The organism is Amycolatopsis kentuckyensis (assembly GCF_002155975.1).
Lineage (GTDB): Bacteria > Actinomycetota > Actinomycetes > Mycobacteriales > Pseudonocardiaceae > Amycolatopsis > Amycolatopsis kentuckyensis.
In genome coordinates this window covers 1-42961 of the sequence record NZ_MUMI01000018.1, presented here as the reverse complement: position 1 = coordinate 42961, position 42961 = coordinate 1, and the positions used below count along the sequence as shown (strand labels likewise).

At 71.7% G+C, this 42961-nt stretch carries 45 protein-coding genes and 2 pseudogenes; 22 read left to right on the top strand and 25 right to left on the bottom strand.

Going from position 1 to position 42961, the window contains the following annotated elements:
- A partial coding sequence (locus CCN39_RS50980) for a hypothetical protein (protein ID WP_208630101.1) occupies window positions 1–299 on the top strand: 299 nt, incomplete at its 5' end.
- A gap of 181 nt (window positions 300–480) precedes the next feature.
- Here CCN39_RS50980 and CCN39_RS01625 read toward each other — a convergent pair.
- Together CCN39_RS01625 and CCN39_RS01620 are read right to left on the bottom strand one after the other, a co-directional pair.
- A complete protein-coding gene (locus CCN39_RS01625; protein WP_086838024.1) occupies window positions 481–954 on the bottom strand; it encodes a DUF5994 family protein in 474 nt (157 codons plus the stop codon).
- Window positions 951–1163 carry an RGCVC family protein gene (locus CCN39_RS01620; RefSeq protein WP_086838023.1) on the bottom strand — a complete coding sequence of 71 codons (213 nt, stop codon included), beginning with the start codon at window positions 1161–1163 and terminating at the stop codon, window positions 951–953. Before CCN39_RS01620 ends, CCN39_RS01625 begins: the two co-directional genes overlap by 4 nt.
- A 315-nt stretch (window positions 1164–1478) precedes the next feature.
- Here CCN39_RS01620 and CCN39_RS01615 point away from each other — a divergent pair, with 315 nt between their 5' ends.
- From CCN39_RS01615 to CCN39_RS01605, 3 genes are read left to right on the top strand one after another with little or no spacing between them, the layout of a single operon-like run.
- Window positions 1479–2603: a glycosyltransferase gene (locus CCN39_RS01615; RefSeq protein ID WP_086838022.1), complete on the top strand. Its 1125-nt coding sequence runs from the start codon at window positions 1479–1481 to the stop codon at window positions 2601–2603.
- Window positions 2603–3619, top strand: coding sequence for a glycosyltransferase (locus CCN39_RS01610; protein ID WP_086838021.1), 1017 nt, complete (start codon window positions 2603–2605; stop codon window positions 3617–3619). Before CCN39_RS01615 ends, CCN39_RS01610 begins: the two co-directional genes overlap by 1 nt.
- Complete coding sequence (locus tag CCN39_RS01605) at window positions 3616–5091, top strand: glycoside hydrolase family 130 protein (RefSeq protein ID WP_086838020.1); 1476 nt, start codon at window positions 3616–3618, stop codon at window positions 5089–5091. Before CCN39_RS01610 ends, CCN39_RS01605 begins: the two co-directional genes overlap by 4 nt.
- A 110-nt stretch (window positions 5092–5201) precedes the next feature.
- Here CCN39_RS01605 and CCN39_RS50010 read toward each other — a convergent pair whose 3' ends face one another.
- Entirely contained in the window at window positions 5202–6443 is a 1242-nt protein-coding gene (locus CCN39_RS50010; RefSeq protein WP_158104474.1) for a hypothetical protein, read from the bottom strand.
- A 628-nt stretch (window positions 6444–7071) separates the two neighbouring features.
- Between CCN39_RS50010 and CCN39_RS01595 the strand changes: the two genes are divergently transcribed.
- Window positions 7072–7941, top strand: coding sequence for a hypothetical protein (locus tag CCN39_RS01595; protein WP_143263888.1), 870 nt, complete (start codon window positions 7072–7074; stop codon window positions 7939–7941).
- Window positions 7942–8354: 413 nt separating this feature from the next.
- Here the strand turns inward: CCN39_RS01595 and CCN39_RS01590 are convergent, their stop codons facing one another.
- Entirely contained in the window at window positions 8355–9398 is a 1044-nt protein-coding gene (locus CCN39_RS01590; RefSeq protein WP_086838018.1) for a fatty acid desaturase family protein, read from the bottom strand.
- Between the two features lie 260 nt (window positions 9399–9658).
- On the opposite strand from CCN39_RS01590, the gene CCN39_RS50005 reads away from it, so the two are divergent.
- On the top strand, window positions 9659–9829 hold the full coding sequence (locus tag CCN39_RS50005; protein ID WP_158104473.1) for a hypothetical protein: 171 nt from the start codon (window positions 9659–9661) through the stop codon (window positions 9827–9829).
- Window positions 9826–10287, top strand: a complete 462-nt coding sequence (locus CCN39_RS01585; RefSeq protein ID WP_086838017.1) for a sigma-70 RNA polymerase sigma factor region 4 domain-containing protein — start codon at window positions 9826–9828, stop codon at window positions 10285–10287. The genes CCN39_RS50005 and CCN39_RS01585 overlap by 4 nt, the downstream gene beginning before the upstream one ends.
- 113 nt (window positions 10288–10400) lie before the next feature.
- Here the strand turns inward: CCN39_RS01585 and CCN39_RS52525 are convergent, their stop codons facing one another.
- Complete coding sequence (locus CCN39_RS52525; RefSeq protein ID WP_086838016.1) at window positions 10401–11120, bottom strand: calcium-binding protein; 720 nt, start codon at window positions 11118–11120, stop codon at window positions 10401–10403.
- Window positions 11121–11468: 348 nt separating this feature from the next.
- Window positions 11469–12056, bottom strand: a complete 588-nt coding sequence (locus CCN39_RS01575) for a TetR/AcrR family transcriptional regulator (RefSeq protein ID WP_086838015.1) — start codon at window positions 12054–12056, stop codon at window positions 11469–11471.
- Window positions 12057–12136: 80 nt separating this feature from the next.
- Between CCN39_RS01575 and CCN39_RS01570 the strand changes: the two are divergent.
- A pseudogene (locus tag CCN39_RS01570) lies at window positions 12137–12886 on the top strand (DUF4389 domain-containing protein); the annotation flags it as partial.
- Between the two features lie 133 nt (window positions 12887–13019).
- Here CCN39_RS01570 and CCN39_RS01565 read toward each other — a convergent pair.
- Window positions 13020–13502 (bottom strand): STAS domain-containing protein, encoded by a 483-nt coding sequence (locus tag CCN39_RS01565; RefSeq protein WP_086838027.1) that lies wholly within the window; start codon window positions 13500–13502, stop codon window positions 13020–13022.
- Window positions 13503–13809: 307 nt separating this feature from the next.
- Here CCN39_RS01565 and CCN39_RS01560 point away from each other — a divergent pair, with 307 nt between their 5' ends.
- The 4 genes from CCN39_RS01560 to CCN39_RS01550 all read left to right on the top strand — a co-directional run bounded on the left by CCN39_RS01560 (window position 13810) and on the right by CCN39_RS01550 (window position 17253).
- Window positions 13810–15228 (top strand): wax ester/triacylglycerol synthase family O-acyltransferase, encoded by a 1419-nt coding sequence (locus CCN39_RS01560; protein WP_086838013.1) that lies wholly within the window; start codon window positions 13810–13812, stop codon window positions 15226–15228.
- Window positions 15229–15526: 298 nt separating this feature from the next.
- A complete protein-coding gene (locus CCN39_RS51500; RefSeq protein ID WP_143263886.1) occupies window positions 15527–15859 on the top strand; it encodes a hypothetical protein in 333 nt (110 codons plus the stop codon).
- Between the two features lie 167 nt (window positions 15860–16026).
- Entirely contained in the window at window positions 16027–16857 is an 831-nt protein-coding gene (locus tag CCN39_RS51495; protein WP_244210569.1) for a GAF and ANTAR domain-containing protein, read from the top strand.
- A 126-nt stretch (window positions 16858–16983) separates the two neighbouring features.
- Window positions 16984–17253 carry a hypothetical protein gene (locus CCN39_RS01550; RefSeq protein WP_143263885.1) on the top strand — a complete coding sequence of 90 codons (270 nt, stop codon included), beginning with the start codon at window positions 16984–16986 and terminating at the stop codon, window positions 17251–17253.
- Between the two features lie 3 nt (window positions 17254–17256).
- On the opposite strand, the gene CCN39_RS01545 is transcribed toward CCN39_RS01550, so the two are convergent.
- From CCN39_RS01545 to CCN39_RS01535, 3 genes are all read right to left on the bottom strand, one after another.
- Window positions 17257–18567 (bottom strand): DUF4474 domain-containing protein, encoded by a 1311-nt coding sequence (locus tag CCN39_RS01545; protein WP_086838010.1) that lies wholly within the window; start codon window positions 18565–18567, stop codon window positions 17257–17259.
- Window positions 18564–18872, bottom strand: a complete 309-nt coding sequence (locus CCN39_RS01540; protein ID WP_086838009.1) for a hypothetical protein — start codon at window positions 18870–18872, stop codon at window positions 18564–18566. Before CCN39_RS01540 ends, CCN39_RS01545 begins: the two co-directional genes overlap by 4 nt.
- Window positions 18873–19049: 177 nt before the next feature.
- On the bottom strand, window positions 19050–19682 hold the full coding sequence (locus tag CCN39_RS01535) for an SIMPL domain-containing protein (RefSeq protein WP_086838008.1): 633 nt from the start codon (window positions 19680–19682) through the stop codon (window positions 19050–19052).
- 107 nt (window positions 19683–19789) lie between these two features.
- On the opposite strand from CCN39_RS01535, the gene CCN39_RS01530 reads away from it, so the two are divergent.
- The 5 genes and pseudogenes from CCN39_RS01530 to CCN39_RS01510 all read left to right on the top strand — a co-directional run bounded on the left by CCN39_RS01530 (window position 19790) and on the right by CCN39_RS01510 (window position 23574).
- Window positions 19790–20632: a hypothetical protein gene (locus CCN39_RS01530; RefSeq protein ID WP_086838007.1), complete on the top strand. Its 843-nt coding sequence runs from the start codon at window positions 19790–19792 to the stop codon at window positions 20630–20632.
- A gap of 117 nt (window positions 20633–20749) precedes the next feature.
- Window positions 20750–21124 (top strand): YciI family protein, encoded by a 375-nt coding sequence (locus CCN39_RS01525; protein ID WP_086838006.1) that lies wholly within the window; start codon window positions 20750–20752, stop codon window positions 21122–21124.
- Window positions 21121–22348 (top strand): annotated as a pseudogene (locus tag CCN39_RS01520) (RNA polymerase sigma factor). The gene CCN39_RS01525 and the pseudogene CCN39_RS01520 overlap by 4 nt, the downstream one beginning before the upstream one ends.
- Window positions 22349–22670: 322 nt before the next feature.
- Window positions 22671–23006 (top strand): hypothetical protein, encoded by a 336-nt coding sequence (locus CCN39_RS01515; protein WP_086838005.1) that lies wholly within the window; start codon window positions 22671–22673, stop codon window positions 23004–23006.
- Window positions 22993–23574: a carboxymuconolactone decarboxylase family protein gene (locus CCN39_RS01510; protein ID WP_244210568.1), complete on the top strand. Its 582-nt coding sequence runs from the start codon at window positions 22993–22995 to the stop codon at window positions 23572–23574. The genes CCN39_RS01515 and CCN39_RS01510 overlap by 14 nt, the downstream gene beginning before the upstream one ends.
- A gap of 80 nt (window positions 23575–23654) precedes the next feature.
- On the opposite strand, the gene CCN39_RS01505 is transcribed toward CCN39_RS01510, so the two are convergent.
- The 4 genes from CCN39_RS01505 to CCN39_RS01490 are packed head-to-tail and all read right to left on the bottom strand — an operon-like array spanning window position 23655 to window position 26046.
- Entirely contained in the window at window positions 23655–24095 is a 441-nt protein-coding gene (locus CCN39_RS01505) for a YbaB/EbfC family nucleoid-associated protein (protein ID WP_086838004.1), read from the bottom strand.
- On the bottom strand, window positions 24092–24703 hold the full coding sequence (locus CCN39_RS01500; RefSeq protein ID WP_086838003.1) for a pentapeptide repeat-containing protein: 612 nt from the start codon (window positions 24701–24703) through the stop codon (window positions 24092–24094). Before CCN39_RS01500 ends, CCN39_RS01505 begins: the two co-directional genes overlap by 4 nt.
- A complete protein-coding gene (locus CCN39_RS01495) occupies window positions 24703–25707 on the bottom strand; it encodes a WXG100-like domain-containing protein (protein WP_086838002.1) in 1005 nt (334 codons plus the stop codon). Before CCN39_RS01495 ends, CCN39_RS01500 begins: the two co-directional genes overlap by 1 nt.
- Window positions 25708–26046 carry a PE domain-containing protein gene (locus CCN39_RS01490; RefSeq protein WP_086838001.1) on the bottom strand — a complete coding sequence of 113 codons (339 nt, stop codon included), beginning with the start codon at window positions 26044–26046 and terminating at the stop codon, window positions 25708–25710. It lies immediately after the preceding gene.
- A gap of 289 nt (window positions 26047–26335) precedes the next feature.
- On the opposite strand from CCN39_RS01490, the gene CCN39_RS01485 reads away from it, so the two are divergent.
- The 4 genes from CCN39_RS01485 (at window position 26336) to CCN39_RS01470 (ending at window position 30346) form a co-directional block, all read left to right on the top strand.
- Window positions 26336–26869 (top strand): 2,4'-dihydroxyacetophenone dioxygenase family protein, encoded by a 534-nt coding sequence (locus CCN39_RS01485; RefSeq protein WP_086838000.1) that lies wholly within the window; start codon window positions 26336–26338, stop codon window positions 26867–26869.
- Window positions 26870–26919: 50 nt separating this feature from the next.
- On the top strand, window positions 26920–28209 hold the full coding sequence (locus tag CCN39_RS01480; RefSeq protein ID WP_086837999.1) for an MFS transporter: 1290 nt from the start codon (window positions 26920–26922) through the stop codon (window positions 28207–28209).
- Window positions 28206–29312: a 2,3-butanediol dehydrogenase gene (locus tag CCN39_RS01475; protein WP_244210567.1), complete on the top strand. Its 1107-nt coding sequence runs from the start codon at window positions 28206–28208 to the stop codon at window positions 29310–29312. Before CCN39_RS01480 ends, CCN39_RS01475 begins: the two co-directional genes overlap by 4 nt.
- Before the next feature lie 65 nt (window positions 29313–29377).
- Window positions 29378–30346, top strand: a complete 969-nt coding sequence (locus CCN39_RS01470; protein ID WP_086837997.1) for a helix-turn-helix domain-containing protein — start codon at window positions 29378–29380, stop codon at window positions 30344–30346.
- Window positions 30347–30365: 19 nt separating this feature from the next.
- Here CCN39_RS01470 and CCN39_RS01465 read toward each other — a convergent pair whose 3' ends face one another.
- Genes CCN39_RS01465 through CCN39_RS01430 form a run of 8 tightly spaced genes read right to left on the bottom strand, consistent with a single transcriptional unit; the run spans window position 30366 to window position 38629 of the window.
- Window positions 30366–31505, bottom strand: a complete 1140-nt coding sequence (locus CCN39_RS01465) for an NAD(P)/FAD-dependent oxidoreductase (RefSeq protein WP_086837996.1) — start codon at window positions 31503–31505, stop codon at window positions 30366–30368.
- Window positions 31502–31699, bottom strand: coding sequence for a ferredoxin (locus CCN39_RS01460; protein WP_086837995.1), 198 nt, complete (start codon window positions 31697–31699; stop codon window positions 31502–31504). Before CCN39_RS01460 ends, CCN39_RS01465 begins: the two co-directional genes overlap by 4 nt.
- A 13-nt stretch (window positions 31700–31712) precedes the next feature.
- Entirely contained in the window at window positions 31713–32897 is a 1185-nt protein-coding gene (locus CCN39_RS01455) for a cytochrome P450 (protein ID WP_086837994.1), read from the bottom strand.
- Between the two features lie 12 nt (window positions 32898–32909).
- The gene (mhpA, locus tag CCN39_RS01450; RefSeq protein ID WP_341867685.1) at window positions 32910–34370 is read right to left on the bottom strand and encodes a bifunctional 3-(3-hydroxy-phenyl)propionate/3-hydroxycinnamic acid hydroxylase MhpA; all 1461 of its coding nucleotides are present in this window, start codon (window positions 34368–34370) and stop codon (window positions 32910–32912) included.
- Window positions 34367–34708: a DoxX family protein gene (locus tag CCN39_RS01445; RefSeq protein WP_086837992.1), complete on the bottom strand. Its 342-nt coding sequence runs from the start codon at window positions 34706–34708 to the stop codon at window positions 34367–34369. The genes mhpA and CCN39_RS01445 overlap by 4 nt, the downstream gene beginning before the upstream one ends.
- Entirely contained in the window at window positions 34705–36582 is a 1878-nt protein-coding gene (locus tag CCN39_RS01440) for an acyl-CoA synthetase (RefSeq protein ID WP_086837991.1), read from the bottom strand. Before CCN39_RS01440 ends, CCN39_RS01445 begins: the two co-directional genes overlap by 4 nt.
- The gene (locus CCN39_RS01435; RefSeq protein ID WP_086837990.1) at window positions 36579–37508 is read right to left on the bottom strand and encodes a fumarylacetoacetate hydrolase family protein; all 930 of its coding nucleotides are present in this window, start codon (window positions 37506–37508) and stop codon (window positions 36579–36581) included. Before CCN39_RS01435 ends, CCN39_RS01440 begins: the two co-directional genes overlap by 4 nt.
- The gene (locus CCN39_RS01430; RefSeq protein WP_244210566.1) at window positions 37505–38629 is read right to left on the bottom strand and encodes a VOC family protein; all 1125 of its coding nucleotides are present in this window, start codon (window positions 38627–38629) and stop codon (window positions 37505–37507) included. Before CCN39_RS01430 ends, CCN39_RS01435 begins: the two co-directional genes overlap by 4 nt.
- A gap of 136 nt (window positions 38630–38765) precedes the next feature.
- Here CCN39_RS01430 and CCN39_RS01425 point away from each other — a divergent pair, with 136 nt between their 5' ends.
- Window positions 38766–39422 carry a TetR/AcrR family transcriptional regulator gene (locus CCN39_RS01425; RefSeq protein WP_086837988.1) on the top strand — a complete coding sequence of 219 codons (657 nt, stop codon included), beginning with the start codon at window positions 38766–38768 and terminating at the stop codon, window positions 39420–39422.
- On the opposite strand, the gene CCN39_RS49115 is transcribed toward CCN39_RS01425, so the two are convergent.
- From CCN39_RS49115 to CCN39_RS01415, 3 genes are all read right to left on the bottom strand, one after another.
- Window positions 39423–39551 (bottom strand): hypothetical protein, encoded by a 129-nt coding sequence (locus tag CCN39_RS49115; protein WP_341867684.1) that lies wholly within the window; start codon window positions 39549–39551, stop codon window positions 39423–39425.
- A gap of 228 nt (window positions 39552–39779) precedes the next feature.
- Window positions 39780–41738 (bottom strand): YhgE/Pip family protein, encoded by a 1959-nt coding sequence (locus CCN39_RS01420; RefSeq protein WP_086837987.1) that lies wholly within the window; start codon window positions 41736–41738, stop codon window positions 39780–39782.
- Window positions 41738–42961: MMPL family transporter (locus tag CCN39_RS01415; protein ID WP_158104472.1), on the bottom strand; the 1224-nt coding region annotated here is incomplete at its 5' end. The genes CCN39_RS01420 and CCN39_RS01415, both read right to left, overlap by 1 nt.

Genomic DNA, 42961 nt, shown 5'->3' with positions numbered 1-42961 from the left:
GGAGCGCCGGGTCCCCGGCGAGCCCCACCTCCCGTGTCCCCACGCCGATGAGGCAGCCGAAGGTAGCCCCACCCAGGCAGCCGGACCCGTTCGCCCTCAGCCGCGAGCAACGCAGGCGTGGCGCCCGTGTGGTCGCGTCGGCGGCGGACGACGCCGGCGACTGCGCCACCCTGCTCGCCATCCTCGGACTGGACCCCGCCGACGGCCTCACAGCACCGGACGTCGAGCCCCCGTCCCGGCCCGACCGCGCGGCCAGGACCGCCAGAACCGGCACGCCACCGGCGGCGAGCACGACGTAGGGTCCGTCGGCCGTCTCGGAGCCAGTCCAGTCCCATGTGGACGCTGCGACGCCCGCGCGCGAAATCGCCCGGCTCCGGACGTCGGGGATCTGTACCACTCCAGCATCGCGGACGGCGGCCGTCCCGCGCGCCTGCCGTTGGTCACCAGTGGGCGGGACCCATGGCCCGCCGGAGGTGGCGCTCAAGCCGTCCCGGTGGACGGGCCGAGGGCCCCACTGGTGGTCAGGATCAGCACGGCGGACCCCTCCGCGTCCGGCGCGGCGGCCGCTTCCAGCGCTCGTTCCGCCGCGGCCGGATCGGCGCCGGGCGGGACCACCAGCAGGGTCAACCGGTGGATGTGCGGTCCGATCACGACGATCGTGTGCCGATCCAGGCCGAAGAACCCCGCCAGCCGGACGAAACCGCTTTCGAGCGCGAGTTTCCGGGGCGCCAGGTCCCACACACCCGGGTTGAAGCCGATCCGGTCCACCGGGCCCGAGTCCGCGGCGAGCGCGGTGACCAGGGCGCTGAATTCCGCGACCGGTTCCCGCGAGCGTGGCCACCAGGCGCCGTCGAAGCAGCCCTTGACCGCACCCGGCGGTTTCACCCGCAGCCGCTCCTCGACGGCCGGGGAGCCGATGACGGGACCAGCGGTGCTGTCCGACAGGAACGTCATTTCCGGACACGCATCGCGGCGGCCGCTTTTTCCGGTCCGCCCGAACAGACGCAGCCGCGGTTGAACGCACCCGCCTGCGTGGCCGTGCAGAATCGGCGCGCGATCACGTCGTGCGATTCGGCAGGATGGGGACACACCGCACAGGCGGTCACCACCGGATCGCCGATTTCCGCGACGGCGACGCCCGATTCGACATCGTTCCTCGACATACCGGATTCTCCTTTTCAGATGGCTGGCCACGCCGGCGCGGTCCGCTGATCGGACGACGAGAGCCCGGACTCACTGGATATTCCGGCTTCGAATCCCGGCTCCATCGAATACGCCGAGGTCCGGGGCGACAGCTCCATCCTACGCGCCGCGCCGGCCGCCGAACGCCCCTCGAAAAAAGGTCACACGACTCTAGGCCCGGGCCCGCGCGACGAAAGAGAGTCGTCGCATGACCTCCGGCGCGGCCCGCCCGGTGGGTTCCGGGCAGCACCGTCCACCGCGGCTGCCGTGCGCAGCCGCCGACCCGAAGGGCCCGTGTGATCACGTTCGGTCTCCTGAGTACTTATCCGCCCACGCTCTGCGGCCTCGCGTCGTTCACCGCCTCGCTGCGCGCCGCGTTGCCGCCGGGCTCCGCGGGCGGGGTGGTCCGTGCGGTCGAGTCCGCGGCGCCCGCGGGCGGCCCCGAAGTCGTCGGGGACCTGGTGGCCGGCTCGCCGGCGAGCTGCCACGCGGCGGCGAGCCTGCTCGACCGGGACGACGTGGCGATCGTCCAGCACGAATACGGCATTTACGGCGGTCCGGACGGGGAAGAGGTCCTGCGCGTCCTGGAACTGCTGCGCGTGCCGGCGATCGTCGTGCTGCACACCGTCCTCAGCGCGCCGACACCGCACCAGCGGGCGGTCCTCGACGGTGTGCTCGCCGCCGCGGCCGCGGTCGTGGTGATGAGCGAGACCGCGCGCGCCCGGCTCGTCGCCGGCTACGCCGTCCCCGCCGGCCGGCTCGTGGTGATCCCGCACGGCGCCCCCGACAACGGTGGCCCGGCAGCGGCGCCGCACCACAGCCAGCACCGCCAGATCCTGACCTGGGGCCTGCTCGGCCCCGGCAAGGGCATCGAATGGGGTATCGAGGCGATGGCCCTGCTGCCCGCCCAGTGGCCGGAGCCGCGGTACCTGGTGGCCGGCCGCACCCACCCGAAAGTGCAGGCACAGCAGGGAGAAAGCTACCGCCGGGCGCTGATGCTCCGGACCGAGCGGCTCGGCGTGCGGGACCGCGTCCGGTTCGACGCCCGCTACCTCGCCGCCGCGTCGCTGCGGCGCCTGGTGGCCCACGCGGAGGTGGTCCTCCTGCCCTACGACTCCCGCGACCAGGTCACCTCCGGGGTGCTCATCGAAGCCGTCACCTCGCGGACACCGGTCGTGGCGACCCGCTTCCCGCACGCCGTCGAGCTGCTCTCCGGCGGTGCGGGCCTGCTCGTGGACCACCGGGATCCGGCGGCCATCGCGGACGCGCTCCAGGAGATCCTCACCGACCGGGCCGCGGCGGGCCGGATGGCCGCGGCCGCCGGGATCGCCGCCGGCAGCCTCGGCTGGGCGTCGGTGGCCGCGCAGTACAGCCGGCTCGGCGCCGAGCTCGTGTCCGCCCGGCCCCGGGTCGTGGCGTGATGCTGGACGACCGTCACCTGCTGCGCATGTCCGACGACGTCGGTCTCTTCGAGCACGCCTGCGGGGCCATCCCGCGGCGCGAGCACGGATACTGCCTCGACGACGCCGCCCGCGGCCTGGTCGTGCTGAGCCGCGAACAGGACCTGACCCCCCAGCTGTCACGGGTGCAGGAAACGCTCTTCGCCTTCACCGCGCACGCGCACGAACACGGCCGCTTCCGCAACCGGCTCGGCTACGACCGCGGCTGGCGGGACGCCCCGGGTCTCGGCGACTGGTGGGGCCGCGCGCTCTGGGGGCTCGGCAGTACGGCGGCACACGCCGGACGCGGGTGGCTGCGCGCCGAAGCCCGGCTGCTGTTCGACGCGGGCGCCCGCCGCCGGTCCCCGGACCTGCGGGCCATGGTGTTCGCCGCGTTGGGTGCCGCCGAGGTGCTCACCCGGTTCCCGGCGCACGAGCCGGCGCGGGCGCTGCTCGGCGCCGCCGTCACGAGGATCGGGCCGATTCCCGCCGGCCCGGACTGGCCGTGGCCCGAGCCCCGGCTGGAGTACGCCAACGCCGCGGTCGCCGAGGTCCTGATCGCCGCCGGTGCGCTGCTGCCCGCCCCGGACGTACTCGCCGACGGCCTGCGCGCCCTGGACTGGCTGGTGGACCGGCAGACCAGGGAGGGCCGGCTGTCGGTGGTGCCCGCCGGCGGCTGGGCGCCACGCGAGTCGCCGCCCGGGTTCGACCAGCAGCCGATCGAGGTGGCCGCGCTCGCGGCGGCCTGCGCCCGGGCCCACGCCGTCACCGGCGACGCCCGCTGGGCGTCCACTGTGGACCTGGCCCGCGCCTGGTTCCTGGGCACCAACGACGCCGGCGTGCCCTTGCTGGACCGCGACACCGGCGGCTGCGGCGACGGGCTCCGCGCCGACGGCGTCAACCGCAACCAGGGTGCCGAATCGATGCTGGCGATGCTCGCCGCGTTCCAGCTGCCGCGGCTGCGCGCCGGCGCGCTGACCGGCTCCGGTACGGCGTGAGCGCGGGACTGGTGACCCGGCACCCGGCCGGGTTCCGGCCCGATCCGACGCGGGTCGTGACGAAGCTGTTCGTGCCCGGTGAGGAAGCGCCGGAGACCCGGTCGCGGGCGGGTGCGCTGATCGCGCGGGTCCTCGCCCTGCCGGAGAGTTCGGTCGGTTCCACAGTGGACCGGGTCCTGGCCGGCTTCTCCGGCCGTCACCGGGACCTGCTCGAGGTCCTCGAACACCACGCATCGATCATGAGCCACCGGCTCGTCGCCTCCCGCTCCCTCAGCCCCCAGCGCCGGCTGCTCCTCGGCGCGTGCTTCACGCACGAGTACGCGGTCGAGGCGGCCGCGCTGTGCAACCCGTCCCTGGTGGCGCACCCCCGGCAGGACGGGCTGTCGCCCGGGCAGGTGCGAGTGGCGCTCAGCCTGCGCGGGATCGGCGAAGGGCACATCTCCTCGATCGGGTTCGCCACCGGCGTCCTGGGGCCGGGCACCCGCGCCGAGTGGCACCCCCGGACCGGACCGGTGAGCACGGGCGAGCGCCAACCGGACTCCTGGAGCCGATCGTGGCTGCGCGCCGCACTGGAACACGACGACTGCGACAACGAGATCACCGCCACGGTGACCGCGACCCTCCCCGATCCCTTCGGCCAGCACGACCTCGACCACGCGCTCGCGACACTCGATCCGCGCCTGCTCGAACGCGCCGGGGCGGCCGGCACGACCCAGCACATCCGCGAGCTCGCCGCCGCCGGGTACACGGTGCGCTTTCCCGGCGACACCGACCTCGCCCAACGGCTGCTGTGGCCGGTCGGCGCGACCGAAAGCCACGGCATGGAAGACGCCCGCTTCGTCCGCTTCACCGCCGACACGGGCGAGACCGGCTATCGGGCCACCTACACCGCCTACAACGGCGCCACCGTGACGCCGCGGCTGCTGGAAAGCGCCGACCTGACGTCGTTCAGCGCGTTCGCTCTCACCGGCCCGGCGGCCCGCAACAAGGGAATGGCGCTGTTCCCCCGGCTCGTCGGCGGCACCCGCCTCGCGTTGTGCCGCGGGGACGGGGAAACGATGAGCCTGGCGACTTCGCCCGACGGCCGATCGTGGTCCGGCGAGGTGCCGCTGCACGGCCCGACGGCGGCCTGGGAGCTGCTGCAGGTCGGCAACTGCGGCTCGCCACTGGAAACGCCGGCGGGCTGGCTGGTGCTCACCCACGGCGTCGGCCCGATGCGGACCTACGCCATCGGGGTCCTCCTGCTCGACCTCGCCGACCCGGCCCGGATCCTGGGCGCGCTGCCCGAACCGCTGCTCTTGCCGGACGAGGACGAGCGTGACGGCTACGTCCCGAACGTCGTCTACTCCTGCGGCGGGATGATCCACGACGGCACGCTCTGGCTGCCCTACGGCAGCAGCGACGCCCGGGTCGCCGTGGCCACCGTACCGGTGGACGCCCTCATCGCCCGGCTCGAAGAAGCGGGCGCGTGACCGCGTCCCGGTGAGCCGTTCGTGTTCCCGCTGCTCGACCTGGACGGCGAACAGCCCGGCAGGGACGGCCGGAGCCGCCCCTGCCAGGCTGGGTTCAGCGAGAGTCGTGATCAGACGAAGCACACGACCGTGACGCCGGACGCACCGCCGATGCCGTTGAACCCGGAGATGCCGTTCACCGTCACGATGGTGTCGGTGCCACCGCCACCGGCCACGGTGCCGGAGCTGCCGACGCCACCGGCGCCGAGAGTCCCGCCGGCGCCACCAGCTCCACCAGCGGCCGGGTTGCAGCCGTTCCCGCCACCGCCACCGGTGCCACCGTTACCGCCGTTGCCACCGGTCACGGTGAGGATGTCGTCGTTGAGGCCGCCGTTGACGGTCCCGCTGTTGCCGACGCCGCCGGCGCCACCGGCACCGCCACCGCCACCGGCGCCGCCGATCTGGCCACCGCCGATGCCGTGGCCACCCTGGCCCGCGGTCCCGCCGAGGCCGCCAGTCCCGCCGGTGACCTTCAGGGTGTCATTGCCCGCATCGCCGGTGACGGAACCGGAACTGCCGATCCCGCCCGCTCCGCCGACGCCGCCGAAACCGCCCGCGCCACCGCCGTGACCCGCACCGGCGTTTCCGCCCGCGCTGCCATTGGCTCCGGCGCCGCCGGCCACGGTGATGCCGTCGAGGCCGTCGTCACCGCTGACGATCCCCGAACTGCCGAGACCGATCCCTCCCACGCCGCCCGCGCCCCCGACGCCGCCGACGCCACCGGTTCCGGCGCTGGGTCCGCTCGGGCCGCCGAGCGCACCGGCGCCACTGGCGCCGCCCGCGCCACCGGTGACCTTCACCGTGTCGTTGCCGAGGCCGCCGTGGATGACGCCGACGCCGGCCTGGCCGCCCGCGCCGCCCGCGCCGCCGACTCCACCGGCACCACCCGCTCCGCCGAGGACTCCGGCTCCGCCGGTACCGCCGAGGCCACCGGTCCCACCGGCGCCACCGGTGGCGGTGACGCTGTCGGCGCCGTCCCCGCCGTTGACCGTGCCGGTGCCGGCCAGCGCGAGGCCACCGACGCCGCCTGCCGCGCCGGCACCGCCGGCGAATCCGGCCGGGCTGGTGCTCGTGCCGGACCCACCCGCGCCGCCGGGAGCACCGGTGGTGCCCGCCGTGCCGGTCATGGTGACCGTGTCGTTGCCGGCCAAGGCGTCGATGGTGCCGCCCATGGGCCCACCGGTGACGGTGACGAAGTCGTTGCCGGCGGTGCCGGTGAGGAACTGCCCGGCGGGAATGCCGGCGGTGCAGGTGACGGTGTCACCCGAACCGTTGAAGACACGGGTGCAGCCGACCGGGTCGGCGTGGGCCACGCCAGGGACGATCAAGGCGAACCCGGCGGCGGTACCCAGTCCGATGAGGCCGGTGCGGGTTCGACGAGCCGTAGTGGTGCGTGCGCTTGATCTCATGGGAAAACCTTCATGGTGTTGAGGGGATCCGGGCTGAAGCCACGGAAGCGGGAGTGCGGCTGACAGCCACGTTGACGATGGCATTTCCGTTCCGGATATCCGGGACAAGGTCTGCCAGTACTCCCGAGCCCCACCCTCGTCCCGTCGCGGACAGTTGGCAACCGAAAAAAGACAGTTCACTCCTCCGCGAGGATATCCACCGAAACATGAATCCGGATCCGAAGAATCCGATTAATCGCGCGGCAGCATTCACATCGTTGCAGATGTGGCAACTGAACTCCTTTGCGTGCCGCCATTCGGGGGACCCCGGTATCGATCATCCGGCCGACGGGGATAGGCTGACTCCCGTTACCCCAGACCTCGGTATCCGACCTGCTCTCCATCATTGCGGCGCAGGCCGGGAACCGAGGTCTATTTTTGTGGACAAATCCCACCTGGCCCGTTCGGTGCACCAGGACGACCTCCGGGAATTCTCCTGCCGGCGCGGCGCGCCGCAGCCCCACCACTATTGCGTTCCAGGAAAGAAATCGTCATGAGAAACGCTCACGCCATAGCCAGGATCGTGTTCGGAGCCGGCCTCGCGGCCGGCGGCCTGGTAGTGCTGGCCCCGGCGGCGCAGGCCATCACCATTCCGGTGGCCTGCAGCGAAAACGCCCTCGTCGCGGCGGTCGACCTGGCCAACTCCACCCCCACCTCCGACACCCTCGTCCTGGCCGGTGGCTGCACCTACGGCATGACCACCGCCCACGGCGGCGCCGCGAACGCCCTCCCGGTCATCACCACGCCGATCGAGATGACCGGCCCCGCCACCATCACCAACGCCTCACTGCTCGGCCTGGGCATGTTCCGCATCGCCGAAGTCGGCCCGACCGGCAATCTCACCCTCACCACCGGGGTCGCCTTCACCCGCGGCAACGTCCTCGGCAACGGCGGCGGCATCCTCAACCGCGGCGCGGTCACCCTGACCGGAAGCGCCCTCACCGGCAACACCGCCTCCGGCAACGGCGGCGGTCTCGCCAACGCCGACACCCCCACCGGCACCGCACCCGCCGCCACGTTCACCAACAGCCCGCTGTCGGGCAACACCACCCTCCTCGGCGACGGCGGCGCCATCTACAACGGCCTCCGCGGCACCCTCTCCGTCACGGGTGTCTCCGGCAGCCCGCTGTTCATCACCGGCAACAGCGCCGGCCGCGGCGGCGGCATCTCCGCGGTCGGCTCCACCGCCACCACCCTCACCCGAACCGCGGTCACCGACAACCACGCCCTGCTGCTCCTGGGCAACTCCGGCGGCGTCTACCGCCAGGGCGGCACCATGACCACCACCAACGCCCCCATCACCGCCAACACCCCCAACAACTGCGTCGGCAGCGTTCCCGCGGTCCCCGGCTGCACCGGCTGACCACCGCACCTAAGCCCCCAAGAAGATCCCACCGAACACAAAGGAGAACCCATCATGGGCATCGTCATCATCGGCGGCTTGATCGACTCCGTCGTCGGCATCGTCAACGGCGCCGTAGTCGCGATCACCAGCGCCGCCGGCGCCGTCCTCCTCCCCCTCCTGCCGCTGTAGCACCACAGCTCGGCCACCACGACCCCCGCGACCTCCACGGCCGGCGGGGGTCGTGCTGAACCAATCCGCCGGCGAGAATCCCCACCGGGACGGGTAGCCCGGGCCGGCCGAGGGTGTTCACCCCCGCTGGCCGCGTTCCCGGGGCGCCGAGACCGCAGGCCCGTCGCCACGGCTCGTGCCGGCCGGGCGGGATCCAGGCCGACGGCACCCGAGCCCGTGCCGACCGCCGGGCCGCTCGCGGGCTACCGGGCGGGTGCGCTCCTCGCCCGGAGTGGCGCGCTCGCGTCGTGCAGGTGGCGCAGGACGTGGTGGTAGGTCTTCAACAGTCCGCATTGGGCGTAGTCGATCCCGCGGTCGGCACAGAACGCCCGCACCAGGGGCTGCGCGCGGCGCAGGTTGGGGCGCGGCATGCCGGGGAACAGGTGGTGCTCGATCTGGTAGTTCAGCCCGCCGAGCGTGAAGTCGACCCACGGACCGCCGCGCACGTTGCGGCTGGTGAGCACCTGCTTGCGCAGGAAGTCGAGCTCGGTCTCGCCGGTGAAGGTGGGCATGCCCTTGTGGCCCGGCGCGAACGAACAGCCCAGGTAGATCCCCCACAGCCCCTGGTGCACCGCGATGAACGCGACCGCCACCGGCGGGGACAGCACCACGAACACCGCACCGAGGTAGCTGCCGAAGTGCGCGAACAGCAGCGCCGCTTCCAGCCGCCGCGCCTTGGTCTCCCCGCGCCACACCGCTTGGATGCCTGCCCAGTGCAGGCTCAGCCCTTCCAGCAACAGCAACGGGAAGAACAATGCCGCCTGGTGCTTCGAAGTCCAGCGCACGAACCCGCTCTTCCCGGCCGACTGTCCCCGCGTGAAGGCGAGCAGCGGGATGTCGATGTCGGGATCGTCGCCTTCGTGGTTGGGATTGGCGTGATGGCGTCGGTGCTTGCCCATCCACCAGCCGTAGCTCATCCCGACGAGGCCGCCGAACGCGTAGCCGACGCGGTCGTTGGCGCGCCCGGTGCGGAAGATCTGGTTGTGGCCGGCGTCGTGGCCGAGGAACGCGATCTGGGCGAACACCACCGCGAAGAACACCGCGGTGGCCAGCTGCCACCACGAATCGCCCAGCACCGCGAACGCGACGCACCCGCCGGCCAGCGCGAGCAGCGTGAGACCGATCTTCACCGCGTAGTAACCGTGGCGACGGTCGAGCAGGCCTTCACCCCGCACGAGGCGGGCAAGATCACCGAAGTCGTTACGCGACTTCGCGCGAACGCCGACGTTCTCCGGAGACGCAACCATGGAAGTCCTTCCCAGTCATGGCGCCGGGGACCGGGGCGACCACATGTTCGCAACCCGGCCCGGATTCCCTGCGGATCCACGCACTAAACGAGACCGGACCGGCACCACAGGAATCGTCAGGGCGGCCGGCGGGGAGAGGGGTCCCGATCACCGCATTCGCTCCCCGGCGGCAGTCGGCCTAGAATTCGGAAGAGCAGCACGTCGCGGCAACCCCGGACCCCGGTGGCCGAACAAGCGTCACCCGCCCACCGGAGCGACTCATGACCAGCGTCCAGGACACGACGAAACCCCTCATCACCCAGGAGTTCATCCGGCGAGCGGCCGACGCCTGGATCCGCGCCGCGGACGCCGGGATCATCGACGCCGCGGAACTCGTCTGGCTGCTCGGCCACCTGCCCTCGGATGCAGCGCGGCCGAAGGTGACCGGATGACGGCCGGCCCGGTGCCGGCGTGGGAATCCGCGGAGGTCGACCTGCCCGGCCGGATGCTGACCCTGGTCTACCGGGTCGCGTGCCAGACCGGCCAATCCCGGCGGACGAGTGTCAAGTTGTGCAGCCGGATCCTTTGCGCACAGCCGGATGTCACCGAGCCGCGGGCGGTCGTGGACGCCGGGCGGCAGGTGCGCGCACGCGTCCTGACCGACCTGCGCGCCGACCTGGGCCGGCGGATCGACCGGCCGCGGCTGGACGCGGCCCTGCGGGACGCGGTACTGCTCGACGAAGTGACGCTGCTGCCGCCTCGCCAGCGCTTCGCCCTGTGGTCGACGGCGGTGGACCACCTCACGACGGCCGAACTCGCCACCCGCACCGGCTGGACGTCCCCCCAGATCGCCCGGCTGCTGCGGGGCGCGCTGCGGACCGTGACTTCGAAGGCCACGCTGCCCGCGTGAAGAGGCTCTGCCGGGCGACGGCCCTCGACGCCGAACGGCCGCGCTCTCCCCCGCGGCGCGGCCGTCCTGGTCGATCCCGTTCGTCCCGGTGCGGACGACCGGATCAGCGTGGTCTACGGCGTGGCCGGGAGGAGGCAGGCGTAGCTCAGCGGGAGCAGGCTCACGAACGTCCCGCCGGCCCCGGTGCAGATCCGGCGGGCCTCCGTGACCCGGCGGTCGGTGGGGCTGAGGGGGTTGAACACGCAGACGTACCCGACCGGGCTCACGGTGAGGGACAACACGCCGCCGGTGGCGGTGCAGAGCTGGGTGGCGTTCGCCGTACCCGAGCCCGGGCCCGCCGTGGGCGGGGTGCTCGTGTTCTCGCAGCCGGCGTGGATGTCGGGGTCCGGTGCGGGGCCTTGGCAGGTGTCGGTGCCGAGGCCCCCGTCGAGACTGTCCTGGCTGCCGTCGTTGGACGCGCCGATGAGGGTGTCGTTGCCGGCGCTGCCGGAGATCGTGTCGATGCCCAGGCCGCCGGTGAGGGTGTCGTTTCCGGTGCCGCCGGTGAGGGTGTCGTTCCCGTCACCGCCGTCGATCGTGTCGTCGAAGTCCGAGCCGGTGATCGTGTCGTTCCCGCCGTTGCCGTTGATGGTCTTGCCGGGATTGGTGCCGCCGCAGTCGATCGTGTCGTTGCCGGGGCTTCCGGTCACGGTCGTGTCGGTCTGGGTCACCCCGGCGCCCACGACGCAGTTGACGGCGGCATCAGCGGCCGGCGGGGCGATCATCCAGATGGCCGGGACCGCAACGACCGCGGCGACGAACCCTCGGCGGAATCGAGCCTGTCGAATTCTCATGACTTCATTCCCTGGAACGCAATTCAGCGTTGTCTCACCTTGACGCGCCGCGCCAACGTGACTGAGTTGTGCGAACCACGAGCCATCCACTTCCGCCGCGGTTTCGACGGCTGCTTCCCGGGTACGAAAAACCTCGGCTCGTGATCCGACTCCGCGAGCATCGCGGACATATCACGTCACCGAGGTCCGGGGCAACGACACACGAACCTACTCCGGCGCCCACCCGGATCAATACCGCTGTCCCCCGAACGGACGCACACTTTCCCGAAATGACACGGTGATTGTGGGCCGACGGCGACACCGACGACAATGGGCCGCGGATGCATTTCCGCGAAACGGGCCGCGCGGTCACCGCGGGGCGGACCGGGCGGTCGCGACGTGTGCGGCGAGTCCGTCGAGCAGGCGGTCGACGGCCCAGCGAAAACGGGCGGTTCCGGTTTCGGGGTCGTCCGGTGGCGCGGCGACCTCGAAGGCGACCGAGCCCAGGAGGTGGGTGTTGATCAGGTGGGACGCATCGGCGGCGGCCCGCCCCAGGCCGGCGTCGGCCAGGATGGTCAGCAGCGTTTCGCGCACGGCCTGCGTGTGCGGCCCGTCGGGTGGGTGACTGAGCATGAGGTGCACCGATCCGGGATGGGCCAGCAGTTCGGCCCGCAACTCGAGGACGAAGGCCCGGATGCGGTCGCGCCAGCTCTGCGACGGATCGGCGAACCGGTCGTGGTTGACCCGGCCGAGCAGGTGCTCCGCCAGCCCCCGCACCACCGCGACCTTGTCCGGGAAATAGGTGTACACCGCATTGGGGGCCACCCCGACCCGGGCCGCGATCCCCCGGATCGTGACCGCGTCCGCGCCACCTTCGGCGAGCAGGGCGAGGGCCGCGTCGAGGATGTCCTGCTCACTCAGCGTCCGCCGACGACCCGGGCGGCCCTTTTTGTCCACTTTTCCTCCCGGTAGCCCGTATCGGATCGTCTTTGTACAGCGTACAGTTATTGTACATCGTACAGATTTGAGGCGACGACATGAACGGAACCGTTCATCCGGAACCACGCGGCCCCGGCACGCCGGACCGGTCCTACCCGGTGCGCGTCCGGGCAGTGCTGGACGCCCCGGTGTCACGCGGGTTGTGGCTGGTGAAATGGCTGCTCCTCGTGCCGCACGTGCTGGTCCTCATCGTGCTGTGGGCCGCGTTCTGGGTGCTCGGCATCGTCGCGTTCTTCGCCATCCTGATCACCGGCCGCTACCCTCGGAAGATCTTCGACTTCAACGTCGGAGTGCTGCGCTGGAGCTGGCGGGTGAACTACTACGGCTACGGTGCCCTCGGCACCGATCGCTACCCGCCGTTCAGCCTCCGCGAAGAACCCGGCTACCCCGCCACCCTGAGCGTCGAGTACCCCGAGCGGCTCTCCCGCGGGCTCGTGCTGGTCAAGTGGTGGCTGCTGGCCATCCCGCACTACCTCGTCCTCGCGATCCTCCTCGGCGGCGGGACCGGCGCCGCGTGGGGACTCGACGGCCGCAGCTGGGCTTGGGGCGGCAGCCTCGTCGGCCTGCTCGTGCTGATCGCCGCCATCACCCTGACGTTCACCGGCAGCTACCCCCGCCCGCTGTTCGACTTCATCGTCGGCATCCAGCGCTGGGGCCTGCGCGTCGCGGCCTACGCCGCGCTGATGACGGACCGGTACCCGCCGTTCCGCCTCGACACCGGCGGCGACGAGCCCGGCGTTCCCACCCCCACGGAACCCACCGAGACGCCCATGCCCGCGGGCCACACGGGTCCGTGACGGGAGAACCGGCCGGGACATGATGACGGGCTGCCGTACCCGACCCGCTTGGCCGGGTACGGCTTCCGCGCGAAGACCGGCGCGGTACGCCGCGCCGGTCTTCGCCGTTCCGTTTTCGTGACGGTCAGGCCGAATCTGCCGCGAGCGAGCGGCTCGGAAGCACATCCCTGGGCACAGGAGCGGCGACAGCGGCCGCGCGCGAGGCGTGGACGACCAGGGTTTCGTGCAGGCGGGCGATCTGGATGGGCCGCCACGTCGCCCGCGTCGTCGCCACGATGCGGAGATCGGTCCGCGGCGCGGCCTGGCGGTGGCAGGCGATCAGCACCTCGAGCCCGGCCGAATTCAGGAAACTGACCTGCGAAAGGTCCACCACGAGCCGCCGCGGGCACCGGCGCAGGATCCGGTCGAGGACCCGGCCGACCTCGGGCGCGGTGAACAGGTCGAACTCGCCCTCCAGGGCCAAGACCGCGGTACGGCCGACCAGCTCCTCCGACAGCCTCAGGCCCGGAACGGGCGAAGGGGCCCCGTGCGGGCCGAACATGATCAGCACCAACGGTTCCGGTGCGAAATCCCGGCCACGGCGGATGGTCAGCGCGCTGAGTTTCATGAGTTCGCTCCAGGCGTTGCCGTCCGGCTCTGACCACATCGGACACTGCGCGGGCCTGGTGTGGACGTCCGGTCGTCGGCTGGCGGTCGTCGCAAGAGCGGGGACTCGGCACTTCGGCGCTGTCCTCGGTAGCATACCGCGCCGCGGAACCGGTGGCCGTGATCGTTCGGGCGAACTTCGGTCCCGGACGCCTTGCCATGCGGGCGATGCGGGCCGTGCGTGTATCGTCGGGGCTTCCGGGAGCATTTCGCACGGTCGGCGCTTGGCCCGCCCCGGGCTCCCCACGAAGCAGTCCATTGAGGACATCATGGAACAGCTCAGCCAGCTCGCCGCGGCCTTCCTCGAGATCGAAGACGAAGACCGCAACGCCTCGCTCGCGATCGCCTCGGTGGCCGTGGCCGAGGGTCCCGCGCCGGACCAGCAGGACTTCGTGGACGCCATCTCCGCCCGGCTGCCCATGGTTCCCCGGTACCGCCAGAAGATCCGGCGGGTGCCGTTCGACCTCAGCGCGCCGATGTGGGTCGAAGACGAGAACTTCGCGCCACGGCAACACTTCTTCCGGATCGGGCTGCCCGCTCCGGGCGACGACGCGGCGCTGGCCGACCTCGTGGCCCTGATCATGACCGAGCGGCTCCACCGGGACCGGCCGCTCTGGGAGTTCTGGGTGATCGAGGGGCTGCCCGGCGATCGCTGGGCGGTGCTGTCGAAGCTGCACCACTGCCTCGCCGACGGGATCTCGGCCAACGCCCTGCAGGCCGTGTTGTTCGCCGGCACCCCGCCGGGCCCCCGCGACGACGAAGAACCCGCCCCGGAACCGGGCACCGCGCAGGTCCTGTGGACCGCACTCGGCGAGCTGGCGAGCAGCCCGTTCTCCCGGCTCGGCTCCCTCGGGAAGCAGCTGCTCAGCCCGGACCGGCTCGTTCGCCGCGTCGCCGCCACCGCCCGCGGCCTCGGCTCGCTCGCCGCGGCCCTGATCCCCGCCGCGCCGTCCTTCCTCACCGGCCCGATCCAGCGTCAGCGGCGGTACACCCTCGCCCACGCGTCGCTGCAGGACGTCCGGGAGATCAGCCGCGCCTTCGAGGTGACCGTCAACGACGTCGTGCTGGCCGTGATCAGCGGCGGCTTCCGGGAACTCCTGCTGGATCGCGGCGAGCGACCGGCGGCCGACAGCGTGCGCGCCCTCGTGCCGGTGTCCGTCCGGGCGGCCGGGGACCACGACGTCGTCGACAACCAGATTTCGCTGATGCTCCCGCTGCTGCCGGTCGACGTCGTCGATCCGGTGGCCCGCCTGCTGACCGTGCACCGCCGCCTCGCCGGCCTCAAAGCCGACGACGGCGCCGGAGCCGGCGCCGCGGTCACCGCGTCGGCCCAGCGAGGACCGTTCGCCCCGATCGCCTGGGCCGTCCGCGCGGCCGCGAAGATCCCCCAGCGCAACATCGTCACCGTGGCCACCAACATCCCGGGGCCGCGCCGGCCGCTGTCGCTGCTGGGCCGGCCGATCGTCGAGCTGTACCCCTACGTCCCGATCGCGCTGCAGCTGCGCGTCGGGGTGGCCGTGCTCACCTACTGCGACCGGATGGCCTTCGGCATCACGTCGGACTTCGCGAGCGTCCCGGACACCGCGGCACTGGCCTCGGCGATCGAACGGGACATCGCGACCATGACCATCGCCGCACGGACCTCGATCGGCGACCGCGCGCCGGGAGCCACCCGTTCGCCGAGGTGACGTGCCGCCCGGGTTCTCCGTACCTCGGGAAGAGAGATGTGACGAACAAGCAACGTCCGGCCCCGCCGGATGTGCCATGCTGGTCAGGTCGCGACCAGGACGACTCGAGCCTTGCACGCCCCAGACCCCGGATCGGGGCTCGGACCGCGTTTCACCTCATGTGGAGGCGGCTGTGCACACGGCACGACGGCACGTGTTCGACGGACCGGGACAGGCCCCGGCTCGCATCTGCGACTTCTGCGGGCAGGCAATCGCTCCGAGAAGCGCGATCGGTTCCCTGGTTCCGGACTCCTCGGTCGTGGACGAGCTCGATCCCGGGTGCGACGGCTGGCGCCCGGTGACGGTCTGCTGCTCCGAACACCTCCACCTGCTCACCGACCGCGGCCGGGCGGCGTGGGTCGACGAGCAGCTCTGGCTCGGCCGGCTCTCCCGGGCCGGCACCCAGCCGGGACTGCACCACGCGGGCCTGACCACCCTCGCCCGCCGTGCGGCCCTCACGCCCGAGCAGCTCCGGCGGCTGCTGACCTGGAACGCGAACCGCCCCGGCTCGCTCTCTTCCCTGCCCACCGGCCAGTCCCTCGCGCCCGGAGACCACGCGTGCGACGAGGGGCTTCCGCCGGAGCCGCCCTGATCGTGCCGATCGCCGGAAACCACACTGTGCCCCACCGAGCCGAGGACGGCGAGAACCCTGCCCCCGCACGAGGCACGAGTCCACCGGACCACCGGGATGATCGCCGTCCAGTCGGACGTGCGCACCAACGAGGCCCACCGGTCGCCTTCCGGCGGAAGAAGCGGCCAGTGGTGACCACACCGGCGTCCGACAGCTCTCTTCCCGGCGGCAACCGCCTCATCGAAACCTTCGTCGAGCTCGCCGACACCCTGGTCGACGACTTCGACACGATCGCCTTCCTCCAGGTCCTGGTGGACCGCTGCGTCGAGCTGCTCGAGGTCGACGCGGCCGGCCTGCAGCTGTCCGACCACCACGGACGGCTCCGGCTGATCGCCTCCTCCAGCGAGCAGGTCCGCCTGCTGGAACTGCTCCAGCTGCAGAACGACGAAGGCCCTTGCCTCGACGCCTTCCGCTCGGGCACCCGGGTGAGCCACCCGCGGCTGAGCACCGCGGGCACGACCTGGCCGACGTTCGCCGAAGCGGCCGGCAAGGCCGGTTTCGCCGCCGTGGACGCCATGCCGATGAAGCTGCGCAGCGACGTGATCGGCGCCCTCACCCTGTTCCGGACCGCCAGTGGCGCGCTGCCGCCGGGCGACCTGCGGACCGCGCGAGCGCTCGTGGACATCGCCACGATCGGGCTGCTCCAGGAGCGGTCCATCCGCCGCCGGGACGTGGTCACCGAACAACTGCAGCTGGCGCTCACCAGCCGGGTGCTCGTCGAACAAGCCAAAGGCGTTCTTTCCGTCCGCCTGGGCGTGGACATGGACAGCGCCTTCGCCGCGTTGCGCGGCTACGCACGCAGTCACCACCTGAAACTCGCTGACCTGGCCCGAACGATCCTCGACGACCGGGCCTGGACGCACGAACTGTTCACCGAGCGGCGAAGGCCGTCCCAGGAGAATTCCGGCCCCACAGCGCCGTTGGGAGCGGCCCGACCGAACGACCTCGACCCGAGCTGAACGGGCTCCCGGAAGGCCAACCCGGACGTCCGGTTCCTGCACTGCCTGCCCGCCCCGCACGACCGCGAAGCCTTCCGCGAATCCGGCCACGGTCGCCAAGGCGCACGCGGCCCCTAGGCTGGGGGCATGACCGACTCGAGGTGGGGTTCCGGCGAAACGCCGGAGGAGCTGGCAAGCGCGTTGCGTGACAAGGCCAGAAGCGCCGCCGCCACGGCGTTGCGCGCGGGCCTGGAGGACATCGAAGACCGGCACGGCCAGCACGTCGCCGACGCGGTCGCGGCCCTGGTCGACGTCGACCGGGTGTTCGCCGGCCTGACCGGGAAGCCCGCCCCCGCCCGCCGCCGCGACGAGGACGACGACGAGCCGTACGAGTTCAGGCCGGTGACCTCGAGGTAGGGGTCACTTCTGCCAGTCGTAGCTGAGCGTGGGCGGGTGGTCCGAACCCTTCGTCACGGTCAGGTGCTGTTCGGGGTGCGCGGCGGCCCACCGCGCCATCTCGTCGTACATCCGGTCGCGCATGTCGGTGTCCCGCACCTCGATCGTGGCGCGCTGGCCGAGGTCGCCGCGTTCGATGCCGGGTTCGGTGCGGATCGCCAGGTTCCAGAAGTGCTTCTTGTCGGTGCCGTCCGCGCCCTGGCCGTCGTTGGTGAAGTAGACCTCGCCGGTTCCCTTGTTGTAGATCGTCTGGGTCACCTTGATCTGGTCGTCACCCCGGACGGCGTCGAAGTGCCCGTTGGTGTTCGGCGTTTCACTGCTGTAGAACCCGACCTCGCCACCGAACGCGCCGTGGTTGCCGTAGCTGCCCTTCCACAGCTCCAGCCGGTACGTCTTCCCCGTCTTGGGGTCGGTGAACTCCATGTTGTCGCCGTCGGCGCCGGTGTCGTCGAGCTCCATCCCGAGGTACGGCCCGAGCTTGTCGAAGAGGTCGCGCCACCCGAAGTAGCTCTGCGCCGAATGCTCGCCGGTGGTGTAGAAGTCGCCTTCCGCGTTGTACTTGAAGCCGAGGTAGTCGTAGATCTTCTGCGCGACCTCGGGGTTCTGCATGAGCCTGTCCCACTCGCCGTGGATGAGGGCGTCCCGCAGCTCCGGGTTCTTCGCCACCAGCGCGGCGAGGCCGGGCAGCTCGCGGAGCATGATCGCGACGATCTCGGCGTAGTTCCGCTTCTCGGAGCCTGCGAGCTCCCACACCTGGCCCGTCTTGAACCGGAGCTTCTGGCCCTCGATGAGCAGGATCGCGTCGTAGGTGGTGGTCACGCGCTCCAGGTCGGCCAGCAGGACCAGGGCCTCGGCCTTGAGGACCTTGTCCCTCGCCCAGGTGGCGGCGAGGTCGACCGGGCGGATCCCGAAGCCGTGCCATTCGTGGTCGAGCTTCTTCTGGAGCGCCTGGGCGTCCGCGCGCTTGCTCCGGGCGTCCTGCTGGGCCTTCGCGAGCGCGTCGCGGATCGCCTCGAACGACTTGGCCGACTCCTCGAGGTCCTGGGCCTGGTCGTCGCGGTTCTTCTTGAACGCGTTCAGCGAGTTCAGCGCCGCTTCGCCGGCTCCGCCGTGCCAGCCCTCGCTCAGCTGGACGCGCACGTTCTCCAGCAGCGCCTTGGTGTCCTCGAGCATTTCCTTGGTGGCCCGGCAGGCCCGGGCGCGGTCGTCCAGCTCGGTGGTGCTGCCCTTCTCCACCTGGTCGGCGAGCGCGAAGATCTTGTCGAAAACGCTCACCGGTCGATCCGTTCGAAGCTGCTGTCCAGGGTCTTCAGGAAGGCGTCACGGGCTTCGGAATCGGCGCCGTGGTAGCTCTTCACGGCGGTTCGGATGCTTTCGACGAGGCTCTCGACCTGTTGCTGGGCGGCGTCCAGGTCGTCCTTCCGGGTCGCCAGCCAGACGTCGTAGTCACCGGCGAAGCCGCCGGCCCGGGCCGTGCTCCCGACGTTCGGCGACCCTCCCGCGGAAAGCGTCGGCGGCTTCCCCTCGCCGAGCTTGGCTGCCGCATTGCTGATGTCCGCGACGTCGACTTCGAAGCCCACCGGATTTCCTCCCCGTCGGCCACCCTCCGCGAGTGACACATCCCACCAGCAATGTAACAGCACACCGCGCGTGGGACGCCGTGATTCCACTACCCGTTCCCCCATCGGGTCCGGTTGGTCAGCCGCCGAGGCGGGTCATCGGCGCGGTGACCACGCCTCAGTTCCTGCGAGTCTTTCTTACGCGGGCACGATGCCGAACCCGAGCACCACAGCCGCCGACACGACCACGTGCCCCGGCGCCAGGTCTTCCGCCGTGGCGGCGTCCCCGGCCCCGTGCCCGCGGTACTGCGGCCGCTCGTCCGGGTTGACGTCATCGATGTGCACCACCGCGCCCAGCCGGACACCGGCCGCCTCGGCGTAGAGCTCGGCCTTCGCCCTGGCCGCCGCGACCGCCTCGCGCCGGGCCCGGGCACGGAGCGCCGGTTTGTCCCGGACGTCGAAGTCGACGCCTTCGATCTCGTTCGCGCCGGCGGAGACCAGGTCGGTCAGCAACGACGGCAGATCGTCCAGCGCCGCCGACTCCACGACGAACGAGGCCGAACTCTCGTAGCCCAGGAACTTCCGCTGCTGGCCGTACTCCCACTTGCCGCCGAGCTCGATCCGCGAGCTCTCGACCCCGGCGTCCGGGACATCGTGTCGCCGGAGCGTCGAGCGGATCTCGTGCACGGCCAGCCCGGCGGCCTCGAAGGCGTCCGACGGCTTCTGCTCCAGGCACACGACCTTGAACCGCGCCCGCACCAGGTCCGGGGCCGCCTTGACGCTCGCGGCACCGTGCACCGTCACGCCCCACGGACGTTCGATCATCTGCATGGGACCCAAGTCAACCACGAGCCAGAGCGGGTCGACCTCGCCCAGCCGAGCCGGCGCTCGGCGGGTGAACGGCGGTGTGCCGTCACCGGGCTGACAGACTCGGGGCCGTGATCCTCGGATATGTCCTCGCCGTGCTGGCCGCGGTCGCTTCGGGTAGTGGTTCCATCCTGGAGTCGGCCGGGGTCCGGCGGGCCGGTGCCTTCGGCGGCTCGCCGCAGGACCTGGTCGCGCTGCGCCGGCAGCCGCTCTACTTCCTCGGCCTGGGCGTGGACCTGCTCGGGTTCGTCTTCGCCGCGGCGGCGCTGCACCGCCTGCCGTTGTTCCTGGTCCAGTCGGTGCTCGCGTTCAGCGTCGGCGTGACCGCGACGATCTCGGCGATCCTCGGTGTCCGGCTGGCCGGTGCCGGGTGGGCCGCGCTCGGGGTCGGGGCGACCGGCTTGGTCCTGCTCGGCCTGTCCGCGGATCCGGGCCCGGCGCGCCTGTTACCGCCCGGGTGGAAGCTGCTGCTGGTGGGCGCGGCGGCGGTGATCGCCGTGATCGCGTTCACCGCTCAGCGCCGGGACGGCCGCTGGGCGCCGGTCGTGCTCGGGTTCTGCGCCGGGCTGGGGTTCAGCACCGTCGGGATCTCGGCCCGGACGCTCGACGCGTCCGGGCCGGTCTGGCACCTCGTCGCGGAGCCGGCGTTGTGGGCGATGATCGCCAACGGGCTGGTCGCGGCGGCGGCGTTCGCGATGGCCCTGCAACGCGGCCGGCCGACCGCGGTCACCGCCATCATGTTCACCACCAACACCGCGGTGTCCTCGCTCATCGGCCTGGTGGTCCTGGACGACCGCGTCCGCAACGGCTTCACCACCGCGGCCGCCGCGGGCTTCGTCCTCGCCATCGCCGGGGCGATCGGCACCGCGCACTACGCCGCTGCCCAGCACACCGAACCCAGCACGCCCGCGTAGGGCAGGCTCGTGTCACGACTGACGTGACCGATCACCGGTGCTCAGGAAAGGGCGGCGGCTGAGCCCGTGGATACGTCATCCTCTTCACCGCACCGGAGTCGCCGACCTGGAGGACACGTGCAGTACATGCTGCTGATCTACAACTGCAACCGCCCCGAGCCCGGCGACCCGGCCTTCCCCGAGGCGCTGGCCCGGGTCAACGCCTTCGCCGAGGAATGCCGCCGACGCGGCGCGTTCGTCTCCGGCCACCCGCTCCAGGGCGAGCACACCGCCACGACCGTCAGCGTCCGCGACGGCAAGACGCTGATCACCGACGGCCCGTTCCCCGAGACCCACGAGCACCTCGGCGGCACCTACGTCCTCGACTGCCGCACCCTCGACGAAGCCCTCGAGCTGGCCGCGCTCTGCCCGATGGCCACCGACGGCACGATCGAGGTCCGGCCGATCGCCGGGGTTCCGGACCTCGACCACCGCCCGTCGACGGGCGCATGACGGCCGTCCTGTCGGAGGTCTTCCGCGAGCACCGCACCAAGATGCTCGCCGCCCTGGTCCGCGCGCTGAGCGACTTCGAACTCGCCGAAGACGCCCTCCAGGACGCGTGCACGCTCGCCCTGCGCACCTGGGACGACCGGCCACCCGACGACCCGGTGGCCTGGCTTCTGACCGCGGCCCGCAACAGCGCGATCGACCGGCTCCGGCGTGCCCGCACCGGCCGGGACAAGCTCGCCCAGCTCGGACACCAGCCGGAGGCGGCGACCATGAACTTCGACGAAGAGCGCCTGCTCAGCGTCGGCGACGAGCGCCTCAGCCTCCTCTTCACCTGCTGCCACCCCGCCTTGGCCGAGGACGCGCGCGTCGCCCTCACACTGCAGGCCGTGGCCGGCCTGACCGCCGGGCAGATCGCCCGCACCTTCCTCATCGCCGAGCCGGCCCTGGCGCAACGGCTCGTCCGCGCCAAGCGCAAGATCCGCGACGCGGGCATCAGTCTCGACGTCCCCGCCGACCACCTCCTGCCCGAGCGGCTCTCCGGCGTCCTGGCGGTGATCTACCTGATCTTCACCCGCGGCTACACCGCCGGCGGCGACCAGCCGGAGTACCGCGAGCTGCAGCAGGAGGCGATCCGCCTCGCCAAGCTCGTCGCCACCCTCATGCCCGACGAACCGGAAGCCCTCGCCCTGGTCGCGCTGCTGCTGGTCCACCACTCACGCTCGGCCGCCCGATATGCATCGACCGGCGACCTGGTCTTGCTCGAAGACCAGGACCGGTCCCGCTGGGACCGCGCCGAGATCGCCGAAGCCGTCGGCCTCCTGGACCGGGCCCTGCGGTTCGGGACGCCCGGGCCGTATCTGCTGCAGGCGACCATCGCGGTCCTGCACGCCCAGGCGCCGACGGCCGAGGAGACGAACTGGCCCGCGATCGCCGCGCTGTACGAGCAGCTGCTCGCGGTGACGCCGTCGCCGGTGGTCGCGCTCAACCACGCCGTGGCGGTCGCCATGGCCACCACCCCGGGCGAGGGGCGCGTTGATCGACCGGATCGAGGGCCTCGACGGCTACCACCTGCTGCACGCCGCCCGCGCCGACCTCCTGCGCCGCCTCGGCCACACCGACGACGCGGTTGTCGCGTACCGGCGCGCTCACGACCTCGCCGCCAACCCCGCCGACCAGCGTTTCCTCGCCAGCCGCCTCCGCGCCCTCGAAAATCCGGAAACTCGATGAGATGAGCTGTCGAGAAGCCGGCCAGCCGTTCGTCCTTTGGTGAGTCAGCCGACGACTCACCGAAAGGACCGCCGATGAGCAGCACGTCACCAGCCGCGACAGCGTTGCAGGCCGACATCGTCGTCGATGTCTCCCGGGAGAACGCCTTCCGCGTGTTCACCGAGCGGTTCGACGAGGTAGCGGCTGGCCCCTCAGCTGGGACATCAGCCCGCGCTTGCAGCTGGAGTCCGCCCCCCGGCTCCGCGCCGCGACCCAACGGGATGCCGCCGGGGGCTGAAGCGGATACCGTCCACACCGGACCCGACCGCAGCGGAGAGGCCACATGAGCACAGGCACCGACTCGCACCGCCATCACGCGGACGCGTTGCGCGCGGCGATGGCCGGCAACACCGGAATCACCGAGGCGGCGCTGCGGACCACGGTAGCGGCCCGCGCGGCGGGCGGGCCGCCTGTTGCCGCACCGTACGACGACCTGGCCCGGCAGATCGGCGAAGCCTCCTACCGGGTGACCGATGCCGAGGTCGACGCCGTCCGGCAGGCGGCCGGCAACGACAAAGCCGCGTTCGAGATCGTCATGTCCGCCTGCATCGGCGCGGGCCTGGCCCGGTGGGACACCGCCGCCCGAGTGATCGCGGAGGCAACAGATGCGCCTGCCTGAAATCGAACGCGGCGACGGTCTCCGCACCAGACTGCTGATCCGGGTCATCTCCCTCGCACTCGGCGCGCGTCTCCCGGACGCGGCCCGGGTTGCCTTCTACCACAAGGGATTCGTCGGCACCGCGCTCGGCGCGTGGACGCAAGCTGCGATGCGCGGACCGAGCGAATGGTCCGTCGCCGAGCGGGAACTGATGGCCGCGATGGTCGCGAAGTGGAACTCGTGTCCCTTCTGCGTCGGGGCGCACCGCGCCATCGCCGTGCACGGGATGGACAAGGCAGTGGCCGACGCGGCCCTCGCCGACTACCACACCGCGCCGATCCCGGAGGCCCTGCGCGCCACGCTGGCTGTTCTGGAAGTCATGACCTTGCGCCCGGACGAGCTGGAGGGCGAGCAAGTCCGGGCGGCGCTAGCCGAGGGGGTCACCCGGCAACAGCTCGAAGACGCGACCGCGGTCGCGGCCGTGTTCAACATCGTCACCCGCTACGCCAACGCGCTGGACTTCGCCATCCCGACGGACGCCGAGTTCGACAAGGCCGCCGGCATGCTGCTCAAACGCGGCTACGCCTGACTTGCGGCCGCGCTGAGCAAAGCCGAGGCGGCGGCCCTCAGCCGCATCACCCGCGTCAGCAACCTCACCGGGCACAACACCTAGCGCTTCCGGTGCTGCTCCGAGATGCGCTGGACGGCGTTCATGGACTGCCGGATGCCTTCAGTGGCCTTGTCGAGGGCACGGAACGAGTCCGAGGAAATCTCGTTCAGTGTGCGAGTCATCTGATCCAGCGACGCCGGGCTCGGCACCGAAGCCGTCATCGCGGCTCGCATGGCATCCAGTGCCGCGTTGGTCGCTTCCATGACCACGGTCGCAAGTTCACCGGCCGGGATACGCAGCGCCGCGGGGTCGAGATGCACCGCGCTCACCCGTCCCCCGGTGATCTCGACGCGAACCTTGCCGTCCATCGCCTCCCCCGTGCCGATCGACGGCTCGGGCGAAGTGGCACCTGCCGCCGGCCCGCCACCGGCCCGGAGCTGATCGAGCTGGTCTTGCATGTGATGCACGACGTCCTTGGACGCTCGCCACGGATCGGTCACGGTGTCACCTTCCCGGTGAACGGCCGGACCAGCGCCCCGGCCTCGCGCAGCGCGTCGATCGCGTCGGTCAGGCCGCCGGTTCCGGTGACGGCGCTGCCGGCCAGGACCGTACCCGTCGCGCCCGCGGCGTCCCACCCACCGACCTGGTCGGCGTCGAACCCGACTCGGTCCAACCGGGCGTCGCGCAGCTTCGCGTCCCGAAGATCGGTGCGGAAGAAGTACGTCTTGGTCAGGTCGGCGCGGTCGAGCACGGCTCCGACCAGCACCGCTTCGGTCAGGTCGGCGCGGAGCAGCCGGGCACCGGTCAGGTCGGCGCCCGTGAGATCTGCGCCGGTGAGGTTGACCTTGTACAGGTCGGCCGCCGTCAGCTTCGCGCGCCGCAGGTTCGCGCCGATCAGCTCGGTGTGACTGAAGTCCACGCCGGTCAGGTCGCAGCCGGACAGGTCGGCTTCGTTCAGCACGGCGCCGTCCACCCGCTGGCCGGCGAGCCGAAGCCGGGTGAGTGAGCGGCCGGTCAGGTCCAGCTGCCGTCCGCCGTCGTTGTCGTTCCACCGCCGGTGGTCTTCGAGCAGCGCATCGAACTCAGCCTGCCCCAGCGTTTGTGCCATCAGTAGATCGCCACCTTGTCCGCCCACTCCGGATGGGACCCGACGAGCTCCTTCAGGTCGTCCCGGTCGGCTTGGGACAACTTGCTGATATCGAGCGCGACGTGCTCCCCGGCGGCGATCTCGCGCTGGATCGACTTCTCCGCGGCGGCTCTGGTGTAGCCGCCGCGTCCGGACCTCGTTTGAAATCCTTTCACATCCCAGTCCTGGCCGCTGCCGTCCTTGAAATCCGCGCCGGGACTGCCGCGTTCGACCGGCGGGGCAACCGCGCCCATCTTCTCCAGACCGAGGGCGACCTCCGCCTCTCGCCTCGTCGCCGCCGTAGCCGTGCCTCCGTGATCGGGATCCTTGGCGAGCTCTTCCTTGCGGCGTTCGTACTCCTGCCGTTCCTGCTCGCGCTCCGCAGGCGTGTCGAACTCATCGACCCCCTGCGCGGAGGTGTGGATGGGCCGCCCCTCCAGCCGGTCGATCTCTTCGCTCAGGTGCTCGCGCACCAGGCCGGAGAGCGGTGCGCCCAGTTCACGGATCGCGGTGACGGTGGTGTTGACCAGGGCCACGATCGTCCTGTTGACCGTGACCGCGGTCTCCGCGGCCGCTGCGAGAGACGCACCGAGGGTGAAGAATGCGGCGGCGATGGCCGCTGCCAGGATCACCGCGAACGCCACCAACTGGGCGATCACCAGGATCTTCAGGGTCAGGACGAGCGAACCTGCGGAGTAGAACGCGATGGACACCGCACCGGCCACGATGCCGCAGTCCACGAGGTAACCGGCTTCGCCGGACAGCTTCTCCCAATACGCCTTGAAGGCATCAAGGCCGGGGCTCCGGTTTTCCGCCAGCATTTCCGACACCGCTTTCGCCGCCGCCTCCGCGTGCGTGGCCGCCTGTTCGGCGAAAGTGCCCCAGTACTCACCGCAGTGGAACAGCTTCGTCTCGTCGGCCTCCGGCCAGGTGCAGCCGATCCAGGACAGCGCCTCGATCAGCTCAGGTGGCAGTTGCAGGCCCACTCAGGCATCACCCAAGCTGTCCATGATGGCCTGCACGCGGCGCATCTGCCTGGTGTTGTCCCGTTCGACCACGGTGTACGCGGCGGCCGCCTGATTCATCGCCGCGGCAGTTTCGACAAGGCAGAAACCGGTTTGGTTGAAGTATTCCAGCGCGGTGGGGCCGATGATCTCGTACATATCCTGGAGAGCGTTGCCCAGCTCGTCATCTCCGTAGGGATTCCCCACGGCGCCCATGTCCGCGGCCAATGCCGCCGCCGACTCTCCCCAGTCCTGGCCCGCAGCGTCAACGCTCCGAGCTGCCTGGTGGACACTTTCCGGCCGTACGTCAACCGTCCCCATCACTCGACCCTAACACGCGAGTTCCCACCCGGCCAGATTTCTCACGCACGCGAAGCTCGCTCTCGTCAGCCCGGAAACCGGCAGCGACCAATTCCCGGAAACCCGAGACGCCGGACGACTCGGAAATGCACGAGCATCCAATCTGGAGAATCCACGGTGCCAGGTCTTCGAGCCGGAGAACCGCGCGCGGTCATGTCCCGAACAGGCAAGCCCCGTGTCCTGAACCGGATAGACGATCGCGGCCCCGGCGAGGTTCTCTGTTGCTCCCGATCGACGCGAGGAGCGCAGGATGCCCGAAGAGGCCACCACGGAGTTCTGGCAGGAGCTGAAGCCGATCCGGAACTCGGTCAAACCCGATGCGTTGCCCGAGGTCTACCTCGAGAACGTGGCCACCGATGACGACCGGTACTACGTGCCGTTCACCGAGACCGTCGGTTCCCGGCCACTGTGGATCAACATCAAGGACAACTCCTGGTCGGACGTCCTGCGCGCCACCGAGGCCGGATTGGTCAACCGGCACTACCACCCGCACGAAGTGTTCGCGTACACCATCTCCGGGAAGTGGGGCTACCTCGAACGGCCGTGGACGGCCTCCGCCGGCGACTTCGTCTACGAGGCTCCCGGGGAGGGACACACCCTGGTCGCCTACGACGGACCCGAACCGATGAAGGCGCTGTTCATCGTGAAGGGACCGCTGATCTGGCTGGACGAGGACGGCGGCACCACCGGCTACTTCGACGTGCACGACTACGTCGACATGTGCCGCAGGCACTACGACGAGGTCGGCATCGGCGCCGGCTACGTGAACTCGCTGCTCCGCTGAGCGGCTCCGGACCTGTTGCCCGGGGGGCCTTCCAGCGAATCGAGGTATGCATGTCTTCCGACGCCGGCGCCGGCGTGCCCTCCGCGGCCGCCCGGCGCTACGAGAACCTGTTGCTGCTGATCCTGTTCCTGTCGTTCGGGTTCGTCTTCTTCGACCGCCAGGCGCTTTCCTTCCTCGCGCCGTTCCTGGTCAAGGAGTTCGGGCTGTCGAACACCGAACTCGGGGTGCTTTCCGGGGTGCTGGCGCTGACCTGGGCGCTGTCCGGGATGGTCTTCGGACGGCTGTCCGACCGGCTGGGCCGCCGCAAGCCGATCCTGATCGCGGCGGTCCTGCTCTTCTCCGCCATTTCCTCGCTGTCGGGTTTGATGACCGGCTTCGTGGGCCTGCTGCTCACCCGGGCGTTGATGGGTGTCGCGGAGGGCGCGGTGCTGCCCGTTGCGCAGTCGTTGATGGTCGAGGCGTCCCAAGAGCGCCGGCGCGGGCTGAACATGGGCCTGGTGCAGGGCTCGTCGGCCGGCCTGCTCGGCGGCATCATCTCGCCCCTGGTCGTGGTGTGGCTGGCCGGGCACTTCGGCTGGCGCACCGCGTTCCTCGTCACCATCGTGCCCGGCGTGCTGCTGGCGGTGTGGATCCGGCGCTCGGTGCGGGAGGTACCGCCCGGCGGTCCCGCCTCGCCGGCACCGGTCGCCGACCGGCCGGTGGACGGGGAATCTCCCGCGCCGGGGTTCTGGTCGGTGCTCAGGTACCGGAACGTGGTGCTCTGCGCGCTGATCGCGTGCTTCTACCTGACGTGGTTCATCGTGATCATCACCTTCACCCCGGTCTTCCTCACCAGCGTGAAGGGGTTCTCCCCCGGCACCATGAGCGCGGTGATGACCTGCTTCGGCGTGGCCTGGGTGGTCTGGGGATTCCTCACCCCGGCGATCTCGGACCGCGTCGGGCGGCGGCGCACCATGACCGTGTTCACGCTGGTCGCCGCGGTCTGCCCGGTGGCCGTGGTGTACGTGCCCGACCCGCTGGTGCTCGGCGTGGTCGTGGTGCTCAGCTTCACCGGGCTCGGCTGCTTCACGCTGTTCATGGCCACCATCCCGGCCGAGACCGTGCCGCGCGGTGCGCTGGCCACCGCGCTCGGGCTCGTGATGGGCGTCGGCGAACTGGCCGGCGGATTCCTGGCTCCGGTGGTCGCGGGGTGGGCTTCGGATGCCTGGGGGCTGCGCGCGGCGATGTTCATCGCGGCCGGCGGCGCGGTCGTGGTCGCCGCGCTGTCGCTCGGCCTGCGGGAGACCGCGCCCGCGGTGCTGCGCCGTCGGGCCACGGCGAAGGCGGCGGTGGCCCGATGAGGATGACGGCCGCGGTGTGGCACGGGCCGAAGGACGTCCGGATCACCGAACTGGACGTCCGCCCGCCAGGGCCCGGCGAAGTCACGCTCGAGGTGGCCTACTGCGGGATCTGCGGCAGTGACCTGCACGAATACGTCGACGGGCCGCACGCGGTCCCGGTCGGCGCCCCGCACCCGGCCTCCGGGGTCGCCGCGCCGCTGGTGCTCGGCCACGAGTTCTGCGGGACGATCAGCGCGGTCGGTCCTGAGGTGTCCGGTCTGGCGATCGGCGACCGGATCGCCGTCGAACCCAACTACCGGTGCGGGACCTGCCCGCGGTGCGCGGCCGGGGAGTACAACATCTGCCGCCACTTCGGGTTCGCCGGACTGAGCGGTCACGGCGGGCTGGCCGAGTACTGCACGCTGCCCGCCTACATGGCGCACCGGCTGCCGCCCGAGGTCTCCCTGGAACAGGCCGCGCTCTTCGAGCCGGCCGCCGTCGCCCTGCACGCGCTGCGCCGCTCCGGCGCCGGGCCCGCGGACGCCGTCGCGGTCATCGGGCTCGGCCCGATCGGCCTCCTCACCGTGCTGCTGGCCACGCGGCTGGGGATCAGCAGGATCATCGCCGCCGAGGTGGTCGCGGAACGGCTGCGGCTGGCGGCCCGGCTCGGCGCCACCGATCTGGTGGACGCCGGCTCCGGCGAGGACGCGGCCGAACGCATCCGCGAACTGACCGGCGGGCAGGGAACCGACGTGGCCTTCGAGGCGGTCGGCGCCGAGCACACGCTCCGGACCTGCCTCGCCGCGACCCGGCGCGGCGGCCGGGTCGTCCTGGTCGGGCTGACCGGCGAGATCAGCCTGAGCGCCTTCGAGCTGGTGAACAACGAGCAGTCGATCATCACCAGCGTCGGGTACCGGGACTGTCATCCCGAGCTGATCCGGCTGGTCGCCGAGGAGGGGCTCGACCTCACCCCGATCGCCACCGAGACGATCCCCCTCGACCAGGTGGTACCCCGCGGCTTCGAGGCACTGCTCGGCGGCACCGGACAGATCAAGGTGCTCGTGCGGCCGAAGCCGGGACAGCGGTGCAGGGAGAGTGCTGCCGGGGCTGAACCGGACCGGTGACTCGGCCGGCCACCTGGCTTAGGCTGTCCACGCCGTTCAGCACCAGGACCGGCCAGGAGGCAACGATGCCCGCGCCCAGCAGTCCCATCGCCGTGCTCTCCAGCGCGTCCACCGAGTCCGTGCCTCCGGACGAGCGCATCGAGTTCTGGGAGGACCACAACCGGCGCGAGCTGGTCGGCCTGACCTGCTCGTCGTACGCCGAGCAGGGGCTGGTGGCCGAAGAGACCAACCTCGCCGCCGGTGCGCTGCACGTCGCGGAGATCCTGGGCAACGCGCACGCCGTCGAACGGTCCCGGAAGACCTGCCGCGCGCTGCCGAAGGACTCGGTGTTCGCCAGCCTGGTCCTCGGCGGCACCGCGGTGTTCTTCTCCGGCGACGGCGTGTTCCCGGTCGAGGCCGGGAACCTGGTGCTCTACGAGACCGAGCGGCCGTACCTGTTCGCGTTCTCCGCACCGATGCGGCAGATCCTGGTGGACATCCCGCGCCCGGTCTTCACCGAGCGCTGCTGGTCCGGCGGCGTGCCCGAGCCCACGGTGCTCGGCGCGCGTTCGACGGCCGAGACGATGGCCGTCTCGGCCCTGCACTCGGTGGTCGACGCGCTGGTCACCCAGCGGTCGCTGCCGGGCGGCGGCGACCCGGAGACCACGCTGCTGGAGCTCATCCGGGCGCTCGGCGCGCGCCGGTTCGAAGGGGATCGCGGCCACCTCGCCGCGATCCGGCAGTACATCGACCGCCACCTGACGGATCCGGCGCTGGGCGCGCAGCGCGTGGCAGCTGCGGCCGGGATCTCGGCCCGCCACCTGAGCCGGATCTTCGAAGCCGAGGGCACCAGCCCCGCACGCTACATCCTGCGGCAGCGGCTGGAGCGCGCGTACGCCCAGCTGACCTCCGGTGGGACCGCCACCACGATCGCCGATGTCGCCTACCGCTGCGGCTTCGCCAGCCAGTCCCACTTCACCAGGGTGTTCCGCGAACAGTTCGGCCGGACCCCGCGCGAAGTGCGCAACGACCGTGCCGCTCCGCTGTCATCCTGATCCTCGGCGTGGCTGGTCATCAATCCCCAGCTGGAAGGGTGGCCAGCGCACGCAGCTTCGGCACCGGGATGCGCTTGCCGTAGGAAATCACCGTGCGCTGCCCGTTTTCGCCGAGCCAGGTCAGCAGCGCCGATCCGGCCGGCACGCTGCCCTCGACGAGATCCGGCTCGCCGAGTGGCGGCAACGGGCCCACGACCTTGATGGACAGGCCGAGGATCTCGGTCCAGAAGTAGTCGTCCAGCGGCGGTCCCGCCGGGTCGAGCCTCAGTGCCGACGCGGCGGCTGCCTTGCCCTGCGCGACGGCGGTGGACCAGAACGGCGTGCGCGAGCCGCCGCCCGTGGGCAGGTACGTGACGTCCCCGGCGGCGAACACGCCCGGCACCGCGGTGGCGCAGGCCGGGTCGATCCCGACGCCGAGGCGACCGGCCAGGCCGGTCCCCGCCAGCCAGCCCGTGTTCGGCACCTCGCCACAGCAGGTGACGACCACGTCGGCGGTGAGGACGGTGCCGTCGGCCAGCCGCACGCCGTCGACCGGATCGCCGGTCAACGCCGCCGGTCCTCCGACGACGACGCGGACGCCGTGTTCTCCGGCCCGCGTGGTGATCGCCTCGGACACGAACGGGCCGAGGACGCGGCGCAGCGGCGGGTCGACATCGACCACGGTGACCGGGATGTCCCGGGCCACGCAGGCGCTGACGACTTCCAGGCCGAGGAAACCGGCGCCGACGACGACCGCGGAACGGGCGGTGTCGAGCCGCGTGCGCAGCCGGCGTGCGTCGTCCAGGGTCCGCAGCACCGTTTCGCCGCGTTGCCCGGGAGCGGCGATCCGCCGGGCGCGAGCGCCGGTGGCGATGACGAGCGCGTCGTAGCCGATCTCCCGGCCGTTCGCGGTGGCCACCACCCGCCGGCCGACGTCGGCGGTCACCGCGGGCGAGCGGACGGCATCGATGTCGAGCCCGTCGAGCCGGTAGCCGAGCCTGCTGTCGGCACTGTCGTCCTTGAGCACGGCCTTGGAGAGCGGAGGCCGCGCGTAGGCGCCGTGGTCTTCCGCGCCGATCACGGTGATCGGACCGCTGTGGCCCAGTTCCCGGAGCTGCCTCGCCGCGGTGATGCCGGCGATGGACTCGCCGGCGACGACGATCGAGCGCGGTCGTGTCACGGGAGCTCCCGCAGCGCGGCGACCGGGCACGAGGTGACGGCCGCCCGCGCGGCGGCGAGCTGCTCCGGCGGGATGTCGGTGCCTTCGAAGTGGTGGACGAGTTCGGCGTCGTCGTCGAGTTCGAAGATCGCGGGGGCCTGTTCGGTGCACAGGCCGTGGCCTTCGCAGCGGTCGTAGTCGGCGGAGATCTTCACCGCGGGTCCCCTTTCAGGCCGGGATGAGTTCGATCGGGAGCCGCCCGAGGCGGTGGATGATGTTGTTGCGCGCCCACTCGGGCGGTCCGGCCGGCTCGATCCGGTCGACCCGGGCCACGAGCGCACGCAGCATCGCCTGGGTTTCCAGGCGGGCGAGGCCTTGCCCGGCGCAGCCGTGCGTGCCGTGCCCGAAACCGAGCTGCCGGGCGGCGTCCCGGCGGATGTCGAACGTGTCCGGGTCGTCCCACTCCAGCGCGTCACGATTGGCGGAGGCGTAGAGGACGAGGACACGGGAACCCGCGGGCAGCGCGGCGCCGGCCACCTCGGCGTCGCGCGCGACCTTGCGGCTGAAGGCGCGCAACGGGGATTCGTAGCGGACGATCTCGTTGACCGCGTTGGGGATCAGGCCGGGGTCGTCCTTGAGGAGCTGCCACTGGCCGGGGTGGGTGGCGAACAGGTGCAGGGCGCTCGCGATCGCGCTGAGGGTGGTGTCCAGGGACGGTGCCAGGTAGTCGATCATCAGCGCCGGGCACTCGGCGTGGGCGAGCTCGCCCGCTTCGGCCGCGCGCAGCAGGTCGTCACCCATGCTGCCCGGCAGGACCTTCCGCCGCTTCGCGACGGTGTGCGCGAACCGCGCCATTCCCAGGCCGGCCGGTACCGCCTGCACCGCCTGGCCGTTCAGGGGACCCAGGATGTCGAAGGTGGCCGCGCCCCACCGCAGCAGGTTCTCCCGCCCCTCCACCGGCCACCCGACGAGGTCGGGGACCACCGCGGCGGGCAGTGCGGCGGCGACTTCGACGCCGTCGACGGTGCGCCGGGCGAGTGCGGCGTCGACGATCTCGGCCGCCTGGCGGTCCACCACGTCCCGCATCGCGCGCAGCGCTCGGGGGGTGAGCCGGTGGGCGACCAGGGCCCGGCGGCGGGCGTGGTCTTCGCCGTCGCTGTTGAGGGTCGTGCCCCGGGAGAGCCGGTTGGCGACGGGATTGAGCGCGACGCCGTCGCCGGAGACGAAGGTCTTGTCGTCCAGCAGCACGGCTTTGCATTCGGCGTAGCGGGGCAGCGCGTAGACCTTGTGCCGGGGCAGCCACACCACGGGCCCGAGTTCACGCAGGTTCGCGTAGTGCGGGTACGGGTCCAGGATCGCCTGCGGCGAATAGATGTCCGGCCGGTACACCGGCACTTCGTGGCGTCGGGGCATCGTTGCTCCTCGTCAGGGGGCGGTGAACCGCGGCAGGGACCGGGAGAGGCTGTTGCTCGCGCTCAGCACCGTGCCGTCCGGGCGGACGACGGCCGCGCCGGTACGCAGCCAGCGGTGCAGTTCGGCGGAACGCCGGGTCGTTACGAGGACCGCGCCGGACTCCCGGATGGCGGCTCGCTCGGTCTCCGACGGCGTGCTCGTGGTGACGACGGCGAAGCGGCCGCCGGCCACGTCGTCGAAGCGGGTTCCGTCGTCGAGAAGGGCGTTGGGGCACAGCCGTCCCGCCAGGGACCGCCGGAAGCGAGGCCGCACGACCAAGCCTGAGCGGTGCAGTGCGGGTGTCGCACTGTCGAGGACGCGGCCGCTCAAGCGTGGCGCGACCACCCGGCGGATCAGGTCACCGAACCGGCCGCCTTCGGTCATGGCCTTGCCGATCAGCACGGCTCGCCGGATCATCGCGCGGGCGTGCGGCTTGCGTTCGGCCTCGTAAGAAGAAAGCACGCGCTCGGGCAGGGTCCCGTCGAGGACACCGGCGAGCTTCCAGGCGAGATTGGCCGCGTCGCGCACCCCGGCGCCCATGCCCTGGCCGATGAACGGCGGGGTGAGGTGCGCGGCGTCGCCCAGCAGGAACACCCGGCGGTCACGCCACCGGTCCGCGACCCGCGCGCGGAAGGTGTACTCGGCGACGCGGACGATCTCCAGGTCGATCTCTCCGGTCCACGGCGCGATCAGCGGGTGCAGCCGGCGGATGTCGTTGAAGTCGTCGCCGGTCTCTCCGGGCAGCAGCCGGAATTCCCAGCGGTAGCGGGTCTTCCCGATGCGCATGTAGGTCGCGGCGCGACGCGGGTCGCACACCTGGTGCACGCCTTCCCACTGGCCGAGGTCGGCGGTGGTGGCGACGTCGACCACGAGCCAGCGCTGGTCGAACTTCAGGTCCGCCATCGTCGCGCCGATCGCGATCCGGGTGAGGCTGTTGGCGCCGTCGCAGCCGAGGACGTAGTCCGCGTGGATCGTCTCGCGCGCACCGGTGCCGCGGTCGGTCGTCTCGACCCGCACGCCGGTTCCGTCCTGCGCGATGCCGGTGACCTCGGTGTTGCCGCGCAGGGTGACGGTGCCGACCGTCTCCAGGTGGGTCCGCAGCAGGTGCTCCAAATCGGGTTGGTCGAACATGTTCGCCTCCGGGTAGCCGTGGCGGCCGGCGCCCGGGGAACGGCGGAACTCGGCCAGCACCCGCAGGTCCGGGTCGAGCAGCCGCAGCCCGTGACAGGGCCAGGAGAGGGCGGCGAACGCCCCGGCCAGCCCGAGCCGCCCGAGGATGCGGTGCACCTCGTCGTCCAGGTGCACCGCACGGGGCTGCGGGTAGACCGAGTCCCACCGCTCCAGCACCAGGCATTCGACGCCGTAGCGGCCGAGCAGCGCCGCGGCGGTCAATCCGGTCGGGCCCGCCCCGACGATGACGACGGGCACCCTCACGGCGACACCCCGAGAGCCACGAGGTATCCGGCGACGAGCGCCGCGCAGACCAGCGCCGGTACCAGGTCGCGGAGGCCGTCCCGGTTGCGCACGTGGGTGACGAGTGCGCCCGCGAGCAGGAGCAGCAGGCCGGCCCCGGCCAGGGTGCCGAGCACCGGCACGGCCAAGCCGAGCAGGAGCCCGGCGGCGCCGGCGATCTCCAGCGCACCGATGCCGCGGTAGGCGGTGACGGAGAATCCGGCGTGCGCGGCGCGTTCCCGCATGGGCGCGAGCGCGAACAGCTTGGCCGCACCGAAAAGGACGAAGATGACCGCCACGAGAACGGACAGGACAATCATGGCTTTCCTTCGCAGGTCAGGCGGGCGGGGACGGCGTAGCGGGCCAGCGTGGCTGCCACCTTCGGTTCGTCCACTTCGGACGGAAGGGTGACGGCGGCGACCACGGTTCCGTCCTCGATCACCGCATCGACGGTCACGCGATCGAACGGGGCGAGGACCTCGGCGATCGCGCGGCGGGTGGCGTCGGCACGCAGCGCGAGCTTGTAGGGCTTGCCGACGTCGGTCACCGGCAGCGCGTCGAGCACGGTGACGGCCTTCGGCACGGCGGCGCGCTCGGGGACTCGCTCGGCGGCCCACGCGAGCAGGTCGGCCTCGGTCGCCGTGGCGCCGGGCGCGAGGGTCACGTACGCGACGGGGACCTCTCCGGAATGCTCGTCCGGACGGCCGACCGCGCCGGCCGCGGTCACCTCGGGGTGGCTCAGCAGGGCGTCCTCGACCATCGCCGGGTCGATGTTGTGGCCGCCGCGGATGATGAGGTCCTTGGCGCGGCCGGCCAGCTGCACGAACCCGTCAGCGTCCAGCCGGGCCAGGTCACCGGTGTCCAGCCAGCCGTCACGGAGCTTGCCGAGGCCGTCCAGGACGTACGCGTTTTCGGCACGCCCCACGACATAGCCGGGGAACACCGTGGGGCCGCTGATGGCCAGCACCCCGGTCTCGCCGCTGGGCAGCTCCTCCCCCGTTTCCGGGTGCACGACCTTCAGCCGCTGGTAGGGCAGGCGCTGGCCGACGGTGCCGGGGCGCGGGGCGTCGGGGAAGCTGCGGGCGCTGGCGCAGGTGGCTTCGGTCAGCCCGTAGCCTTCGACCAGGGTGACGCCGGTGTGGTCCTGGAAGCCCGCCCGCACCGCCGCGGGCAGCGGCGAGGCGCCGACCATGGCGAACCGCAGGCTGGCGATGTCGGCGTCCACCGGGCACTGCGCGAGCACCGCGTACACGGTCGGCACCGCGCTCATCGCGGCGATCCGGTGGTGCTCGACGATCTTCCAGAACTCCCCGTACAACGCCGGTTCGCGGTAGCCGAGCGGGCCGGCCCACACCGCGTGCTGGCCCTTGAACAGCGGCGCGAGCAGCGTGACCACCAGCGCGTTGACGTGGAACAGCGGCAGCGCCGCGAAGACGGCCGAGCCGGGGTCGAGCAGCGAGTTGGCCGCGATCATCCACGCGTCGGCGACCTCGTTGGCGTGCGTGTGCGCGGCCAGCTTCGGCGCCCCGGTGGTGCCGCCGGTGTGGAACAACGCGGCCAGGTCCGCCGCCACCGGGGGTTCACCGGCGAAGTCGGCGGCGTCGTGGCCGGCCGCGAGGTCGGCGAGGTAGCCGACACGCACCCCCTCGACGGCGGGCAACGCGGCCGGTTCGCCGGCCGCGCCGGTCGGGCGCAGCACGAGGACGACGTCCAGCTCGGGGGCCAGCGTCCGGGCGGTGTCCCAGACTTCCGGCGCGAGTTCCGGCCCGGCGGTGATCAGCACGCGCGCGCCGGACCGGCGGAGCAGTTCGGTGAGGTGGTCGCGGGACAGGGCGCCGTTGAGCGGGGCCGCGATCCCGGCGAGCTGCGCGGCGAGGGTCGCCGGGATCAGGTCGGCGCAGTTGGGCGACATCAGGGCCACCGCGTCGCCGCGCCGGATTTCCAGCTCCAACAACAGGTTCGCGTAGCGGTGGACGTCGGCGAGCAGCTCGCCGAACGTGCGCCGGACCGGTTCCCGCCACCGCGCCGCCTCGGGCAACACGGTGGTCGCCGGGTGATCCGGCCACCACCCGGCGGCGCGCGAGAGCAGGGCGTAGGTCGACTCCGGCAGGCCTCGTTCGGCAAGCGGGACGGCCTCGATCGCGGCCAGATCGGCGGGCTCGGCGTAGCGGGGCCACAGGGAAGCGCCGGTCATCGCTGGTACCTCACGACCGTGCGCTGGGTGCCCAGGTCGAGGGCGCCGTCGTCGGTCGCGACCCTCGCCTCGACGACGTCGCCGTCGGCCAGGTACTTCGGGTTCTTCGCCTGGCCCTTGAAGAACAGCTTCCATTTCAGTGCGGGCGGCAGCAGCGCGGCGAGCTTTTCCACGGCTTTCGGCGGTGCGGACAACGCGGTGCCGGCGGGAGTCCCGGTCAGCACCAGGTCGCCGGGATCCAGCCGCTGGAACCGGGCCAGCGCCCGCAGCGCCTCGAGCGGGCGGTAGATCATGTCGGCGCCGACGACCGAGTCCTGGCGCACCGTGCCGTTGACCGACAGCGTCAGCCGCAGATCGGCGAACCGCTTCAGCTCGTCGGCTTCCAGGAGCACGAGGGCGGGCCCGGCCGGGGTGAACGTCGGGTACGACTTGGCCTCGTAGAACTGGGTCTGGGGCAGCTGGATGTCCCGGGCGGACACGTCGTTGGTGACCACCAGGCCCGCGACGCACTCTTCCAGCGCGGTGACGTCGCTGCCGACCGGGATCTCCCGGCCGATGACCAGCCCGATCTCCACCTCGTAGTCGAGCAGCCGCACGTGGGCCGGCTTGACGACGTCGTCGAACGGGCCGCTGAGCGACCCGGACGCCTTGCGGAAGAACGTCAGGGGCACGGTCTTCGGGTCCATCCCGGCGTCCGTGACGTGCGAGGTGAAGTTGGTCATCTGGGCGACCACGCGGCAGGGCGCGGTCACCGGCGACACCGGTTCGAGGTCCTCGACCCGGTCGACGAACGGGCCCGCCGCGGCGATCGCCGCGCGGTCGGCGAGCAGTTCGCCGGTGGTCGTCGCTGTCGTGGGGATTTTCGCCGCGCCCTTCGGGGTGGCGAGGTACCAGGCGTCGCTGGTGCGCAGGACGGTCAGGCTCATGAGCGGGCCACCTTCAGCAGGCCCAGGAACCGCTGGGCGTCGAATTCGTTGTCTTCACGCAGCGCGGAGAACACCGCGCGCAGTTCGCGCAGCGCTTCCTTGCCCGGCTTGACGCCGAGGAAGTCGGCGGTCGCCGGCGGCCCCCACTGGGCCAGCCCGGAGGCGGTCATCGGCGCCCAGCCCGGCTCGAGGGTGTTGTCGAACAGGTCACCGTCGCTGAAGTGCTCGACCAGGAACCCGTCCGGGTCACGCCAGTAGTCGAAGAGCTGGCTGCCCTCGATGTGCCGTCCGATGCCCCACGAGTGGTGATAGCCGTGCGCGCGCAGGTACTCCCCGCCCGCGGCCAGCGCGTCGAGGTCGGCGACCTGGTACGCGGAGTGCACGTAGCGGTCGGCCGGGCCGAGCACCATGGCCAGCGTGTGGTGATCGGCCGGAGTGGCACCCCGGTCGCACCGGATGAAGCTCATGACCGGTCCGCGCTCGCGCTGCCCGGGGTAGTACAGGAAGTCGCTGACGATCATGCCGAGGTGTTCCAGATACCAGTCCAGCACCTCGCGGTAGCGGGTCGTCTGCAGCACGACATGCCCGAGCCGCTGCGCCAGCGCCGGGGCCCGGGGCGGGCGTTGCGTGGCGTTGACCCGCCGGACCTCGTGGCCGAAGTTGAGCAGGTGCGGCTCCTGCGGCGGCAGCGCGGGCAGTTCGTCCGGGTCCGAAACGACCCGGACCCGCAGGCCGCTCGGGTCGGGCAGGTCCACGACGACGCCGCCGAGCGTGTCCGGCAGCCTGCTCACCTGCCGCCCGGTGGCTTCGGCCAGCCGCAGGACGTCGCCCGGGGCGGCGGCCAGGAACGCCGGCCCCAGGAACTTCGACCGAGCACCCTTGCGGATGATCACGCACGGCGCGCCGGCGTCGGTGCCCCGCAGGTGCAGCTCGCGGCCGGTGCTGAGCACGGTGGTGAACCCGAAGGCCCGGGCGAACACCTCCGCCCGCTCCAGGTCCGGTTTTTCGAACTCCAGCCAGGCCAGGTCGTGCACCTTGATCACCGGGTCGGCCGCCCGGCCGGGGTGCTCACCCGCGAGCGCACCGTGCTCGCTGTGCAGCCCGCTGTGCGGATCTCCCACGGCTGCTCCCTCCATCCACGTTGATGACGACATCGTCAGTTACGAGCGTATCCTCAGTCAAGACTTTCTGACGATTTCCTCAGCAATGACGCGATGCGCTACGATGCGGCGACGACCAGCGAAGACGGGAGCACGGATGCCGGAGCACGCTCCGAGCCGGCTGGAACGGCGCAAGGCACACACCCGCGCGGCCCTGGTCCGGGCGGCCCAGGCCCTCATCGCCGAGGGGAAGACCGCGGTGCCGATCCTGGAGATCACCCAGGCCGCGGACGTCGGGATGGGGTCGTTCTACAACCACTTCGAGACGAAGGAGCAGCTCTACCAGGCCGCGATCGAGGACGCCCTCGACACGCACGGCGCCCTGCTGGACGAGCTGACCACCGGCCTCGACGACCCGGCGCAGGTCTTCGCGCAGAGCTTCCGGCTGACCGGGCGCCTGCACCGGCGGCACCCCGAACTCAGCAAGGTGCTCCTGCACCACGGTCTCGAGCTCGCCCACTCGAAGAACGGGCTCGCGCCCCGCGCCCGCCGCGACATCGAGGCCGCGGTGCGAGCCGGCCGCTTCACCGTCGGCGACACCGAACTCGCCATGGTCACGGTCGCCGGGACCGCACTCGGCCTCGGCCACCTCCTGCACCGGCAGCCCGAGCGCGACGACGCCGCCACGACCGACCGGGTGACCGAGGACCTGCTGCGCATGCTCGGCCTCACCGCGGCCGAAGCCCACGAGGTCTGCAGCCGGCCACTACCCGACCTCGACACCACCGCGACCGGTCCGGACACCGCCGCCTGATCACCACGGGCCCAGGCACGCGGTGATCAATGGGACGATCTCATCGAGGTGGACCTGCTGCTCGAGCGGCTCGGCAGGCACGATCCGCGCGAAGTCGCTGCCGTAGATGATGTGGTCCGGGTCGGCCACCTCGAGCAGGCTCGGCAGCGCCGCGGGTGACGCCGACGGCGCGATGCCGGGGACGCGGGGCCGGGCAGCTCGCCGGGGTGGATGAACACCGCGACCTGCCGGTCATGCAGGAACTCCAGCAGCGGTTCGTGCGGATCCCGTGGCCGTCCATGAACTTCGGCGCGGCCGAAGGCGACCACGCGGGCAGGTCGATGCGCTGGGCGCGGCGCACCGGATCGGTCCTCTCGGTCAGCCGGCCGCCAGCGGGTGGGTGCGGCGAAGCCGGACGCTCTTGGCGGACAGGTAGCGGCGGCGATCGGTGATCAGGATCGACACGAGCGTGCCGACCAGGAGCCACGCGGCGAGCTGGGCGACCCCCGTCGTGAGGCCGGTGCCGTCGGTGGCCGCGGCGCGCAGTGCCAGCACCGCGCCGTGGGTCGGGAGGTAGTCCGCGACTGCATACAGCGGCCCGGGGAGCGTCGAGACGACGCCCGTCGCGCCCGCCAGGACCAGCACGGCCAGCGACGCGATCCGGCCGGCGCGGCCGAAGATCGCCGTCGCGGCCTGGTTGAGCGCGACGAACGCCGAGGCGGCCAGCAGCGCGATCAGCAGGAAGCCGAGGGTGCCGGCGACGCCCAGTTCCAGGACGGGGACGGCGATCGCGGTGATGGCGAGCGCCGCGAGGGCCGCCGCGGTCGCCCCGGGGATGGCGGCGCGGAGGATGATCCGCCAGGTGGGTTCGCGCGCGGTCAGGACGCCGTCCGGCACGGCGCGCGTGACGATGTAGGTCGCCAGGGCCAGCGCCCAGAGCGCGAGCGCGGCGAACAGGGTGAGGGCCAGCGTGCCGATCGGAGTGCCGTCGGTCGTGGCGGTACCGGGATCCGCGGCGACGGTCTTGAGGTGCGCGCGTTCGGCGTCGGTGTAGGACGGCACCTGGCCGCGGCCCTTGTCCAGTTGGGCGGCGAGTTCCCCCGCGCCATCGTCGACCTTCCCGGCACCATCCTTCAGCTGCCCGGCGCCGGAGGCGAGCTTCTGCGCACCCGAATTCGCCTGCCGGACGCCGCTGTCGAGCTGCCTCGCGCCGCTGGCGGCGGCAGCGATCCCGGCGGCCAGCTGCCGGGACTTCGACGCGAGCTGAGCGTTGCCGTCGGCGACCTTGCGGGCCCCGGTGGCGAGGGCCTGAACGGCGTCGCGGGCCTTCACGGCGTTGGCGCGGACGGCCGCCTTGACACCGTCGATCTTCCCCGCGTCGGTCGTGAACCGGTCCGCGGCCTGCCGGAGCGCGCCGCAGAACGCCGGGGTGCCGGTGCACTCGTCGGCGAGCTGCCGGAACCGCGTCGCGGCGCTGCCCGCCGACGGGACGGCGTCGATCGCGGCGATGATCCGGTCGGCCAGCGGCACGACGACACCGGCCAGCCGTTCGTTGCCGTCGGCGACCTGGTCGGCGCCGTCGGCCAGCTGCCGGGTCAGCGCGGGCAGCTGCGCGGTGTCCCGCTCGGCCTGGGTGAGGCCGGAGGCCAGCCGGCCGGAGCCGGCGGCGAGCTGCGCGGTCCCGTCCGCGAGCTGGTCCGCGCCGGTGCGCAGGTGCCCGGCGGCGTCGTCCAGCTGACGGGTTCCGTCGGCGAGCTGGGCCGCGCCGTCGGCGGCTCGGCCGACTTGCTGGTGGAGGGTCGTGAAGCCGATGTACACGTTGTCCAAATAGGTCTGCACGACCTGCTGGTTCAACGTCCGTTGCGTGGCCTGGGCGATGTGGTCCGCCAAGCCGGGATCGCCGACACCGGCCGCGTCGGACGTCCGCACCTGCAGTTGCGCCTGGCGAGCGTCGAGGGGCTTGGCGGTGGCAGCCGAGGTGGCGCGGGTGGAGAAGTCCGCCGGAATCGTCACCGTGGCCGCGTAGCTGCCGTCCGCGAGGCCGGCGGCGGCATCGTCGGCATCGGTGAGCACCCAGTCGTAGGCCGAATCTCCGCTGTGGGTCAGGTATCCCGCGAGCTGCCGGCCGAGCGGGACGGTCTGGCCGTTGACCTGCACGGGTTCGTCGTTGTTGACCACGGCGGCCTTCGCGGTGCCGTGGTTGGCCTCCGGTGTCCAGAACGCCCAGGTGAGCAGGCCCATGATGATGAGCGGCACGGCGATGAGGCCGGTCCAGGTGCGCCAGGTCAGCGGCCCGGTGGCGAGGGCGCGAGCGGAATCGGCGAAGGGCTTGAGCATCAGAGGACCTCGGCGGGCTGGACGGCGGTGAGGGTGTGCAGGTGGGCGGCCGCGGGCAGCAGGTCCCGGATGCGCTCGGGGTCCTGGCAGGTCAGCACGAAGGTCGTGGCGCCCCGCTCGGCGACGAGCCTGCGGACGTGGTCGCGGAGGTCCGCGCGCAGCACGAGGTCGACGTCGTCGACCACGACGAGCCCGGCGTCGCGGGGGATCTGCCGGGCCGGGTCCATCGCGACGCGGCACGGGACGACGGCGACCTCGCGGCGCAGGGCGTGCGTGTGCTGAGGCAGCACCCGGCCGAGCACCTTGAGGTCGCCGGTGAACTTGGTGACCCGCCCGGCGAGCGTGTACGCCAGCGCGGTCTTGCCGCAGGCCCCCGCGCCGTGCAGCACCAGCACGCCGCCGCGAGGGACGTGCAGGCCGACGTCGCGGTACACCGGACGGCCGCGGTCGTCCTCCAGGCGCAGGTCGCGGGCGCTGATCGCCTCGTCGGTGCCGGGCCAGGCGGCCAGCCGCAGCTCGTGGACCAGGGCGTCGCCTTCGGCGTCGAACACCGGCAGCATCCGGTCGAGCTTCGGCGGCAGCCCCCAGGCGCGGCGGCCCAGCAGCGCCAGCACCGCGGGCACCAGCGTCATCCGCACGATGAAGGCGTCGACGAAGACACCGACGGCGAGGCTGAACGCGATCGGCTTGATGGTGGCGCTGCCTTCGGGGACGAACGCGGCGAACACCGCGAACATGATCACCGCCGCCGCGACCACCACGCGTGAGGCGGAGATGAACCCGGATTCGATCGCGTGGTGCGGATCGCCGTTGTGGACGTAGTCCTCGCGGATCCGCGAGACGAGGAAGACTTCGTAGTCCATCGCGAGTCCGAAGAGGACACCCATCAGGATGATCGGCAGGAAGCTGATCACGCTGCCGGTGTGCGTCACGTTGAGGACGTCCGCGAGGTGTCCTTGCACGAAAACGAAGGACGTCGCGCCGAAGGCCGCGGCGACCGAGAGCAGGTAGCCCGCGGTGGCCTTGATCGGCACCCAGATCGAGCGGAACACCATCGCCAGCAGGATCAGCGAGAGCCCGACGACGAGGATGCCGAACGGGAGCAGGGCGCTGCCGAGCTGGGTGGAGACATCGATGCCGACGGCGGTGATGCCGGTGACCGCGGTCTGCGTGCCGTAGGTGTCGCGGAAGTGCGGCTCCAGCCCGCGCAGCCGGGCCACCAG

Coding starts and splice junctions, on each gene's coding strand:
- CCN39_RS01560 (WP_086838013.1), top strand. CDS start 13,810: ATGGAACAGCTCAGCCAGCTCGCCGCGGCCTTCCTCGAGATCGAAGAC.
- CCN39_RS01485 (WP_086838000.1), top strand. CDS start 26,336: ATGCCCGAAGAGGCCACCACGGAGTTCTGGCAGGAGCTGAAGCCGATC.
- CCN39_RS50005 (WP_158104473.1), top strand. CDS start 9,659: ATGACCAGCGTCCAGGACACGACGAAACCCCTCATCACCCAGGAGTTC.
- CCN39_RS01440 (WP_086837991.1), bottom strand. CDS start 36,582: ATGACCGGCGCTTCCCTGTGGCCCCGCTACGCCGAGCCCGCCGATCTG.
- CCN39_RS52525 (WP_086838016.1), bottom strand. CDS start 11,120: ATGAGAATTCGACAGGCTCGATTCCGCCGAGGGTTCGTCGCCGCGGTC.
- CCN39_RS01565 (WP_086838027.1), bottom strand. CDS start 13,502: ATGAAACTCAGCGCGCTGACCATCCGCCGTGGCCGGGATTTCGCACCG.
- CCN39_RS01455 (WP_086837994.1), bottom strand. CDS start 32,897: ATGCCCCGACGCCACGAAGTGCCGGTGTACCGGCCGGACATCTATTCG.
- CCN39_RS01420 (WP_086837987.1), bottom strand. CDS start 41,738: ATGCTCAAGCCCTTCGCCGATTCCGCTCGCGCCCTCGCCACCGGGCCG.
- CCN39_RS01510 (WP_244210568.1), top strand. CDS start 22,993: ATGCGCCTGCCTGAAATCGAACGCGGCGACGGTCTCCGCACCAGACTG.
- CCN39_RS01425 (WP_086837988.1), top strand. CDS start 38,766: ATGCCGGAGCACGCTCCGAGCCGGCTGGAACGGCGCAAGGCACACACC.
- CCN39_RS01500 (WP_086838003.1), bottom strand. CDS start 24,703: ATGGCACAAACGCTGGGGCAGGCTGAGTTCGATGCGCTGCTCGAAGAC.
- CCN39_RS01515 (WP_086838005.1), top strand. CDS start 22,671: ATGAGCACAGGCACCGACTCGCACCGCCATCACGCGGACGCGTTGCGC.
- CCN39_RS01595 (WP_143263888.1), top strand. CDS start 7,072: ATGAGAAACGCTCACGCCATAGCCAGGATCGTGTTCGGAGCCGGCCTC.
- CCN39_RS01475 (WP_244210567.1), top strand. CDS start 28,206: ATGAGGATGACGGCCGCGGTGTGGCACGGGCCGAAGGACGTCCGGATC.
- CCN39_RS01620 (WP_086838023.1), bottom strand. CDS start 1,163: ATGTCGAGGAACGATGTCGAATCGGGCGTCGCCGTCGCGGAAATCGGC.
- CCN39_RS01590 (WP_086838018.1), bottom strand. CDS start 9,398: ATGGTTGCGTCTCCGGAGAACGTCGGCGTTCGCGCGAAGTCGCGTAAC.
- CCN39_RS01480 (WP_086837999.1), top strand. CDS start 26,920: ATGTCTTCCGACGCCGGCGCCGGCGTGCCCTCCGCGGCCGCCCGGCGC.
- CCN39_RS01625 (WP_086838024.1), bottom strand. CDS start 954: ATGACGTTCCTGTCGGACAGCACCGCTGGTCCCGTCATCGGCTCCCCG.
- CCN39_RS01445 (WP_086837992.1), bottom strand. CDS start 34,708: ATGATTGTCCTGTCCGTTCTCGTGGCGGTCATCTTCGTCCTTTTCGGT.
- CCN39_RS01535 (WP_086838008.1), bottom strand. CDS start 19,682: ATGCAGATGATCGAACGTCCGTGGGGCGTGACGGTGCACGGTGCCGCG.
- CCN39_RS01435 (WP_086837990.1), bottom strand. CDS start 37,508: ATGAGCCTGACCGTCCTGCGCACCAGCGACGCCTGGTACCTCGCCACC.
- CCN39_RS01490 (WP_086838001.1), bottom strand. CDS start 26,046: ATGGGGACGGTTGACGTACGGCCGGAAAGTGTCCACCAGGCAGCTCGG.
- CCN39_RS01470 (WP_086837997.1), top strand. CDS start 29,378: ATGCCCGCGCCCAGCAGTCCCATCGCCGTGCTCTCCAGCGCGTCCACC.
- CCN39_RS01585 (WP_086838017.1), top strand. CDS start 9,826: ATGACGGCCGGCCCGGTGCCGGCGTGGGAATCCGCGGAGGTCGACCTG.
- CCN39_RS01610 (WP_086838021.1), top strand. CDS start 2,603: ATGCTGGACGACCGTCACCTGCTGCGCATGTCCGACGACGTCGGTCTC.
- CCN39_RS01550 (WP_143263885.1), top strand. CDS start 16,984: ATGACCGACTCGAGGTGGGGTTCCGGCGAAACGCCGGAGGAGCTGGCA.